Source organism: Allobosea sp. 2KB_26, from assembly GCF_052115715.1.
GTDB lineage: Bacteria > Pseudomonadota > Alphaproteobacteria > Rhizobiales > Beijerinckiaceae > Allobosea.
Genome location: NZ_JBFRHE010000008.1, coordinates 55551 through 111250 on the forward strand (window position 1 = coordinate 55551; position 55700 = coordinate 111250).

A 55700-nucleotide genomic window follows, 5' to 3' on the forward strand; every position below is an offset into this window, starting at 1 on the left:
CTGACCTGCTCTAGCAGTTCTCCGATCGCAGCCGCATCCTTGCGCGCGCCGGGCTCGCCATAGAGTTCGAGCGGCCGCGACAGGATCTCGCGAATGCGCTGGCGCGGGTTGAGCGAGGAATCCGGGTGCTGGAAGATGATCTGGACATCGCGGCGATAGGCGCGGTCCATGTCGCCGAGCCCCGCGATGCGGCGCCCGGCGAAGCGGATCTCGCCCTCGAAGCGGTTGAGGCCGGTCATCGCCTTGGCAAGCGTCGACTTGCCCGAACCGGACTCGCCAACGATGCCGAGGATCTCGCCCCGCATCACGCAGAGGCTGACCTCGCGATTGCCGGTGAACTGCGTGTTCGCGCGCCCGAGCAGCCGGCCGAGAAAGGGTTTGCGGCCGTAATGGACGCTGACCTTCTCAACCTCGACCAGCGGCTTGCCCGCGGCAGGCGCAGCCGTGTCGACGAGGCGGTGGTCGGGCCGAGGCACGGCAGCGAGCAGCTTTTGCGTATAGGCATCGCGCGGGCGGGCAAAGACTTCGGCGACGGCGCCCTGCTCGACGATCTTGCCGCGGTGGATCACCGCGACCTTGGTCGCGATCTGCGAGACGAGCGCGAGATCATGCGAGATGTAGAGCGAGGCGACACCGGTCTCAGCCTGCAATTCCTTGAACAGGTCGAGGATCTGGCGGGCCGTGATCACATCGAGTGCCGTCGTCGGTTCGTCGAAGATGATGCATTCCGGCTGGCAGGCGAAGGCGGTCGCGATCACGACGCGCTGCTTCTCGCCACCCGAGGCCTCGTGCGGGTAGCGCCGCATCATCTGACCGGGCACCTTCAGGCCGACATGAGCGAGACGCTCCTCGCCCTCGGCCCAGGCCTGCTTGCGGGTCAGGCCGCGATGGCGCACCAGCACCTCGGCCAGTTGCGTGCCGAGCGAAAGCGTCGGATTGAGAGAGGTGCTCGGATCCTGGAACACCATGCCGATGCGCTTGCCGCGGATCGCCTCGATCTCGGCTTCGGAGGTCTTGAGCAGATCCTGGCCCGTCAGCCTGATGGCGCCGGCCTCGCGCGCGCTCTTCGGCAGGTGGCGCATGATCGCCCAGGCAAGCGAGGTCTTGCCCGAGCCGGATTCGCCGACGAGGCCGAGCACCTCGCCCCGGGCGATGGAGAGCGTCACGTCGTCAAGTGCGCGGGTAAAGCCCGCCGGCGTCGCGTAGTCGAGGCCGTAGCCGGCAATGTCGAGGATCGGGGTCGTCATCGCCTCAGCTCCTCGGGTTCAGCGCGTCGCGCAAGCCATCGCCGAGCAGGTTGAAACCGATCGCGACCAGCGCGACGGCGAGGCTCGGCCACAGGATCATCCACGGGCTCAGATGCATGAAGCGGCGGGCCTCCGCGACCATCAGCCCCCATTCCGAGGCCGGCGGCTGGGCGCCGAGCCCGAGGAAGGAGAGCGTCGCAAACAGCATCACCGCGAAGGCGACGCGGATCGTCATCTCGACGACGATCGGGGCGACCACATTCGGCAGCATCTCGCGCCCGACGATGTAGGCGGCGCTCTCGCCGCGCGCGATGGCGGCATTGACATAGTCCTGCTTGCGCACGGCGAGCGCGACCGAGCGTGTCACCCGCGCCATGCCGGGCGCGAAGGCGAGCGCGATGGCGAGAAGTGCGTTCACGCTGCTCTTGCCGAGCAGGTTCACGATCAGCAGCGCCAGCAGCAGGCTCGGGATCGACATGATGGCATCGACGGTGCGCATGATCGCCTCGTCGCTGCGCCCGCCGAGGAAGGCCGAGATCGTGCCGACCACGGCGCCGACCAGCGTGCCGAGCGCAGTTGCGATCACCGCCATGACGACGGTGGCGCGCGCGCCATGCAGCAGCCGGCTCAGGATATCGCGGCCATACTGGTCGGTCCCGAGCCAGAACTGCGCGCTCGGCGGCTTGTAGCGCATCAGCGGCGCCATCTTCTCGGGATCGTAGGGCGCAAACCACGGCCCGACGATGACGGCGAGCAGGATCAGGCCGACGATGACCAGGCCGAGCGCGCCTTGCGGCGAACGCAGCATCCGTTTGAGGATCTCAATCATACTGGATCCTCCGGTCGAGCCAGGCATAGGCGATGTCGGCGAGGAAATTGGCGACGGCATAGGTCGTCGCCAGGATCAGCGCGCCGGCCTGGATGGACGGCAGGTCGCGCGCCTGGATCGCGACGATGAGCTGGCGCCCGATGCCCGGCAGCGCGAAGATTTCCTCGACGACGATGACGCCGCCGAGCAGATAGCCGACATCGAGCGCGACGATGGTGATGGTCGGCAGCAGCGCATTGCGCAGCGCGTGCTTGAACAGCACTTGCCGCTTCGACAGGCCCTTGAGCCGCGCCGCGCGGATATAGTCGGAATGCAGCACATCGACCAGTTCCGAGCGCACCATGCGCGAGACATGGGCGATCAGGATCAGCGAGACGGTCAGCACCGGCAGGACGAGATGCCTGAGGCCGCGCAGCGGATCTTCGGTCAGCGGGACATAGCCCGTCGCCGGCAGCCATTGCAGCCAATCCGCCAGCACCAGCACGACGAGCGTGGCGGTGACGAATTCCGGCAGCGAAACACCGACATAGGAGAGAAAGCTCACCCCCAGATCTGCGGCCCGGCCGCGCCGCACCGCCGCGATAATGCCGAGCGGGATCGCGAGCACCAACATCAGCACGATCGAGAACAGGGCCAGCAGCAGCGAGCGGCCGAGCGCCTCGAACATCGCGGGCGCGACCGGCTGGCCGGTGCGCATCGAGAGGCCGAAATCACCGTGCAGGACGCCTGCGAGCCAGTGCAGGTACTGCAGCCAGATCGAGTCGTTCAGCCCCATCTTGACGCGCAGCGCCGCCAGCGCGTCCGGCGTCGCATTCTCACCCAGCATCATGACGGCAGCGTCGGCCGGCAGGATCTGGGTGATCGCGAAGACGATCAGCGACACGACCAGCAGCGTGTAGCCGATCAGCAGGATCCGCTTGAGGATATAGGCGGGCGACACGCGCTTATGCCTCGCTTTTTGCTTGGAGCCGGATCCGATCAGATTGAACCAATCTGATCGGTGAACCCGTCTCTCACTTTGGAATGGAGACCGTTTTTCCAATCAGCTTGCGATGCAAGCTGATTGGAACGGGCTCAGCCGCGCTTCGGCGCGTTGGCGCCGAGCGAGACGAAATCGAGCCGGAAGACGGCGCCGCGCGGATGCAGCTGGTAGCCCTGCACCCAATCGCGCTGTCCGCCGAGCAGGTCGAAGAAGGCGGGGATGATCGAGGGAACCTCGTCATACATCAGCTTCTGCGCCTGCGCGTAGAGCGCGCGGCGCTTGGTCTCGTCGACCGTGGCGCGCGCCTCGAAGATCAGCTTGTCGAAGGCGGTATTGTTCCAGCGCGTCTCGTTCCAGGCGGCGTTCGAGGTGTAGAGCAGCGAGAAGATGGCATCCGCCGTCGCCTGCATGTTGTAGAAGCCGACATAGAAGGAGCCCTTCTTCCAGACCTGGTCGAGATAGGTCGCGTGCGGCATGGTCTCGACCTTGATGTCGAAACCGGCGGGCTTGGCCATCTCGCGCAGCGCCACGGCGAGCTGCGTGCGCTGCCCCGGCCGATCCGAGGCGATCAGCGTCGCTTCCAGTCCCTTGGGATAGCCGGCCTCCGCCAGCAGCGCCTTGGCCTTGGCGATGTCCACCTTCTTCGCCGGCAGCTCGGCGAAGAAGCGATAGGCCGGGCTGAGCGGGGTGTCGTTGCCGATCGAGCCAAAACCCTCGGTGACGAAATCGACCATCGCGGCACGGTCGACGGTGAGCGCCAGCGCCTGGCGCACGCGCACATCGTTGAAGGGTTTCTGGTCGCAGCCGAAATTGACGTTGCAGAACTGGCCCGACGGGACGCGCAGCGCCTTGACGCCCGACGCCTTCTGCAGCCGGCCGAACTCGGTCGGCGGCGTGGTGCTGATCAGATCGGTATCGCCGGCGATCAGCGCCGAGGCTTCGGCACTGACATCCGGGAAGACCACGACCTCGACCTTGTCGAGATAGGGCCGTGCCTTGTCGTAATAGGCCTCGTTGCGGGCGACCACGATCTGCCGCTCCGGCTCGAAAGAGACGAGCTTGAACGGCCCCGTGCCGACGGCCTGGCGGTCGAGCTTCTCCAGCCCGCCCTTGATGACGGCGGCCGGCACGATCTTGGCGTTGGTATAGGCCAACGTCACCGGCAGATCGGCGAAGGGCGCCGACAGGGTGAAGACGACAGTGCTGTCGTCCCTGGCCGCGACCTTGGCGATCGGCCCGACATTCTGGCGCGCGGGGGACGCGGTCTTGGCATCGAGAATGGCCTCGAAGGTCGCGACCACATCGGCCGCCGTGCAAGCAGAGCCGTCATGGAAGGTCAGGCCCTTGCGGAGGGCGAAGGTCCATTCAGTCAGATCGGCGGAATTCGTCCAGGAATCAGCGAGATCCGGCTCGGCGCTCATATCTGGATTCAAGCGCGTCAGGCCGGAATAGAGCAACTCGGCGACGAGATATTCCGGGTTCACCCGGGTGACCAGCGGGTTGAGCTTGGAGACCGCCTGGTCGACGCTGACGCGCAAGGTGCCGCCGCGCCGGGGCGCATTCTGGGCGAAGGCCGGCAGACCGCTCAGGCCGAGCCCGCCGAAGGCGGCGGAGGCGGCGAGGAAATCACGACGGTGGATGCTCGGCATGGAACGCTCCTTCAGCTTCGGAATTCGAAAAAGGTCGGGTCAGGCAGGATCTGAGTTGGGCTGATCGGGGTTGAGCTCGGGCCTGAACTCACCCGAGAGATAGGCGAGCACGGCGCGCGCCAGCGCGATGATGTCGGAGACCGTCGTGTACTCGCCCGGCGCGTGGATATTGCGGTCGGGGCGGCCGAGCCCCCCGAGCAACACTTCCGACCTCCCGGTTGCGCGCTGGACCCAGCCGAAATCGGAGCAGCTCGCCGCACCCCAGCGGCGGAAATCCTCCGGCGCATAGCCGAAGCCCGCGCCGACGGCGGCCTGCCAGCGCGGCCAATGTGGGCCGGCCGGATCGCTGGTCGGAGCGAGATGACCGACGAGCGCGGTCTCGACGGTCAGGCCGGGGGTGGAGGCAACGGCGCGGCGGACCGTCTCCTCGATCTCCGCCAGCGCGTCCTCAAAAGCTTCTTCCGGCATGTAGCGGCGGTTCAGCGTGAGTTCGAGCAGGGCCGGCACCTGCCCGCCAGCCGTGCCGCCACCGATCGTTGCGATGTTGAGCTGCGCGGCCAGGGCCGGTTTTCCAGGCGGCGGCGGCAGGACGGACAGGCGCGTCGCCACCCCCGCCTTGAGAGCTGCCAACGCGTTGAGCAGCGGCAGCGAGCCTTCGATCGCGTTGAGGCCGAGCCCCCGGCGGTTGCCCTCGCCGGCATGGACGGCCTGGCCGCGGACGCGCACCAGAAGGTTGAAGAGGCCGAAGCAGCCTGCCCAGATACGCGCCTCGGCGCTGCCGTTGAAATTGACGATATGGCCGTCGAGCCGGCCCTGCTCGGCGAGATACCGGATGCCGGGATAAAGGCCCCCCTCCTCGTCGGTACAAAACAGCAGCATCGGATCATAGGCGAGTTCGATGTTGCAGGCCTCGGCCGCCTGCAGCGCCAGCAGCACGGCGGCGATGCAGCCTTTCATGTCGGCAGCACCGAGGCCGATCAGGCGTTCGCCCTCGCGCGACATGGAGAGCGGATCGGTCGTCCAGCCCGGTGCGGCCGGCACCGTGTCGACATGGAAATAGAGCCCGCAGACCGGCTTGCCGCTTCTGCGGGTCGCAATCAGATTCGTCCTGGTACCAGCGGCCGGGCCGTTCGGGACACGCCAGAGCTCGTCCGGCACATCGACGCGCTCGGTCTCCAAGCCGAGCGGGTGCGTCAGCGCCTCCATCAGCGTCGCGAACGCGCCATAGCCCTGCCCCGGCGGAAATGAGGTGTCGACCTCGATCATCGCGCCTAGATCCGCGACAGCCGCCTCGACCGCCTCGGCGATCCAGGCGCCGGCGCGCTCCAGGCCCGCCGCCTCGCGAGCCACTTGCCCAGCGCCGCTCATCGAACCGCCCTGCCCTGGCACGGCGGCTGGGCGGCGCGGACGCGATCTGCCATGGAGATGGCTGAGGTAGCGGAGTGCATGGCCATTGGCGCTCAAGCGGCTTTCATATAAACTATATAGAAATAGGACTCAGCCTCATGCCTCCTGTCAATGCCAAAAAAGCGACGGCGCCTGCCGCGGGATTGATCAGCGGCGGCAGTGACGTGGCGCTGACGCTGCCGAACCTCGTTTCGTTCGATTCCGCGCCGCTCTATGAGCGGGTGAAGCGGCACATGTCCGAGGCGATCCTCGTCGGGGAATGGCAACCCGGCATGGTGCTGCCCAGCGAAACGTCATTGGCTCAGGGATTCGGCATCGCCGTCGGCACCGTGCGCCGGGCGATGAGCGACCTGGTCGCCGAGGGTTTGCTGTCACGCCGGCGCAAGACCGGCACGGTCGTCACCGGCCGCGCGCCGCATCATTCGCTGCGTTTCTTCTTCCAGTATTTCCGCCTGCACCGGGCGGATGGCAGCCTGGTGCGGTCGACCAGCCAGTTCCTGGCGGTCGAGACGCAGGCGCCTACGCCCGAGCAGGCCCAACGCCTGCAGATCAGGGAGGGCGGCGTGGTCGCGATCCACCGCATCCGGCATGCGGACGGCCGCCCGGTCATGCATGACAAGCTGCTGCTGGCGGAAGAACGGGTGCCCGATCTGCCCCGCGAGCCGGCGGAGCTGCCGCCGCTGCTCTATCTCCATCTGCTCGAGCGCTACGGCATCCGCATCTCGGCGGTGCGCGAGCAGATCACGGCCGAGCTCGCCACTGACGAGGACATCGCCCTGCTGGCTCTCGCCGGGCGCGATGCGGTGCTCGCCATCGACGAGGTCGCCTATGACCAGGCCGGAGTGCCGACCATTCTCGGCTCCCACCGCGCCAGCACGCGCGCACATGCTTACATCAACGAGGTTCGGTAGGCGCCCGAGCAGAGCTTGGCTCAGCGCCGCGGAACCGGAATTGGTGCCGGACGTTCGGAAGCACATGGGTCGCAGCCGACATTGGCTGCTCGCCCGTCAATCGTCTAAATTGCTCCCGGACTGCGCGGCAGGAGAAGATCAGGAGCGGCATTTCGGCGAATGATTGCCCGGCGGCAAGGCGCTGATGCGGCTGGACGATTGCGGTTTCAGCAAGTGCCTCGGGAGGGGGCCGACCGGTTCGGCGTATCCTCGTCATCACCCCCCGCATGATGCAAACCCGCATGACGCGCGTCCGAGCGACGATCAGAAAGGAGACGACCATGAAGATCGTGACCAGCCTGAGCTTCCAGGGCCAATGCCGCGAGGCATTCGAATTCTACGCCAAGGTCCTGGGCGGAAAGATCACCGCCGCCATATCCTACGGCGACGCGCCTCCGGGCATGCCGATCGCAGACGAGAAGTTCAAGACCTGGTTGATGCATTGCTGGCTCGAGGTCGGCGACCAGGCCTTGATGGGCGCCGACATGGACGTCAAATGGGCTCCCAATATCGACAAGCCCAAGAACGGCTTCGACGTCACCCTGCACAGCGACGACAAGGCCAAGGCAAAGGGCTGGTTCGAGCAATTGTCGGAAGGCGGCAAGGCCGTCATGCCGTTCGGAGAGACCTTCTGGTCGCCCGGCTTCGGCTCGCTCGTCGACAGGTTCGGCGTGCCCTGGATGATCAACACCATTCCATCGGCCGGCTGGAAGCCGCCGCAGGGCTGATCTCGCGCTGAGGCGACAGCCACGGACCAACCGAATATCGGCACCGGCCCGCGCCTGGGGACCTCCCCTCGCGCGGCCGGTGGTCATTTCACCCCTTTGACCCACTCCTCCAACACGCGTCGGATCGCCTGTTCCGCAGGCGCGTCGCGCGTGAAGGCCCACCATGTGTGCGCGCCCTGCCAGAGGCTCGCCATCTGCCACCCCAAGCGCTCGCCCCGCGTCCGGTCCTTCGAGAGGCGGCGGCCGAGCACTTCGGCGAGGCGGCGGCCCCAGGCAGCGCCGCGGGCACGCAGCGCGGGATTGCGGATGTCTTCCCTCAGCAGCAGCAGGCCGTTGGTAGCATCGCGTTCCGCGGTTTCGGACGGCATCAGACGGATCAGAAGGTCGATCGCGCCTTCTGGCGTCGGCGGCGCCTCCGCGTCCGCCGCCCCGGTCTCAGCATCGAGCCGGTCCCAGGCGTGCAGGAGAATAGCGTGAACCAGGGCCTCGCGGTTGCCGTAGCGCTGCACTAGCGTCGCCGGTGAGAGGCCGCAGGCCTTCGCGGCGCGGGCGAAGGTGAGAGCGTCCGGGCCCGTCTCCAGCATCGTCGCGAGGAGTGTCTCGAGCACCTGCTCGTCAGGGATCGTTTTGCGTCTTGCCATGATGATATATAAACGTACGTTCGTTTATTATTCAATGGAGAAGCCGCCATGGCCAGGATTCTGGGATATATCGCCGCCAGCCTCGATGGGCGGATCGCCACCGAGGACGACAATCTCGACTGGCTTTTCAAGTACGCCGACATGAACCTCGGCGAGCACGACTACCGCGCCTTCCTCAAGCGCATGCGCACGGTGGTGATGGGGCGGGGTACCTATGACTTCATAGCCGGAGAATCCTCCCCCTGGGCCTATGGGGACAAGCGCGTCATCGTCGTCACTTCGCGGCCAATCGACGACCCGAAGGGTCCACTGGAGGTCCGCAGCGACGTCGATGCGCTGATCCACGAACTTCGCGGACTGGGCGACGGCGACGTCTGGATGCTGGGCGGCGGGCAGCTGCAGATGGCCTTCCTCGAGCGCGGCGCACTGGACGAGATCGAGATCTATGTCATCCCGGAAATGCTGGGTGGCGGCCGGCCGCTCTTTTCGCTCACCGGCTTTCGGGCGAGCCCGACGCTCATCAGCGCGCAGGCGATCGACAAGGGCTGCGTGCGGCTGCACTACCGGTTCTAGCGTAACCGGGGCGGCTCGCCGGAAGCGCCCAGGAGAAAGCGCGACGCGCCGGAGAAGAATCTTGCGGCCGTCGCGTCTGGTGCGCCCCTTCTACATCGGCTTTCCGCAAAGGTGTTATTGCGATGGATTGGCATGAGCGTGATCGCCCGACACGATGCAAATAGTGATGGAATCCTGAATCGGAATCTGATCCGGCTCTACAGAATAGACCCGGCCCGAAGCCGGAGAGACCTGTCTAATCGCGTTCGCTGGGGGCTCGCGAAGTGCGCCGACACAGGCCGCAGCCTCGAACGAGACCCGCTATCATTCAAACGCATGATGAAGCGGTTCTAGTGGCATCCGATAAATGACCCTAACCTTAGGCGGGGCTGGCCATGGTTTCGGAGTCATTTCAAGCACCGGCGTCAGGTCGGGAAACCCGGAGAGATGCAAAGCGCGCCGGCGTTTCCATGGGGCTAAACGTCTCTCACTACACTTCGAATCGCGATTTTCTTCCTTTTGGTCAAGACGAACACATGGGGAAAGACCCTGCCGGCACGCCCGCGGTCGCCCCCTTGAGCAGCGTCACCGGGACGGACACCCCTCGCATCCTGTTCCTCCTCCCGGGATCGGTCGGTTACGGCCCGAGTCTGGCGGGTTTTGCCGCGGCCATGGGCAAGGTGACCCGGGTGGTTCCGATCAAATACCCCGGTCTGCGGCTGATATTGAACGGACAGAACACGCTCGCCGCCATGGCGGCCGACGCGATCCAGCAGATCGGCCGGACCCAGCCCTCGGGCGATGTTCGCCTTCTCGGCCATTCGCTTGGTGGCGCGGTGGCTTACGAGGTCGCGCGGCGGCTGCTCAGCGCCGGACGCCCGGTCAGGTTCCTGGGGTTGCTGGACACGAGCCTCGAAGGTGAACGGAGCAAGTATCGGGAGATCATCACGCGCACATTCCGTCGGATCCGGACCAATCGCGTGGCAGCCTCCCGGATGGCCTGCCGCGCCCTTGCGAAGGGGACGGCCGCGATGGGCCACGAAGCGCGCCTGGCGGGGATGCTCGAGCGCTATACGAAGGAGCAGTTCAATGCGACCTGCTTCAGAATCCAGCTGGAGCTGCAGGAGGTCCTGCGGGCGCGCGCCTTCTTCGCGTGGCTGGCCGAGCCGAAGCAGCAACTGCCCCTGGCGGGCACACTGTTCCGCTGCAAGCGCGAGGGAATGACCAGGGAGCTCGGCTGGGACAGCGTCCTGGCGGGCGTGGAGGTCATTCCGATCGCAGGCGGCCATCTCGACCTCGTCATGGAACCGCATCTCTCGGCGAACCGCCCCCTGATCGAGCAGGCCGTGGCGCAGAGCTATTCGTCAGCCGAGTTCCGCGTGGGCGAGCGGAGATTGCCGACGTGACCGCGCCTGCGCGCCCTCTGCTCGCCGCCGAAGCGGAAGGTGCCAGAATCGAGACTTTTCCGAATTCAGCACGAGGCCAACGATGATCATCGAGAAAGCGGGCGATACTGACACAGGAGCCATTCGCGCATTCCTGGCGGCAAATTTCTTCCTTGACGACGCAGATGACCTCGAGGCCGGCGCCTCGCTCCTCGAGCACGGCATCATGGACTCGACCGGGGTGCTCGAAGTTGTCGGCTTCATCGAGCACACATTCGGGATCACGGTCGAGGATAGTGAAATCCTGCCCAGTAACCTCGATTCCATCCAGGCGATCGCGCAGTTCGTCACCCGCAAGAGGAACGGGCAGTCGACGTCGGAGCGCTGAGCCGGGCCTTGGGGCGGCGCGCGGCCGGGCCGGGGCGTCGACCTCGCGCGGCCAGCCGACTTGCGGGGGCCCGTAGAAATTCGGGGCCAGTCGACATTCGAGGCATTGAGCCACAGGCGCAGCCGATGGGCTGGCCTGTTCAGCTCTCAGCCCATCCGCGAGGTTTGGCGACCACCAGCGGCCAGCGCCGATGTCGACAGAGCCAGAGAAGGCTTCGGCAACCGACGCGTCTGCAGCGGTGAGGCTGAGCGCCGCTGCCAGAGAAAGGCACGAGCGAGAGCGCGCCGCCGGCGGCATGACGATCTCCGGTCGCTTCAATAGCCCTGCTGGATGGCGACGACGACGGCCGCCACATCGGCCCGGGCGGCGGAATAGTCCTGCAGCGACAGGAAGGGGATGTTGTTGACCATCAGGCTATAGACAAGCCGGCGCCCGCTCCTGGCATCGATGTATCCGGTCTGGGTGGTGGCGAGCGCGACAAGTTGCCCGGCGGCACTTCCGGCGACCATATCGCCGTCCTTGATCCGAACATGCGCGGCCGCCGGAGATCCCGCGCCATTCAGCGCCTGCGAGCCGTCGACACCGAGGACGGCCATGCCATCATGAATGGCGCTCCCCCAGGATCTGGTCGTTATGTCCCTGAGGAAGGTTGCGAGATCCGACGGCGTCGTCCGGCTGTTATTGCTGCTTCCGGCACCGTCGAAGACATAGGTTCCGGTTGACGAAACGCCATGCCTGGCGAGCAGCTTCAGCACCTCGGCCAGCCCCTCGCCGCAATCGCGGCTTCCAGCCTTCACCGCGGCAAGACAGACCATGAGGTCGGCACCGCGGTTGTAGCTCACCTTCAGGATCACCTTGACGAACTCGGACAGCGGCGGCGAGACGTATTGCGCCACCCGGTTGGTCTCGCGATAGCCGCCCGCGTCCGGCAGGGGCCTGGCGGGGCCAAGCGCAGGCGCGGCGACCTTGATCCCCGCCCGCACGAGCGCCTCGATGAAGACGGTGCGCGCGAAGGCAGAGGGATCGGCGATCTGGGACATCGTCAGGATCGGAGGCCCGTCGGAAGCGATCTTTCCGCTGACCCGGACCACCCCTGCGCCTTTTGTCTTCACCTCAAGCGGCCCGGCCGTGCCGGCAACCGTGGTGACGTCGTTCTCGACGGCGATGGCAGCGCTCTTCGGACGCCAGTCGACCTTGGGTTTCTCGCCGGGCTTCGTCGGCGTCACCATGATGTCGATGACGTTCTCGTTGACCCAGATCGGAGCGATCGGCCCGGACGGGAACCCTCGATAGGTCTCGAACAGCCGATCGTCGATCATCACATCGCCGGTGATTTCGCGGATACCCGCAGCCTTGACCTGCGCGGCCAGGGCATCGAGCGCCGCGAGCGGATCGCTGTCCTTGACATAGGCGCCGCCCGGAAAGCCGGTAGAGGTGGTGTTGTGGTCGACCTCGGGCAGGCTGTTGAAGCCAAGCGTGCCGTTCGGCTGCTCGCGGAGCCCGAAGCTGAAATCACCGGAAGCGACGAGGACGAGATCTCCGTCGAGCACGTCGCCCTTGACGGTGCCGAGCCTGTAGACCGGCGTCCGGAAACGGTAATCGGCGCCATAGAGGTCAAGGGCGGTCGCAACGCTGTAAGTCTTCATGACCGAGGCCGGCAGCAGCGATTTGTTCCCAGCCTGATCGATCAACGCTTTGCCAGTCGCGAGATCGACGAGGTGGATGCCCCAACTCATATGGACAAAGATCGGCTTGGCTTGGAGGCGCCTTATGGCCTGGGCAACGGAAGCCGGAACCTCGCCGGATACCCCCGCGGCGGGATCAGCGTTCGCCCCGCCCCCCGCCGACAGCACCGCCAGGAGCGCGATCGCGACACGTCTGATCACGGTCATTGCCTGTCCCTCCCTCACCAGCCACGCTGCTGCTTCATCATCCGCTTCGGCGCCACTTTCTGGTGGCGCCAGTCGTCCATCCCCGCCGCATCCGCAGGCGATCGACATGCACCGGAACGACTGCAATCCCAGCGCTTGGGGCAGCTCAGGGCTCGCCGTGCCTGCAGCACCGCGTTCGTCGTCTGGATCAGTCGCGCCCATGCCTTCGCATAGGCCGCCGCAATCGCTTCGGCTCTTGAGAACAATGGGCATCTAGGGGGAAATCGCGGTCGATCGCCATGACCTTGCATCCCAATCTGATGACTGCCCGTCTACGACCGCCGGCTGCGCCGACGAGCCCGTCCGCGATGCAACGCCGGATAGTCGTCTCGAACAACTCGCTCAGTCGGCCGATGAGCAGCGTCCGGATCATCAGCTCCCGATCGATCGAGTGCCGACCCATCTCGCGGGAGAACGGACGCAGATGCGAGCGGAGATTGCCCTGGCAACCTCGAAATCATGCGTCGGATCAGATCAGTGGCGCGTGCCTTTTCGCCGACAACCATTCGGCGGTGCCGCGCAGGCCATCAAGCCAAGTGCGTCTGGGCCGCCAAGGCGTTTCCCGGGTGATCAGCGAGATATCGAGGATGTTGACGGGCACGTCCGCGACCCGGCCGGCCCGATAGATCCTGGACCGGCTGGCAGTGCCGGTGATGGCCTCGATATCGCTCGCCACCTGATTGATGCTGAGCCCTGCCCCCGATCCGACATTCATGACGCGGTGCGGGCCGTCATATGTGGCGGCCCAGAGAAAAGCCGAGACGACGTCGTCGATATGAACGAAATCGCGCACGACCTCGCCCGTGCCCCAGATTTCGAGCGGCTTGCCGGCCAGCGCGTGACTGAGCATCGCGGCGACGACGCCTTGGCGCTTCAGGGCCGATTGCAGCGGGCCGTAGGCGTTGGCGATGCGCAAGGCGAGATATTCGAGCCCGTAGAGGTGATGATACAGGGCGAGGTATTTTTCGATCGCAAGCTTGCCGACGCCATAGGCCGATATCGGATGCGTGGGTGCGGTTTCCGAGATCGGATGCCTGTCGGCCGGGCCATAGACGGTGCCGCCGGACGAGGCGAAGACGACCCTCCTGACGGCGGCATCGTTGCAGATATCCAGGAAGCGCAACGTGCCCAGCACATTCGTCTCGAGATCGGAAACCGGCCTCTGACCGGGACTTCCCGGCACGGAACTGCTCAGGAGATGGAAGACGATCTCCTGCCCCCGCGCGGCTTCGGCGACCGCCGCGTGATCCTCGAAAGCGCCGCCGCTCCAATGAACCCGCTCGTCCAGCGCCTGCCGATCGGCCGGCGCACGCCCGAAGGCCCGGACGACCGCGCCTTGACGGGCCAGAGCATTGGCCAGGTTGATCCCGAGAAATCCGCCGCCACCCATGATCAGACAACGAGTGCCATCGAGCCTCGGAGCGTCAACAGTGGCAATTGTCATGTCTATTCGTCACATCAGTTGAGAAAAAACGTAGATTATCAAGCAAATCGAAATCGATTCGGTTTTATTTCGAATTTGCGAATGAATTTATCCGATATAAATAAGCAACAATTCCATGTCATGGCGTCATAAAACCTCATTTATCGGAATTATCTGACAGGATAATCTAATTTCCGTGACAAATCTCGGGATGAATATGGCATGAGTATGGGCAACGTGCAGCGCGAACCATGGCTCTGCCCCCCTGCCGGAGAACGGTTGCACGATCCGTCCAGCGATGGGGCCGATGTCAAAGTCGCCGTCATCGTCCCAGCCTATGGCCAGCCCTCGCTGACGGCCGAGGCGCTGCATACGGCATTGGCGCAGGTCACTGATTTCAATTTCGCCGTTGTCATTGTGAATGACGGATGCCCTCACCCGGAGACAGACGAGGTCTGCCAGACATTTGCTGCGACCTGTCCGGGGCGGATCTTCTATTTGCACAAGCGCAATGGGGGTCTGAGCGCCGCACGCAACAGTGGAATTGACTTCGCTCTGGCGGCCTTCCCCGATCTGGAGGCCGTCTACCTGCTTGACTGCGACAACCGCATCGGCCCCCATCTCCTGCAACGGCTTCTGACCGCCTTGCGCAAGGCCGATGCGAGCATCGGCTGGGCCTATCCGGATGTCGACAAGTTCGGCTTCGCCGAATTCGCCGATACCTCGGGGCCCTATTCGCCGCTGGAGCATCTGTTCCGGAATTTCTGCGAGGCAGGCAGCATGGTCTCACGGCGCATGCTCGACGCCCCGCTCCGTTTCGACACGGAGATGCGCCAGGGTGTCGAGGATTGGGAATTCTGGCTGCATGGGCTCGAGCGCGGCTTTCGCGGGGTCCACGTGGCCGATGCAGGCTTTGCTTACCGCCGCCGGGGAGAAAGCATGCTGGTGGCGGCAGAAAGGGATTTCACCCCGATCCTGCGCTATATCCGCAACCGCCATCCGCGCCTGTTCGGTATTCGCAACGTCCTGGCATTTGAGACCGAGGCTCGGTCGCGTTATGCGATCTATCATCCCGACACAGGGCTGGTTCGGTGCTTCACCGGGGAAAACAACGTCACGACCCTGACGGTCAGCGACTATATCACCCGTCTGCTGCGCGCCCGGTTGCGCCCTGCCTACGGGCACTGCCCCGGACAGCTTGTCGTCATGAGCAACTCGTTATGCGAAACGCTTGCCGCGCAATCGCTGCTGGCGGGCGTCCTATGGACGCTCGAGCGCGGGCTTGCCCGATCGGCCCTCGTCACGTGCTCAATTCGGGATCGATTGCACGATGATCGTCTTCTGGCCTGGAGCGACGGGACGATCGTCCAGGAGCAGACGGACAGGTTCCGGCTGACATCCGATCAGACGCATATCCTGGCAGTCGAGGCATCGTTTCTCGTCGCGCACGCATCGCTGCGCGCGCTCGATCTGCTTGCCCTGCCTCGGCAGTCGGGCAAGCGTCACCATGCTATCGAACTCGAGCTCGCCGTGAGGGGAGCGCCGGCTGATCTCGAGCCAATCGATGAGGCCTTTACGGGGCTGTGCCGGGATATCGCCGTTGCCGGAGGCGGGGCCAACCCTGCCGATTGGAAGTCGGCAATGCCGAACACATACCGGCTCCAAACGGCGCTGCCGCGTGATGTGTATCCCGAACTCTTCAATCTCTCGTCGGCCTTCGCCTGCGGGTCGTCCGATGCCCGGCCCCTTGCCGCCCTGGTGCTCGCCTCGGGGGCGCCCGAGAGTGTCGCGACCGCTGAAAGGCTGGCACTGACACTCATCGAAGCAGGGTGGCAGGTTCATCTCGTGACGCTCGCGAGGGAACTCACCCTCGCTCCCGGCCGCGCAAAATGCTTTTCGCAGATCATCGCATTGCCTCTGCCGGAGCTGCTGTCCCGGACATGGACACGGAGCTATCAGGGGACGCCGATGCCCTGCTTCGACCATCTGGATACGGATGACGCCATTTCCACATTGGCTGGCTATCACCGCGTCGTGTCAGTGGATGGCGGGGTCACACACACATTGATGGGCGCGTTGCGTCGATTGAAAGTGGAGACATGGGCGTTGCTCGGATACGGCGAAAGGCATCAAGCGACCAGCCAGACTGTGAATGCATGCGCAGCGTTCGAGCAGGCTTACACGCATATTGTCGTCGGCAACGCGGAACTCCTGCGCCTGTGCCGGGCCTTCGGCATGCCAAGCACGAAGATGCGTTATTGGCCCGACCGAAGCACTGATCTGGAATGTGAGGACTTCGGCGTGAAGCCACTGATTGCACACGCAACGGCACCGAAATCCAGGCAGGCGGCCTGATGGTCCTTCGAACGACAGGAAATCTGTTACGGCAGCTCTACTCCGCTGATCCCAAGGTCATCGTGCTGGGTTGCCCGGAGACGTCAGCGGCACGCGCCAGGCCGGCATCGGCCCTTCATTGGTATGGCTGCAAGCTGGTTGAAGGCGACCACTATGTCCTGACTGACTATGGACAGGCTGAAAGCGCATTGCCGCCAGCGCTTTGCACGCTGGAGATTCCGCCCACGAATATATGGGCCCTGTGGGCTCCCCATCCGATCGAAGAACACTCTCTGCATGCCTTGCAGGCGTGGTGGAAAAAAGCCGGGGGATCAGAGACGCCAGTCCCCTACATCGTGGGGAACCGAGCAGAGCTCGATGCAGCCCTGCTCGAGCGATCCCTGCGCGAAACAAGCAGACTCCAGCATAGCAACCAGCTGTTGATGCGTGACCTGGCGGCCTTGCGGGAGAGCTGGACCCATCACGTCCGCATTCCACCGGAACTGGAGGAATTGGTCGCCACTCTGCGAATGGGTCGGCCACGGCTTGTCTTCAACAGCCCCCTTCCCCATGCAGATGTCGATGTTCCCGCCTATCCCATGGAGCCCGACGCCAGCGACACCGAGCCATGCCTCTCGCAGCGGTTACCCAGTTCCGCAAGGGGATGGCTCGGTATCGATCTGCATATCGCCGATCCCGGACGGGGCGCCGGCTGCCTGTGCGCGCGGATCGAGGCCTCCGATACGGGGACGGTTCTGGCGCAGTGGCGCGTTCCCTTCGATGTCCTCTGCAAAGGCTGGCTTCCTCTGCGCCTGCCCAGCGCATCGCCTTGCACGTCGCGTTCCCTGACACTCAAGCTCTGGGCAAATGGCGGCGAGGTGGCGCCTCGTCTTTCGACCTGTTCGGCCGGTGTCATGCACGAATACCGGCTTGCCCCGCAAAGCCCGGCGCGGCCGGACGAGCGAGGCGCCGCGACCATGCTTGCAATGAAGCTTTGGGGCGGATTACCGGGCATCCGGTCTCGTTCATCCGAGGAGAATGGCGAATTCCGGCCTGATGCAGAGGCAACGGTCCCGATTCCCGACACGGTCGTCGGCAAGGTGCATCTTACCAGGGAACAATCGGCTGCTTACCCGGTGTTCGGCTATATCGAGCAGGGAAAGGTCCTCCTGCGCCCTCTGAAGACAATGTCATCTGCGGCTGTCATCAGCCTGCCTGCCACGCCGGGCCTGATTGAGATTTCCTGCGAGGTCATGATCGACGACAAGCGCTGCCAGACGCGCCGCCTCGGAGCCCGGTTGGTCGTCACTCCGCACGAGATCGGCCCAGACGACGCAGAAAGCGGCCAGAATGTCCTTGCCGCAACCGAATGGATAGAACTGAACGAGCCGCTTGCACCGTCGCGACTGGTTGCACGGCTACCCCTGGCACAGAACAGGCCGGTTGACCTTCATCTGCTCACGCGCTTGCCGGAACCGGGTCCAATCCCACCGCACGGCCGGGTGGTGTTTGGTCGGTTCGAAGCAGAGATTCATGCTGCATCAGCCTGGGGCATGGCAGCCGTACTGCCTGTCGCAGATGGTCGAACGGCCCTGCCATGACGCCGGAAAGCCCCATCGGGTTCCTGGCCCGACGCTCCTGCGCATCGCGTCGAGACATCGCGATGGCGCGACGCAGCCGCGCTTAGCAGGCCGCCTGCCCCGAATCGACACAGGCGGGCGAAACGCATGCGGGACCGTGGCCAGCACGAAGAACCTCCGCGCATGGTCGAGGTCGACCAGGTTGCTGGTGCCATAGGCGAAGAAGGCAGGCCCGCTCAAAGCGAAGGACCCGCGGCCGGCTGAAAGCCGCCGCAGGACCGAGCCTCGCGCCGAGGCGATAGCCACAGACGCAACCCATCCGGCTGGCGCTTCCGCTGGAATGCTCGCCGCGCCGCCGGTCTCCCTATCCCCTCGCCTCTCCCGCGACCACCGTTCCACAGGCGGCTGCAAGGCTCGGCGTTGACGTCCGCGTCTGGTCATCGTATTGGTCTGACCAGAATAAAAAACAAGTGATCTTGGGATGGACGCTCAGGCTGCAGAAGACCCGAAAGGGTTCGAGAAGGTTTTTGCGTTTTTGCGCGAACAGCTTCTCGACGGCACACTCAAGCCCGGCGACAGGTTGATCGCCGAGCGCGAACTCGCCGTGCAGCTCGGCGTCAGCCGGCCGATCGTGCGCGAGGCACTGCGAGCCCTGCATATGCTGGGCATCGTCGAGATCCGCGATCGCATCGGCACCATCGTCAAGCGTCCCGACATCTCGATGCTGAAGGATTTCTTCGCGTTAGCGTTGGCCCAGCAGGCCGACCTGATCGACGATGTCATGGAGGCGCGCATCGCGATCGAATGCCAGGCGATCCGGCTCGCCTGCGAGCGCGCGATGATCGCCGATTTCGAACGCCTGCAGCGCGCGCTCGTCCGCATCGGCGCGACGATCGACGAGGCCGAGGCCGGCAGCCTCGCCGATTACGATTTCCACCGAGCGATCGTGCTGGCCTCGCGCTCGCAGACGCTCGCCGTCCTGCACGATTCGATGTCGACCTTGCTCGCCCGCTCGCATCGCAGCCGGCGCGAGCTGGTGCAGATGTTCGGCTCGATGAAAACCTATCTGATCGACGACCATAAGAGGGTCTTCGACGCCATCGTCGCGCGCGATCCCGATCGCGCCGAAGTCACCCTGCGGCGGCATTTTGCCATCGGCGACGAATACCGACGCCGCGCGGCTCTGGGCGACGGCGACAGAGGCGAACCGGCCACCGGCTAAAACCTTTCACAAGAAGAGAAGCGCTATGGGACGAAACGACAAGGGACACGTCGGTTTCATCGGCCTCGGCACGATGGGGCGGGAGATGGCCCGCAATCTCCTCGCGGCCGGGCACAGCGTCACCGCCTTCGACATCGTCGGCAGCGCCGTCGAAGAACTGGTCTCGGCAGGCGCGATCGCGGCGACAAGCCCGGCGCAGGCCGCCGCCAGCGCGGATATCGCCATCACGATGCTGCCCGACACCCCGCAGGTCGAGGAGGTCGTCTACGGCCCGCAGGGCCTGCTCGCGTCACCGCCTGCCGGCCGCCTCGTCGTCGACATGAGCACGATCTCGCCTGTCGCCGTGCGGCGCATCCATGCCGAACTCAAGGCGGCAGGCACCGATTTCATCGACGCGCCGGTATCGGGCGGGCCGATCGGCGCCAAGAACGCCGCCCTCTCGATCATGGCCGGCGGCGAGGCCGGGGCCTTTGCCCGGGCCGAGCCCTATTTCAGGGCGATGGGGACGACGATCACCCATGTCGGTGCGCCGGGCGCCGGCCAGGCGGTCAAGCTCTGCAACCAGCTGATCTGCGGCATCAATATCCAGGCGATCTGCGAGGCGATCGCGCTTGGCCGGGCCTCGGGCGTCGATCTCGAACAGCTCCGGAATGTCCTGCTCGGCGGCTCAGCCGCGTCCTGGATGCTCGAAAAGCTCGGTCCGGCCATGATCTCCGGAGATGTCGGGGCGGGCTTCCGCATCGACCTGATGCTCAAGGACCTCAGGCTCGTCCAGGAGCAGGCCCAGGCCCTTTCGGTTCCCCTGCCCGGAACCGCTTTGGTCACCAGCCAGTACATCGAAGCGCGCGCCCATGGCGAAGGCGCCAATGGCAACCAGGCGCTCTTCCGCGTCTACGACCGCATGACGAACAGAGCCTGAGGCGGGCGGCGGCGATGGGCCTGAACCTCGACTTTTCCGTCGTTCTGGAGCGCTGGCCCCTGTTCTGGGACGGCGCGGTCATGACGCTGAAGCTCGCCGCTCTCGCGATTGTCTTCGGCGCGATCATCGGCACGTTCTGCGCCGTCGGCCGCAACAGCGGAAGCCGCCTGATCGCCAGGGCCTGCACGCTCTATGTCGAGGCGATCCGCAATACGCCGCTGCTGGTCCAGATCTTCCTTGTCTATTTCGGCCTCGCCAGCATCGGCTTCAAGTTCTCGGCCTTCTCCGTCGCGGCGACCGCGCTCGCGATCAATGTCGGCGCCTATACCGCCGAAATCATGCGCGCAGGCTTCGAATCCATCCCCACCGGCCAGATCGAGGCGGCCGAGGGACTCGCCCTCTCGCGCTTCCAAATCTACTGGCACGTCATCCTGCTGCCGGCCACCGAGAAGGTCTATCCCGCGCTGACCAGCCAGTTCGTGCTGCTGATGCTGGCCTCGTCCGTGACCTCGCAGATCTCGGCGGAGGAGCTGACCGCCGTCGCCAACTACATCCAGTCGGACACCTATCGCGCCTTCGAGACCTATATCCTGGTTGCGATCGCTTATGTCGTGCTCTCGCTCGTGCTGAGGGCCGGCTTCTGGGCACTGGGATTTGCGCTGTTTCCGCGCCGCCGGCGCCTCGGCACGGCGTTGTGACGGCGATGGGTGGGTCTCTCAACGCCAATCACCTGCTGTTCCTCGGGCATGGCGCGCTCTGGACGATCGGCTTGTCCACGATCGCCCTGATCGGCGGTGGCCTGCTCGGCTTCCTGATCGCGCTCGCGCGGGTTTCGCCGAGCCGGGCGATACGCCTGCTCAGCGGCGGCTATGTCCAGCTGATCCAGGGAACACCGCTGCTGGTGATCATGTTCCTGGGCTATTTCGGCCTTTCGGCGCTCGGCTTCTCGATCTCGGCGCTGACGGCGGCCAGCGCCTCGCTGACGATCTATGTCGGCGCCTATTTCGGCGAGATCTGGCGGGGCTGCATCCAGTCCGTACCGAAACCGCAATGGGAAGCGGCCGAAGGCCTGGGCCTGAGCCGGACGCAGCGGATGATCAAGGTCATCCTGCCGCAGGCAATGCGGATCGCGACGCCGCCGACGGTCGGCTTCATGGTGCAGATCATCAAGAACACCTCGCTGGCCTCGGTCGTCGGCTTTGTCGAACTCGCCCGCGCCGGCCAGATCATCAACAACTCGCTGTTCGAGCCCTTCCTGATCTACGCGATCATCGCGGTGATCTATTTCGCCCTCTGTTTCCCGATCTCGGCGCTCAGCCGTCGCCTCGAGCGGCGCATGGGCAATGGTCGCACGAAACTGATGCCGGCTTGAGCAGGCAGGAGCCGCAATGACAAAGGACAGCCCGGTCGTTTCCCTGAAGAAGGTTCACAAGAGCTTCGGCGCCCTGAAGGTGCTGGACGGCGTCGATTTTTCGGTGGAGCGCGGCGATGTGCTCGTCCTGATCGGCCGTTCCGGTTCCGGCAAGAGCACCGCGCTGCGCTGCATCGACCGCTTCGAGACGATCGACAGCGGCGAGATCCATGTCTGCGGCCACCGTGTCGATGCCCCCGACATCGACCTGCGCGCGCTGCGCCAGGATGTCGGCATCGTCTTCCAGAGCTACAATCTCTTTCCCCATCTGACGATCGAGCAGAACATCACGCTGGCGCCGGTCTCGGTGAAGCGGATGGCGAAGGCCGAGGCGCGCGAACGCGCCGCTGCGGTTCTGGCGCAGGTCGGCCTGGCGGAAAAGCTCCACGCCTATCCCGAACAGCTCTCCGGCGGCCAGCAGCAGCGCGCGGCAATCGCGCGCTCGCTCGCCATGCAGCCGAAGGTGATGCTGTTCGACGAAGTGACCTCGGCGCTCGACCCCGAACTGACCGGGGAAGTGCTGAAGGTCATCGAAGCGCTCGCTGCGGACGGCATGACCATGGTGATGGTCACGCACGAGATGGGATTTGCCAGGGGCATCGCTGACAAGGTGGTGTTCATGCATGCCGGCAAGGTTCACGAGACGGGAACAGCCTCGATCCTTGCCGCCCCGGCAACGCCGGAACTCGCCCAGTTCGTCGGAACGGGCTTTTAGAAAATCCAAGGCAAGGGAGATCCAGGGATGAAACTCAACACCATCGCCACCATGCTGCTCGCGGCAGGGCTGACGACACTGTCCGCGCACGGCGCCCGCGCCGATGTGCTCGACGACATCATGAAGGCGAAGAAGATCCGCATCGCGACGGATCTGGCGATCCCGCCGTCCGGCATGATCGACGGCGCGATGAAACCGACGGGCTCGGATGTCGAAACCGCCGAGCTTCTCGCCAAGGACTGGGGCCTGCAGCTCGAATTCGTCCAGACGACCGGCGCGACCCGCATTCCGAATGTGCAGACCAACAAGGCCGACATCATCATCTCGACGCTGTCCGTCACGCCCGAACGCGCCAAGGTGATCGATTTCTCCAAGGCCTATGCCGCGCTGCAATCCGTGGTCGGCTGCCTGAAGTCGGATCAGGTCAAGGGCTGGGACGATCTCAAGGGCAAGACGATCGGCGTCTCGCGCGGCACCACGCAGGACACGACGCTCACCAATATGAAGGAACGCGACCTCAAGCTCGCGCGCTACGACGACGATGCGACCATGGTCACGGCAGCAATCTCCGGACAGGCCGACTGCATCGCGACCTCGGCGACGATCGTCAGCCAGATCGGCGTCAAGGCGCCGGCCCGCGCCTTCGAGCCGAAGGTCTCGATCACCAATTTCGATCTCGCCATCGGCGTGAAGAAGGGTGAGCCGAAGCTGCTCGAAAAGCTCGATGCCTGGGTTCAGGAGAACCTCAGGAATGGCAAGCTCAACGCCATCTACAAGAAGTTCCACGGCACCGACCTGCCCGAGAACATGCGGGGCTGAGCTCAGACAAGGCCGGCGGCGCGCCTTCGATGCCGCCGGCTCCCTCTTCCAAACAAGGAAACGACCTATGCGCCTCGTCATTGGCTCAGACCACGCCGGCTGGTCTCTCAAGAAGCACGTCATCGACCATATCAGGACACTCGGGCACGACGTGCTCGATGTCGGCTCCTTCGATGAGCAGCCGGTCGACTTCCCCGATATCGCGCGCGAGGTGGCGCGAAAGGTCACGTCCGGAGAAGCCGAGCGCGGCATCATGGTCTGCGGCACCGGCGTCGGCGCCTCGATCGCGGCCAACAAGATGAAGGGCATCCGCGCCGCCGTCTGCCACGATGTTCACTCGGCCCATCAGAGCGTCGAGCATGACGACGTCAACGTCATGTGCATCGGCGCGAAGATCATCGGCCCGTGGCTGGCGAGCGACCTGATCGACGCCTACCTCGCGGCCGAGTTCTCCACCGACGAGGATTTCCGCCGCCGCGTCGACAAGCTGCACGCGATGGACGCCGAAGGCTGAGCGAGCGAGATCGCCGATGATCCTGGTCTTTGGCTCCATCAATCTGGATCTGGTGGCAAGGGTCGCCACCATTGCAGGACCGGGCATGACGGTGCTCGCCCGGTCCTATGAGCAGCATTTCGGCGGCAAGGGAGCCAATCAGGCGGTAGCTGCGGCGCGCCTCTCGGCGCCTGGAGCCGTGGCCATGGCGGCTTGCGTCGGCGCCGATGCCTTCGGGCGGGACTCGATCGAAAATCTCGACCGCAACGGCGTATCGACGGAGCTGGTCCGTATCTGCGACACAGCCACCGGCTGCGCCTTCATCTCGGTCGATACGAAAGCGGAGAATGCGATCACCGTCGCGAGCGGCGCCAATGGCGCGCTCTCCGCCGGGGATGTGCCGGACACCATGCTCGGGAGCGGGACCGTTCTCGTGCTGCAGATGGAAGTGCCCTTCCCGGCCTCGCTCGACGTGGCGCGCCGCACCCGCAAGGCCGGCGGCCGCGTCATCTGGAACTGCGCGCCGGTTCCTCCCGGCCTGACCCGCGACGAGGCCATGGCTCTGCTGGATGCCAGCGACGTTCTCATCGTGAACGAGCATGAGGCCAGGGACATGGCCACTGTCCTGGGCATCCCCGCCGACGACATCGCGCAACTCGCGCAGCGCTCGGCCGCAACCTGCATCGTCACCGCAGGAGCACGGGGAGCCTTCGCCTCCACGGCTGACGGACAGTTTTTTGAAGCGCCCGCGCCCGTCATTGAACCCGTCGATACCACGGGTGCGGGCGACACCTTCGTCGGCGCGATCGCAGTTGCCCTGCACGAAGGCCGTCACCTCGGCGATGCCCTTCGTTTCGGCTGCAAGGCCGCCGCGCTCTCCTGTTTTTCGGCCGGAGCACAAGGTGGCATGCCTGTCCGCGACGCGCTCCACGGGATGGGCGCACTCTGAGCGCGCCCTGATGGCAATCGCTTGCAGTATTGGCTACCCCGCGGCTTCGCGGGAAGCTGCATTATCGTCGGCCGGTAGAGTTCGACTTTCTCGATATCGTCGTCCTTTGCGGCAAACCCGTTGATAGGCATGGCACGCTCCGGTCCCATGTCGGAGATCTGCGGCTTCTCGAAGCGGTCCAACCGGCCTCGACCGCCTTCTGAAGTCAGGACAGCATGTGGAGGCCGATCGCCAGCGTGGCGACGGTCAGTGGTGCGCCGATCTTGAAATAGGTCCAGAAATCAATCGCGATGCCCTCCTTGGCAGCGCGCTCGGCGACGATGAGGTTGGCGACGGAACCGAGGAGCGTGAAGTTGCCCGCGAGCGTCGAGGCCATCGCCACAATGAGCCAGGCGCGCTGCGGATCCTGCAACTGCTCGACGAAGGGCTTCAGCACCAGCACGGCCGGGACATTGCTGACGAGGTTGGACAGGACAGCGGTGACCCCGGTAAGCGCCGCGACATTGCCGAGGTCGAAATGCGCGGCCTCGGCCAGGATTTCCTTGGTCAGCACCGCATGCTCCAGCCCGCGCACGACGACGAAGAGGCCTGCGAACATCAGCAGGAGCTGCCCGTCGATATCGCCATAGACTTTGCGCGGCTCGATGCGCCGCGTCAGCAGCAGCAAGGCCGCCGCGCAGATCGCGACCTTGGCGACCGGTTGGCCGAGGAAGAACAGCACGATCATCGCCAGGGAGATGAGCGCCGATTTGAGCGCCAACCAACTGTGGAAATGGGCGGGGATCGAGACCGTCGGCAGCCTCTGGCGGGCGAAGTACTCGCGCGGGTTGAGGAGGAGCACGAGCAGGATCGTGACGATGAGTCCGAGCGCCGCCACGGGCACCAACGCGGCTGTGAAGGCGCCGTAGGAGATCCCCGAGAGATTGCCGATGATCATGTTCTGGGGGTTGCCGGTGATCGTCGCGGTCGAGCCTACGTTTGAGGCGAGCGCGACGGCGATGAGATAAGGGACCGGGTTGCGGTCAAGCGCGCGGGTCAGCGTGATGACGATGGGCGTCATCACCAGACAGATCGCGTCGTTGACGAGAAACGCCGAGAGCACGCCGGTCGTCACAACGACCGCCGCGAGCAGCAGCGCCGGGTGGTGCGCCTTGCCGACGGCCCAGCCAGCCACCATGCGGAAGAAGCCCGATAGCCGCAGATTGGCGACGACGATCATCATGCCGAGCAGGAGCGTGATGGTGTCGAGGTCGATCGCGCGATAGGCGTCCTCCAGCGGGAGCACGCCGCAGCCGACCATGAGCGCGGCCCCGATCAACGCCGCCCCGGCCCGGTCGACGCGCAGGCCCGGCATCCGGCCGATGGCGATCGCGACATAGGTCGCGACGAAGATCGCGATCGCGAGGATCTGCGTGGCGTTGAGCCCCCAGCCCGTCATGAAGGTTACGCCGCTCTTTCGCCCGCCTTCGCCGGCGCCGGAATGGCGCGGTGGTCGGTCGGCGGCTCATAGCCGCGGGTCTCCGGCATGGCAACGGATAGAGGACGTGGCCGCAGGCGGCGAGCGTGACGAAAGCCGTGGAACAACCGGCATTGACGATGATCACGCGCACCAGCGAAGCGGAGATCGAGACGCCGGCGCCCTGAGCCATCCGCAACCCGAAGCAGACCTGCCCCAAGCGGGAAATGGCTCCGGCTATCGGACGTATCGCCTGTCAACCTCGATAAGCCCATCCGATCGATTCCGCGCCATTCCCTTGGCAGAAGGGAGCCGGGAGCTCCCAAACAAGCGCAATCAGATCTGGTGGTCTTTGCGACCTGATGCCGGACCGGTTCATGGCCGTGCATAAGCCCGGCCTAAGCCTCGCTCGGCTGAACCCTCTGCTTCCTGCGGAGCGCCGTGAAGAGCGAGGCGCCCTTCACGGCGAGCAGCAGGGCGAAGGTCAGGATCATGATGATGAAGGCTGCGGCCGCGATTGCCGGGCTGATGTTCTCGCGCAGCGAGGAGAACATCTGGCGGGCGAGCGTGGTCTGGTTGGGTCCCGCAACGAAGAGCGTGATCACCACCTCGTCGAGCGAGGTCGCGAAGGCAAAGACCGCGCCGGTCAGAATGCCGGGCATGGCCAGCGGCAGCGTCACGCCGCGGAAGACCTTGACCGGCGAGGCGCCGAGACTGGCCGCGGCCCGCTCCAGCGCCGGATCGATGCTGGCGAGCGCGCTCGCGACATTGACGAGCACGAAGGGCACGCAGAGCACCGCATGCGCGATGATGACACCGAGATAGCTCGAGGCCAGCCCCATGCGGGCGTAGAGGATCTGCATGCCGACGCCGAGCACGACCGCCGGCACCACCATCGGCAGCAGGAAGACCGAACGCAGCAATCCCGAAAACGGCAGGAGTTCGCGCCTGAGCCCAAGCGCCGCCAGCGTTCCGACCACCGTCGCGACGACGGTCGCGCCCGAGCCGATGATCAGCGAATTGACGATCGCACGGGTCCAGGCCTGGCTTTCGGCCAGCGCGCTGAACCAGCGCAGCGAGGGGCCGCTGATCGGATAGACCAGGAAGACGCTGTCGGTGAAGGCGAGCGGCAGGATCGCGACGAGCGGCAGCAGCAGGAAGGCGACGGCGAGCGCGGCGAAAGCGAGCCGCACAGCGTTGAAGGCCGCGCCGCCGGGACGGGACACGCTGCTCATGTCTGCACCAGCGGCGTGCGCGAGAGCCGGCCGTAGAGGATGTAGAGCACGGTCGTCGGCACCAGCAGGAACAGGCCGAGCGCGCCCGCCATGCCCCAGTTCGCCGTGCCGGTGGCGTAGAAGGCAATGACCGAGCTGATCATCTGGTCGCCGGCCCCACCGGTCAGGGCCGGGGTGATGTAGTAGCCGAGCGCCACCATGAAGACGAGCAGCGAGCCCGAGAGCAGGCCCGGCATGGCGAGCGGCAGCAGGACGTAGCGGAAGGCCTGCAGCGGGGCTGCGCCCAGCGCCGCGGCGGCCGGCATCAGGTTGCGCGGGATCGCGATCAGGCTGGCATAGATCGGCAGCACCATCAGCGGCAGCAGGACATGCGTCATGGCGATCAGTACGCCGGTGCGGTTGTAGATCAGCGACAGCGGCGTCTCGATCAGCCCGAGCGCGCGCAGCGTCTGGTTGATCAGCCCGGTATCCTGCAGCAGGATCAGCCAGGCTGCCGTGCGCACCAGGAGCGATGTCCAGAGCGGCAGCAGCACGGCGATGAGCAGCGCATTGCGCTTCCAGCCCGTGACGCTCGCCGCCAGCATCGCGAAGGGCAGCCCGATCGCCCCGCAGAGCAGCGTGACCTGGCCGGCAATGACGAAGGTGCGCAGCATGATCGCACGGTTGACGGCGAAATCGGGCTCGACGGGCTCGATCCGCGCCTCGTCATTGCGCTTGAGGTCGACCGCCGCCAGCAGATTGGCATCGGTATAGGCCGGCATGCTGCGCTTCAGCGCCAGCCAATAGCCCTGCTCGCTCCAGCGCGGGTCGAGGGCGACGAGATCGAACGCATCAGCCTCGCCGGCCTCGCGCACGGCCCGCGCCGTCCGCGGCAGCAGCGTGCGGAAACCGGCCTGCTGGCTGTTCAGCGTGCGCACCGCATCGCCGAAGCGCTCCTGTGGCGTGTCGGTCCGCAGATCCCGGACGAGCGCCGCCTGCAGGGATGTCGGCGGCGGGCCCGCGCCATCCCAGCTTGCGATCGCGGTCGCCGTCTGCGGAAAAGCGAGCCGTACCGTGCCGCCCTGCACCGCTGTCGCGATCATCATCCAGAGCGGCCAGAGGAAGAACAGACCGAGGAAGACGACCAGTGGCAGGACGAGCAGCAGAGCCTTGAGGCGCGCGCTCATGGCGCCACCAGCGCGCAATCGCCGGGCGCGAAGCTGGCAAAAGCCGTGCTGCCGATCGGTGGGGCCGCATCGCGACGTCCGGCCCGGGCAACGAGGCGGCTCTCCCCGAAGGCGAGATGCAGGCGGATGTGATCGCCATGATAGACATGGTCCTCGACCGTCACCGGCAAGGCGTTTGGAGCTGCAGCATCCGGCACGAGATGCAGCATTTCGGGACGAACCGAGACCATGACCTCGCTGTCGGTTTCAAACGGCCCTGCCCTGTCGCAGGTCACGCTCCCACCGGATGCAAGCACGACCGTCGCGGCCTCGCCCTGGCGCTGCGCGACGCGGCCCGCCAGCAGATTGGTCTCGCCGATGAATTCGGCAACGAAGCGGGTCCGCGGCCTGTCATAGAGGCCCGACGGCGTATCGAACTGCTCGATCTTGCCGCGGTTCAGCACCGCGACACGGTCCGACATGGTCAGAGCCTCGCCCTGGTCATGCGTCACGAAGATCACGGTCAGCCCGAGCTCGCGATGCAGCGCGCGGATCTCGAGCTGCATATGCTCGCGCAATTGCTTGTCGAGCGCGCTCAGCGGCTCATCCATCAGCACGACCTTGGGCTCGTAGACCAGGGCACGCGAGAGTGCGATGCGCTGCTGCTGGCCGCCGGAGAGCTGCGAAGGCCTGCGGTCGGCGAGATGGCGCAGGCGCACCAGATCGAGCGCGCGTTTCACCTTTGCGTCGCGCTCCGCCCTGGCGACGCCGCGCATCTTCAGGGGAAAGCCGACATTCTCGGCGATCGTCATATGCGGGAAGAGCGCGTAGTTTTGGAAGACGACGCCCATCTCGCGCTTGTACGGCGGCAGATGCTCGACACGCCGCCCGTCGACATGGATGCGCCCGCCCGACGGCGCCTCGAAACCGGCGAGCATCATCAGCAGCGTCGTCTTGCCCGAGCCGGAGGGGCCGAGAAGGCTGACGAACTCGCCCCGCGCGACATGGAAGTCGAGCGCGTCAACCACCGTGACCGTGCCGAATACCTTGCTGATGGCCTCGAAATGAATGAACGGATCCAGATCTCGCAAATGATCAATCTTCCCGTGAGGATGAGGCGAAGCCGTTGCGGCCGCGGCGCGGAACCGGTCGGAGACGGCGCCTGGCCCGGCGGCTGACGGGGACGGCCCCGGGAACGATCTGGCGTGCCCGGGACGCGTTGCTTGACGAGCGGCGAAGCGAAGGCGGCGGCTTGTGGCCTTTCTTGCAGCCCTTCTTGCCGCCTTCCTTGCCGACCCTGCCTACGGCCCTACTTGCCGACTTACTTGCCGACCCAGGCGTTGAAGCGCTTGGTCAGGTCCTCGATATTGTCGTTCCAGTAATCGACATCGATCGCGATCGCATTCTCGAGATTTTGCGGCGCGGTCGGCAGATCCACCGCGAGATCGGCCGGGACAGCGGCTGCGGCAGCCTTGCTGGGCAGGCCATAGGCAATGTCCTGCGGCAGTTTGGACTGGTTCTCCGGCAGGCTGGCGAAGGCGATGAAGTCCATCGCCTGGTCCTTGTTCGGGCTGCCCTTCAGGATCACCCAGCTATCGACGGCATAGATCGAGCCCGGCCAGACGGTCTTGAACTTGGTGCCCTCGGTCTTGTTGATGCCGCTGATGCGGCCGTTATAGGCCGAGGTCATCACGACCTGACCGGATTTCAGCAGCTGCAGCGGCTGCGCGCCCGATTCCCACCAGACGATGTCGGACTTGATCTCGTCGAGCTTCTTGAAGGCGCGGTCGACGCCGCCCTTCTCGCGCAGCGTTTTGTAGACGTCCTTCGGCGCGACGCCATCGGCCATCAGCGCGAATTCGAGCGCATATTTCGGGCCGCGGCGCAGGGCGCGCTTGCCCGGAAAGGTCTTGGTGTCCCAGAAATCCTTCCAGGAGGTCGGCGCCGTCTTCAGCTTCTCGGAATCGTAGGAAAGCAGCGTCGACCAGACGATTGCTCCGACGCCGCAATCGCTCACCGCACTCGGCAGGAACTTGTCCTTGCCGCCGAGCTTGCTCCAGTCGAGCTTCTCGTAGAGGCCGTCGGCGCAACCGATGGCGAGCTCATCGGCCTCGACCTGCACGGCGTCCCAGTTTGGCGTGCCGGCCTTCACCTTGGCCTGGACGACGCCGACGCCGCCATCCCAGGATTCGTCGAGGACCGGCTTGCCGGTCTTTTCCGCAAAGGGCTTGAAGTAGATCTTGCGCTGCGCGTCCTGGTAATTGCCGCCCCAGGATACGACGGTGAGATCGCGGGCGGTGGCAGCCCCGAGGCCTGCGATGACGAGGCCCGCCGCGAGCGCGGTGCTGCCGAGTATGGACTTCAGAAACGTCATGGATCTTCTCCCTGCTTCTGCTGCAGCGATCCCCCCGCCCCTCGCGGTGGGGATCGTCGTTGCCCCTATTGGAGCCCCCTTTTTCGCGGTGCGATAGTGGGGCTTCCGGAAAAACTTCGCGTCGATCAGGCTCCGATTTCGCGGAGCAGCTGCGCCGGGGCGAGCCGCAGCGCCGCCGCCCGCCTGTGGCCTTCCAGGCCTTCGCTCGCGCTCTGGCGCATGGCCGGCGGGGCGACGGCCGCCACGCCGCGCTCGTCGAGCCATTGATGCGTGCAGGTCTTGAGATAGGAGCCGACCCAGAGGCCGCCGGTATAGCGCCCGGCCGCCATGGTCGGCAGCGTATGGTTCGTGCCGCAGCACTTGTCGGAATAGACCACGCTGGCTGCGACCCCGATGAAGATCGAGCCGAAATTGCGCAGCTTCGCCGCGGTGGCATGCGGGTCGCGGGTATGAACCTCCAGATGCTCCGCGGCGATCTGGTCGGAATAAGCGAGCATCGCGGTCTCGTCGGCGCAGACGACGATCTCGCCATAGTCGCGCCAGGCGGCGGCGGCGACCGGCGCGGTCGATAGGTTGCCGAGCTGTCGCTCGATCTCGACGAGCACCTTATCCGCCAGGGCGCGGTCCGTGGTGATCAGGCCGACGCGGGTGCGCACGTCATGCTCGGCTTGCGCCAAGAGGTCGACCGCGATCGTCACGGCGTCCCCAGTCTCGTCCGCGACGACGAAGATCTCGCTGGGACCGGCGAGCTGGTCGATGCCGACCAGCCCAAAAACCTGGCGCTTCGCCTCGTTCACATAGGCGTTGCCCGGGCCGACAATCTTGTCGACCGCCGGAATGGTATCCGTGCCGAAGGCCATTGCGGCAATCGCCTGCGCCCCGCCGACACGAAAGATCCGGTCGGCGCCGGAAAGATGACATCCGGCGATCATCGCCGGATGGGCACCAGGCGGTAGGCAGGCGACGACCTCGTCGCAGCCCGCGACCTTGGCCGGCACGATGGTCATGATCGGCGCCGAGAGCAGCGGATAGCGCCCGCCCGGCACATAGGCGCCGACGCGGGCGATCGGGATGATGCGGTGGCCGAGATGCAGGCCGGGCAGCGGCTCGATCTCAAGGGGCAGCAGGGTCTGGCGCTGCGCCTCGGCGAAGGCCCGCACGCGATCGATCGCGAACTCGGTATCAGTACGGGTCTGCCTCTCCAGCCCGTCGAGCGCGGCGGCACGCTCCGAGGCCGTGACTTCGAAGGCGTCGATCTCGAGCTTGTCGAACTCGCGGGAATAGTGCCGGAGGGCCGCGTCGCCATCCCGCCGCACTGCCTCCAGAACCGCCTTCACCGTGGTCTCGACCGGGGTGTTGTCGCTCCAGGCGCTGCGCTCCGGCGCCTTGATCCGCGTGATCCGGGCTTCCAGGGCGAGATCGGATTTGGACATGCAGGCTGCTTCCGGTGAGCGGGATCGAGCTGGCCAAGCTTCTGCGCCACGCAGCGACAAGGCAAGGCGGCCAGCAGGGGCGTTGAAGATATTCACCAGCTGGGCTCAGATGCTGGCTTCGCGTGAAGGAGGCCTTCCCATGAAGATCGGCGACCGTTTAAGGGAGCTACGGCTCCGCCGCCAGCTCAGCGTCCGCGCCGTCGCCTTGCGTTCAGGGATTTCCCACTCGTCGATTTCGCTGATCGAGCGGGACCTGATCAGCCCTTCGCTCGATACGCTGCATGCGGTGCTCGACGCGCTCGGCACGACGATGTCGGGCTTCTTTCTGGATTTTCATGCGGCCTCGCCGCCAAATCCCTTCTGCCGGGCGGCTGAAATGACGGAAATCGGCCGGGCCGACGCAATCTCCTACCGCGTCATCGGAACGGGCTTTCCCAACCGCTCGATGCTGATGCTGCACGAGACCTACGCCCCCGGCGCCGATACGGGCGAGGCCTTCTCCCACTCGGCCCAGGAAGGCGGCCTCGTCATCCGCGGCGCGGTCGAGGTCACCGTCGCGGGTCGGTCATCGGTCCTGCAGCCCGGCGATGGTTATTATTTCGACAGCCGGGAGCCGCACCGCTTCCGCAACGCCTCGGCGGAACCGAGCGAAATCGTCAGCGCCATCACGCCGCCGACCTATTGATCGGTGGCCCCATGCGGGCAACGGACCGGCCCAATCTGTTGCCAGGTCTTGCCCTACCCGGCGCTTCCGCCCCAGCCATACTCGGAATACGAGATCGACTTGCTGACGTTCAAAAGGGCTTGTCGCACATAGGGAATCGTCTCAGGCGGCAGCGATCCGAAGGGCCACCAGCCGAGATCGGCGTGCTTGTCGGCTTCCATCAGCCTGGGCGTGCCGTCCCATCGCGCTGCAGTGAAGACGTGACCGACCCAGTCCCGGCCCTCCGTCAGACTGTGAAGCGTATGAACGTAGACGAGATCACCAGGCGCGATGCGCACGCCGACCTCTTCCAGGGCTTCTCGGATCGCCGCTTGAGCAATCGTCTCGCCGGCCTCAAGCCCCCCAGCGGGCAGACTGAAAGCGCCGTCCATCCATCCCGTCGCCCTCCTCCGCAGCAAGAGGACTTCGTCGCCCCTGCATAGGGCGACGAATACGGAGGCTGAGAGAGTGTGACGATCGCGAACGGACATGGCCAAGGCTACCGGACGGGGTGGACGGTCGCGGCACTCTGAGGATGCCGAGCGACAACAGATGTCAGCGTCCTGCCACTGAAGCCCTCGCAGCTTCATGCCCCCGTCCGGAAGGAAGCCCATCGCTTTCGCGGACCGTCGGTTCCGGGCGGCGGCCTGTCATTGCCCCGCTTCGGAGGCCGCCTTCAGCTCGCGCAGCAATGTGGCGACGAGTTCGGCCGCCGGCATGGCACGGCTGAGCGGTGCGCCCTGCCCCGCCCATTGCGCGCCGAAGCCGTGCTCGCCCTTGGCCTTTGCGGCGGCATGGAGGGCCTTCCCGGCGTCATAGGCGATCGGGTAATCCGGCGGCAGCCGGTCTACGACGCTTTGCTGGAGGTCGGTGAAGCGATTGGCGAGGCAGCGCGCCGGACGGCCCGAGATCAGCGCTGTCAGGCGGGTGTGATAGGCGCCGGGGCCTGCGAGCGCCGCGCGATAGGCATCATCGGCAGACGATTCCGGACAGGCGATGAAGGCCGTGCCGAGCTGAGCGGCGACAGCACCAAGGTTGAGTGCGGCAGCAATGCCGGCCCCATCCATGATGCCACCGGCGGCGATGACCGGCAGCGTGCTGTTCGCCACCAGGAGGCGTGTCAGGGCGACGGTTCCCAGGGCATCATCGGGAGCGGCTGGATCAAAAACGCCGCGATGGCCGCCGGCCTCGATGCCCTGCGCCACGATCGCATCGATCCCGGCGGCCTCGATCTGCCGTGCCTCTTCGAGGTTGGTCGCCGTGGCGAAGAGCGTCGTGCCCGCCCCCTTCAAGCGCTGAATGGCTTGCGGCGACGGCAGGCCGAAATGGAAACTGACGACTGGCGGCCTCGCCTCGACGAGCATCGAAAGCATGTCGGCATCATCGGCAAAGCTCTTGTAGATCGTCCGCAGCGCCGTCGGAGGCGTAGCGCCAAACTCCGAAAAGAGCGGTGCCAGCCAGTGCAGCCACGCCGTCTCCCGCTCCGGATCCGGCTTTGCCGGGCCGTGCACGAAGACGTTGACGTTGAACGCGCGCTCGGTCCGCGCTCTGAGATGCGCGATCATCGCGCGGGCGCCTGCGGCATCCGTCGCGCCGACACCGATCGAGCCGAGCCCGCCCGCATTGGACACGGCGGCAGCAAGGGCGGGGGTCGAAACACCTGCCATCGGCGCCTGCACGATCGGCACCTCTACTCCCAGCTTGCTCAACATCCCGGCCTCCCGCGCTCCGCAAAATCATTGACTTAAATTCTCAAAAAGAGAACGATAATGTCAATTGATTTCTTAATGGAGAATTCTAATGGATTTCGCCGCGCTCGCTGTCTTCCGGACCGTCGCCAGGGAGCAGAGCGTGACACGGGCCGCGGAGCTGCTCGGGCGTGTGCCTTCGAATGTCACGACCCGCATCCAGCAGATCGAGGAGGCGGTTGGCGTGCCGCTGTTCCTGCGCGAGCGGAAGGGCATGACGCTGACTGCGGCAGGACGGACCTATCTCGACTATGCCGACCGGATCCTGAACCTCGCGGACGAAGCCATTCAGGTCGTCAATCCGGCTGGGCCTGCCGGCGTGCTGCGCATCGGCTCTATGGAATGCACGGTCGCGAGCCGCCTGCCTGTGCCGCTGGCCCGTTTCAACCAACGCTGGCCCGAGGTCACGATCGATCTGTCGACGGCGCCGACCCGGCAGCTGGTCGACTCCCTCCTGGCCCATCGCATCGATGGCGCACTGATTGCCGTTCCATCCGGCGAATGGTGGCTCGGGCCGCAGGATCTCGACACGGTGCCGGTCTTCCGCGAGGACCTCGTGCTCGTGCTTCCGCCAGGGCATCCCGAGGTGCGGCACGCTGGAGATCTCAAGCCCAAGGCCTTGGCCGCCTTCGCGCCAGGCTGCACCTACCGCATGCTGGCCGAGGAATGGCTGACCGGCTTCGGCACGGTGAAGGGGCGCTTCTCCATCCAAGAGGTTCGCTCCTATCACGCCATGTTCGCCTGCACGGCCGCAGGGTCCTGCTTCAGCATCATGCCCCGCAGCGTGCTCGATCTCCTGCGGCACACCGGCGCCGTCGAGGAGAAGGCGTTGATGCGGGTCGATACCTATCTTGCCTGCCGGCCGGGATTCTCGACGCCCGCTTTCAGCGCATTCCGCGAGATGCTCGCCGGTTTCTCCGACATCAAGGCTGAGGCCGATGCCGAGAGCCCATGAACGAGGGGCGACGATCGCAGCCGCGCTCGTGCTCGTCATCGGCATGGGCTTTGGCCGGTTCGCCTTCACCGGCCTCTATCCGCTGATGATCTCCGAGCACGCCATCTCCGTGCAGGGCGGCTCCTATGCAGCCTCGGCCAATTATGCCGGATATCTGGCCGGCGCATTGCTGAGCGCGGTCCTGACCGGCATCCCGAGCCGGTGGCTCTGCAGTCTCGCCGTCATTTCGACGGTCGCCCTGCTCGGCGCCCTTGCCCTGCCCATGCCGGAACGGGCGATCGTGAGCATACGCGGGGTTGCCGGCATCTCGAGCGCATTCGCCATGGTGGCCGCCTCGCATTGGCTGATCCATGATCGCAATCACCACCAGGGAACGCCTGCCCTCTTCGCCGGCGTCGGCATCGGCATTCTGATGTCCGCGGAGATGATTGCCCTTGCGCATCGCATCGCCCTGTCCAGCCGGGCGATCTGGCTCGCACTTGCCGTTGCGGCTGGGGCTCTCGCAGTCGTTGCCCTGATCATGCAGCAGCGCGCCGATCGGACGCCGGCAGCGGCGCCCCGGCACCTGTCTGCGCCTGCGCAGGCCGATGGCGCGCCGTTGCTGGGCCCCGTGCGACTGATCGTGATCTATGGGCTCGCCGGGTTCGGCTACATCATCACCGCAACCTATCTCCCCCTTCTCGTCGGCGAGGTGCTCACATCGACCGATCCCGTGCATATCTGGTCGCTCTTCGGACTTGGCGCCGTGCCATCCTGCTTCTTCTGGCATGCCCTGCATGAGCGCTTCGGCACGCGTCGCAGCCTAGCCGCCAATCTGGTGGTTCAGGCCATCGGCGTCGCGCTGCCCGTGTTTCACACGCCGGCGGCCTACATCCTCAGCGCATTGCTCGTGGGCGGAACCTTCGTGGGAACGGTGACGATCGCCATGCCGGCCGCCCGCAAGGCAGCGACGGCGGTCCGTTTCAATATGCTCGCGCTGATGACCGCCTCCTACGGCATCGGGCAGATTGCCGGCCCTCTCATGGCCAATGCGCTCTATCTCCGGTCGCAGTCCTTCGATCCCTCCCTGGCCATTGCTGCGGGATCCTTGCTTGCCGGCGCCGTTCTGTGCGCGGATATCCGCGGCAACCGAGCGCCATCGCAGCCCATCTGACACGCCACTGTGGCGAGCCACTCCCGGGCCGCACATGGCCTCGCCGCTCGGACGGCTCGCTCAGGTCGGTTCAGGTCTCGCGCAATCAGCGATCGCGAGGCATGGCCCCGAACCAGACGCGGGCACCGGCTTGGCCTCATTCCGCTCGCGAGCTTTAGCTGCCCTTCGAATTCGCTGGTCCCGGCACTCCGGCGTTTGCGCAGAGGCGAAAGCCCAGATCGTCTATCCGGAAGGTAGGATGGCTTCGACGGCGATTGGTTGCCAGGCATCCTCTTTCACGGTCTGCCCAACCGCCGCCACGGAAGATGCGGTACGCGCCGTAGACCTGCGGGTCATACTGGTCGGAGCACCACTCCCATACGTTGCCGAGCATATCGTAGAGACCCCAGGCATTGGATTGCTTACCGCCCACGGGCTGAGGCCGCCCGCCCGAGTTATCCGCGAACCACGCGATGTCGCTGAGGTGGCCATATCGAGGCCCGGGGGTTCCCGCGCGGCAGGCGTATTCCCACTCTGCCTCGCTGGGAAGGCGATACCCGTCGGCCTCGGCGACGAGATCAGCACCTTGAACGTCGTCATGGACGACATAGGCCGCGTTAAGCCCCTGTTTTCTGGACAGTTGATTGCAGAACGAAACGGCGTCGAGCCAGGAGACGCTTTCGACAGGGCATCCGGCGTCCCCATGCGACGAAGGCCAGTTCCCTGTGATTGCGGCGTAGAGTGCCTGCGTTACCGGGGCGGCTCCAAGGCTGTAGGCTTGAAGCTCGACATCCCAGCGCCGCTGGGTTCGGTCGTCCCTCAGCGCCACGATGCCGGCCGGAATCGGGATCATCCGAAGGCTTAGCGATTCTTGAAGCTCGTCCACGATCTCTCGCCAGCAATTACGGGCTGCGGCAATCTGCTTAACGATCCGAGCGTCTGCAAACCACCCTCTTGAGATCGTCGAACCCTACCGTGTGTCTGCATCGGCTTTCCCGAGAACCGCAGTCCAGTTTTAGGGTCGATGCCTCAGCACCGCGCGATCATCCGTTCCCCCGTCCCCAGAGCATCCCCCATGTTCGATGCTTCTTGGCTCGCGCACGCGGTGCGCGGGGCCGTGTTCCCCACTTGATCCATGCCGATAGGCTAGGCGAAGCGAATATGGGACCGTGGCCAGCGGGGAGATTCTCCACGCCCCCTAGATGTGCAGGTCCAGCCGCGCTCCTGCGGATGCGCCCACCGCCGAACAGAAGCCGCGGCCGGCGCGTTGTTCGCCATGCGGCAGGGACAACGAAGGAGGCCAGCCCCATGCAGGACTATGCGCTCTATTATTGGTCGGTCCCGTTTCGCGGTCAGTTCGTGCGGGCAGTGCTGGCCTGGGCCGGGAAAACCTGGCGCGAAGCCGGCGACGACCAGATCCCAAAGCTCATGGCAGAGCAGGTCGACCAGATGCCGGTGCCGTTCATGGGACCACCTCTGCTGATCGACAACGCGAATGGCTTCGCGATCGCGCAGATGCCCGCCATCATTCTCTATCTCGGCGAGACGCTCGGCCTGATGCCGGCCACGCCGCCCTTGCGGGCGCTGACCATGAAGATCGTCAACGACGCCAACGACGTCATCGACGAAATCACGCTTCAGGGCGGCCAGTCGATGTGGACTGAAGCGCGGTGGCGCGAGTTCGTGCCGCGCCTCAGGAAATGGATGTCGTTCTGGGAAGAGACCGGGCGTCGGCACGGACTGACCGCAGATTCTGGGTTTCTCCTGGGCGGCGCAGCTCCGGGGATCGCCGATGTCGTGACGGCAACCTTGTGGACGACGATGGCGGATCGCTTCCCCGTCATCGCAGCGATTTTCGACGAGGCCGCGCCCCTCACCAGCGGCCTCGCGCGCCGCGTCTCCGCTCTGCCGCCCCTGGCCGCATTGGCCGGGAAAGCCCGCAGGGACTATGGCGACGAAGCTTATTGCGGCGGCCAGATCGGAATGGCCCTGCGCAAGGTCGCTGGCGAAGACGTGCATCGCTGACAAGGACGGAAGCGTCACGCCCTCTCCAACGGGACGGACAAGGCAACGGTGCTGCAGGCAGCCCGCGTTGAGGCTACGCCGCACCGCCGCCTGTTTCCGCTCTCACCCCATTGCAGACCTCGATTGTCGCCTCCATCATGCGTTGAACAACGGGAGCAGCGCTGAATATGGTAGATCGAGCGCTCTACGACGATCCGCTGGTCAGCGTCGCCTATGGCAAGCTGCGATCCCGGCCCGGGCGGCCCAATGAAGTTATCGAGCAGCCCGCGCTCCGATCGCTGATGCCTTCACTTCAGGGAAAGGATGTCGTTGACCTAGGCTGTGGCTCGGGTGGCTTGGCACGATTGGCCCTCGAACAAGACGCGCGTTCGGTGAAGGCCTTCGACGCCTCGGAGCAGATGATCCGAGAGGCGATCAAGCTCGGCGGCGATTCTCGTTCGCGTTACGAGATAGGCCGGATCGAGGATGTCGAGCTTCCCGATCGCAGCGCTGATGTCGTCATCAGCGGGCTTGCTCTGCATTACATCCGTGACGTCGTGACATTGTCGCGGCGCGTCAGAGGGTGGTTGAGACAAGGGGGAAGCTTCATTTTCTCTGTTGAGCACCCGATTATGACGTGCGCCTCCCGGCAATGGTCTGAGGCGGCTGACGGCACCCGGCAGCATTGGCCGGTGGATCGCTATCTTGATGAGGGGCCACGGCTTGTACGCTGGCTCGGCGCCGACACACCAAGGGAACATCGTACCGTCGCCAGCTACGTAAATGCCCTGATCGACGCAGGCCTGGTCATCCGCCGCGTTCTCGAACCTGGGCCCGATCCTGTTTCCTTGCAGCAATGGCCGAAATTGGCTGACCATGTCCGGCGTCCATCGTTTCTGATCATTCGAGCTGATCGTCAGTTGGCCTGACGGGCGATAGCTGCTCCCCCCAACTGAGACATTCGCAGTTCCGGTGCCCGGCTCCTACGCCCCCTAGACGTTCGCCGAGCCGCGCGCCAAGGCATCCTGAACGGGCCCTCGCCTTCTGGTCGAGGCTGATCGTGGATGTCCCTGTCCACGCGACGCTTTGGCTCGCCGACTGCTGATTCGTTGGACTCGTCAAGCCCTCATCTGGCCGCTAGCCTAAGGGGCGTGGATCCTGAACGGGAGGTGGCTATGCCGAACGCCGACACCGTGACCATTTGCTCATATGAGGACCGCAAGGCTGCCGTCCTGAGGGCGGCCGCGTTGCTCCAAAGCGCGATGGGCTCCGACGAAGACCATGAATTTGAGATGCTGACCGAGGCCATCGCCGAGTTCGACATTCTTCAGGAGGCTCTGGCGCCGGTCGAGATCCCGCCAGCCTTCATGCCGTTCATCCGCGAAGTGGCGCGGCAGCGGGCCGCCAACCAGCGTTCCTAGCCACCCGTACACTTCCGGCAGCGCCCGCCTTCGCGCGGCGCTGCGGCGGTCGCTGCGAGCCCAGGCTGATCCGGACCTCGGCGAAGACGCGGCCGATGCTCCGTACGCCAGCGCGGCTCTGTTTCAAAAGCCGATCCCGAATGCCATGCTCGTGTCCTTCGCGCCGGTGGCTGCCATTCGGCAGGACGGGACGGCTGGGGGTTGGCGACACGACATGAATGATACCGGCCTATGAATGATACCGGCGTGGCGGCAATCGGCCTGGTTTCGCATGCAGCAACAGATCCACGATCGCTGCGTCGTTTCGAAGATGAGCGCTTCCTCACCGGTCGGGGACGCTATCAGGACGATGAACATGTGCCCGGAGCCTTGCACGCCGTGGTGCTGCGCTCACCCCATGCCCATGCCGCGATCCTTGGCGTCGACGCGGAAGCCGCGAAGAGCCTACCGGGCGTCTGCGCCATCTACACCGCAGCGGAGATCGAAGAGCTTGGCCCGCTGCCCTGCTCGCTGCCGCTGAAGACCGAGCCGCCGCTGATCGTGCCGCCGCGCTTGCCGCTGGCGCGCGGGCGCGTCCGCCATGTCGGCGACCCCGTGGCCTTCGTCGTAGCCGAAACGGCGGATGCCGCGCGCCAGGCCTGCGAGCTGATTTCAGTCGACTACGAGATCCTGCCCGCGGTCACCGAGCTCGCAGCGGCGGCCACGCCGGATGCTCCCGCGATCTGGCCGCAGGCTCCGGGCAATCTCGCGCTGCGTTACCGTCTCGGCGATGAGGATGCCGTGGCAAGCGCATTCCGCCGCGCCGCGCAGGTCGTGACCTGCCGGCTGGTCAACAACCGGATCGCTGCCGCCGCTCTCGAGCCGCGGGCGGCGCTCGGGCGCTTCGATGCACAGAGCGGCCGTTACCGGCTTTTACTCAGCGGCGCCTCCGTCCACGACATCCGCCGCGAACTGAGCCTCGTTCTCAGGGTCGAACCCGAGCGGATCGATGTCGCCTGCCCCGATGTCGGTGGTGGTTTTGGCATGAAGAATGTCACCTACCCCGAATATGCGCTTGTGCTGATCGCGGCGCGGCGCCTGGGCCGGCCGGTGCGCTGGCTCGCCGAGCGGATCGAGGATTTTGCGGGCGGCGCCCATGCCCGCGACAACCTGACGACGGGGCGGCTTGCCCTCGACGCCAAAGGCCGTTTCCTGGCGCTCGCGGTCGAAACCGTCGCCAATCTCGGCGCCTATGTCTCCTCGCTCGGGCCGGGCAGCGCCACGACCGCGCCGACGCCCGCCATGGGCGGGCTCTATGACATTCCGGCCATGAGCATGGATGTCCGCTGCGTCTTCACCAATACCGCGCCGGTCGACGCCTATCGCGGCGCCGGAAAGCCGGAGGCGAACTACCTGATCGAACGGCTGGCCGATGAGGCGGCGCATCTGCTGCGGATCGATCCGGCCGTGCTGCGCAAACGCAATTTCATCCGCCGCTTCCCTTATCGCAAGCCGTTTGGGGCTGTCCTCGACTGTGGCGCCTTCACTGGAAGTCTCGAGCGCGTGCTGGTGGCTGCCGACCGCGCCGGCTTTCGCCGCCGTCGCGCAGCGTCGCGTCGGCGCGGCAAACTGCGCGGCTTCGGCATAGGCTGCTTCCTGGAAACCGCGCGCGGCGGCCCCAATGAGGATGCCTGGCTGTGCTTCCGCACAGACGGCCGGGTCGAGATGGCGGTCGGCACCCAGTCAAACGGCCAGGGTCACGAGACGAGCTTTGCGCAGGTCCTGGCGCAGCAGCTCGGCCTGCCGGCCGAGCATTTCCATCTCGTGCAGGGCGACACGGCGCGCGTCCCCACCGGCGGCGGCCATGGCGGCGCCCGCTCGCTGCATATGGGTGGAGGAGCTCTCGTCCTGGCGGCGCGTGCCCTGCTCCAGTCAGCCAAACCCGCAGCCGCAGAACTGCTCCAGGCCCCGGCTGGCACCGTGCGCTTCGAGGACGGCTCGTTCCGGGCACCCGGCGCCAGCGAAGTCACTCTAGCAACGGTCGCGCGCCATATCAGGGAGACGACCGGCCTGCCGCTCTCAGGCCATGGCGCCCATCGCGACGCACCGCTTACCTTCCCGAATGGTGCGCAAACGGCCGAGGTCGAGATCGATCCCGAGACCGGCGCGGTGACGCTGTTGCGCTATGTCGCCGTCGACGACTACGGTACCCTGGTCAACCCGCTCCTGACGGAGGCCCAGGTTCATGGTGGCCTGGCGCAGGGCATCGGCCAGGCGCTGATGGAGGACATCCGCTACGACCGCGATGGCGGCCAGCTCCTCACTGCGACCTTCATGGACTATGCGCTGCCGCGCGCAGCCGACCTGCCCTGTTTCGAGCTCTCATTCGTGGAGCTGCCGACAAAGGCCAACCCGCTCGGCGTCAAGGGCGCCGGACAGGCCGGCTGCATCGGCGCCCCGCAGACGGTGATCCACGCGATCCTCGATGCGCTGCGCCCGCTCGGCGTCACGCATATCGACATGCCGGCGACCCCGGCCCGGATCTGGCATGCGATCCGGACGGCCAGGGAGGCGCAGACGAAGAACTGAGCGCGCCGGCATCCCGCCAGGCAACGCCACATACAGACGGGGCCAGAACGCCTGTAGCGCGTGAAACGTGAAATCAGGAAGGCCCGAGAGTTCGGGCCTTCCTGATGCCGTTACAGCGGACCGCCTTGCGCCAGCGGTCTCCAGACCTGCTCCCGTCCGGCCTCGGTGGAGAGGTCGATCATGACCCGCGTACCGGTTTTGATACGCCGCCGCAGGATGTCGGCGCGGTCCGGATTGGTCCGAAGCGCGCCTCCGTCGTGAAGCGTTTGGAGCCGCGCACGCGAGACCCGCAGCTCGGACGCCAGCAGACGGTCAAGGCGCGTGCTGGTGGGAAGCGTGACGTTCAGGTCGATTTCCAATGTCGTCCAATTCAGGGGGGCGTGCAGGACCTCCTTCTGGATATCAAACTCGGGGAACTCATCGACGCGCTGCGCCTTGCGCCTCAATGCTTCGAGATTGAAGGTCTCTCTCCGGATCCAGTGTGGATCGTTCGCGTGTAGCGCTTCCAGCACGGCAGGATCGATGTCGCGGATATTCTGCCGCTCGAAGATCGGCCGGTTCCATGTCTTTTCGCAGCTCAGGCACTTGTAGATCAGCCACGCATCAAGCTTGCGACCGTTGGCATTGAGCCGGGTCTTGCCGCTGGATTGGAAGGCTCTGAGGCCCCCGCATCCGCTGCAGGCAATCCAAGGCTGGGGAGCTGTCTGGGGAATGATGGTCCAGCGGACCCGAAGCGCATTGCACATATCGTCTTGGTCTTCCGTTCGGAAGTCCACCAAGAGGGTGCATGAGAAAACCCTTGCGGGTCCGGTGTGGCGATGGTTCGGGCGGCTGAAGAGCTGAGGCAGCAGAGCTGCTCATGGCACAAAGTAACAATGCCAAACCGGTCTCTTGCCGCCACCCGATGGACATGATCATACGCGGGCAGCGTGTTGCTGTCCGGCAGTACGGGTGAAACTGGAGCGAGACCGGTCTTTACTTAGGCAAAGTTGACCCCAATGCGCCAATGCTCTTCATCCGCAGCGATACCAAATGATCGCTCGGAAATGGAGTCCTCTGGGTCACCCTGAAGTGGAAAGCAGCAAGGTTGCGACTTCCATGCAACTTTGTGTTGCAGAGAGCTGAGACCGTCCGCCCGCCCTCCCTCGTCGATACCCGGCCTCTCGGCTCGTCGCAAAGGCCGGCGGATCTCGGTTGATGAGGTCGGCGCGGGTGGTCAGGATCCCCCGGGAGTAGCCGGGATCAGTTCAGCCTGCTGCTGTTGAACAGCGTTGCCGAGCGCGGGAGGCAGAGCCACGCCGACAGCCCTTGCCTGCCGCTCATTCCGGCGCAGGCGCTCCTTTTCCTGCATCATGTAATCCCGCGTCAGCGGCACGGCATCCTGCTTCCGAACGATCTGCAGCTGAAAGACCACGACATCCTGGTGTTCGAACGCGGCCTGGCTCATCGCCAGATAGAACTCCCACATGCGGCAGAAACGATCATCATAGAGCGCAGCCGCCTCCGCCCTCCGGCTCATGAAGCGCTCGCGCCAGGCCTGCAGCGTCTTCGCGTAATGCAGCCTCAGAACCTCGACATCCGCGACGATCAGCCCCGCCTTCTCCACGGCCGGGATGATCTCGGAAAGGGCCGGCAGGTATCCGCCTGGAAAAATGTAACGATTGAGCCAGGGGTTGGGGTGGTTCGGGCCGTCCGAGCAGCCGATGGTGTGGAGCAGCATGACGCCATCTTCACTCAGCAGGCGGCGGCAGCTTTCGAAGAACACCGAGAAGAATTGTGGGCCGATATGCTCGAACATGCCGACTGAGACGATGCGATCGAATTCGCCTTCGACGTCGCGATAGTCCCGCAGCGCGAAGCGAGCCCGGGCTTCGACTCCCGCCTCGCGTGCTCTGCGGTCAGCCACAGCGAGCTGTTCGCGCGAGAGCGTCACGCCAAGGGCCTCGCGCGCACGCGCGGTTTCCGTCAGGTAGAGACACAGGCCACCCCAACCGCAGCCGATGTCGAGGACGCGGTGCTGCGGCTCGATCAGCAGCTTGGCGGCGATATGGCGTTTCTTGGCGAGCTGCGCCGCGTCCAGACTTTGATCCGGCGTCTCGAAATAGGCGCAGGAATATTGCCAGTCCTCGTCGAGGAACAGGCCATAGAGGCGATCGTCGAGATCATAGTGGTGAGCGACATTCTCGCGCGAACGGTTCCGGGTGTTGCGCGTCGTCAGATGGCGCAGCAGGAAACGGCATCGATCGAGCGCGCCCTCCCACCAGCTCGGCGCCTGTCCGCGGGCACCGGCGAGGATCACGGAAAGGAACCCATGGATCGTGCCCTCCTCGACGAGGAGGCGCTCCTCCATGAAGAGCTCACCGAGTTTCATTTCAGGATCGGCCAGGAAGGCCAAAATCGCGCGGGAATCCGTGAACCGGATTGCGACGGCGTCGCCGCTCCCATCGCCGCAAACGAAGCTTCGACCGTCCGGCAGAGTTACATGCAGGGTGCCGTGCGAGACGAGCTTGGACAGAATGGCGCGGAGCAGATGATACATCAATGACGTCCTGAAGCCCGCAAAGGCGGGCTCCGGATCGCCGCAGGAACCATACCAGAAACCTGTCCGGAGGAGCGCGCCTCTCAAACGCGGCATGAAACGAAGCCAAGATCGAACAAATGTCAGCTTGCTCAGCGGCTTAGGCGTGACCTTGCGACGGGTTTCCGGTTGCCGCAAAGCCCGGAACATTCTGCCGGGAGCGGGACAGGCGGCTCCAAATTTCGGAGGAAGCTCCAGCGTCAGTAGCCTCGCCATGCGCGACGACGCCGTTTGGCTCGTCGAAACCCTCCCGGGCCTGCATTGCCCCGAAAACCGCAGTCCACTTTTCGGGCCGATGACTTGGCCTTCCATGCCCGCATCGGCTGACCCGAAAACCGCAGTCCACTCTTCGGGCCGATGCTTTAGCCCTTCTGCCGAAGCGTGCGCGGCGATTCCCCGAAGCTCGCCTTGAAGTCGCGTGAGAGATGGGCGCTGTCGGCAAAACCTGCGCCCATGGCGATGTCGGTGAGCGAGCGCTTGCTGTTCAGGATCAGCCAGCGCGCATAGTCCAGCCGCAGCTTGCGCTGGAACGCGGCGGGGCTCTGGCCCAGCGACGTGCCGAACAGGCGCTCGAGCTGCCGCGGGCTGACGCCGACATAGCGCGCAACCGCGGCGATCGGCGGGGGATTGTCGAGGCGCTGTTCGATGAATTGCGCGGCCTGCTGGACCCGGACGTCGAGATGCGAGCCGATCTGCGCGTAGAAATGCGGCTGCGGCATCTCTGCCGGCCGCATGTCCTGCAGCATCATGTGCCGCATCGCCTGCTGGGCCTTGTCGCGGCCGCAATGCCGCGCGACGAGATAGAGGCCGAGATCGATCGCGGCCGTCGAGCCGGCGCAGGTGATCAGGTCGCCCTCGTCGATGAAGAGCCGCTCCACCCCTGCCGACACCCTGGGGAAGCGCTGCTTGAAGGCATCCAGCACGTTCCAGTGCACGCAGACCCGGCGCGGACCGACCAGCCCTGCCCTGGCGATCGCAAAGGTGCCGGTGCAGATGCCCAGCAGGCGCGCGCCCGACGCCGCCGCCCGTCTGAGATAGTCGAGCAGGCTCTCGGGCAAGGCGTCGTTGAGATAGTCGTTGCCGCCGCAGACGGCGACATAGTCGAAGCCGGCCGGATCGAGCAGGGCCGCATTGGGCGCGACCGAGACACCGCAGCTCGACCGTCGCGGCTCTCCGTCGAGGCTCATCACGGTCCAGCTCGCATGCAGCTGGCGGCTGCGGCCGCCATGGTCGGCCGCCAGACGCAGCACATCGATCAGGCCGGAGAACGCAGCGAGCGTGAACTGGTCGAGCAGGACGAAGCCGATCCGCAGCCGCGAAACGGGGCTGGGTGCGGATTGCGGCCGCTCGTTTGCAGGCGTCGGGAACTGCGCTGTGTTCATGTCGCGATTATTCAAATTTCCGGCCGGCGAATTCTAGTGCCTTTCGTGCGCCGCGCCCACCATGATCGTAGAAGCGCGAAGACGCTCAGGCAGAGGAGAACGACGATGAACAGACCCGTCCGGCTGGCGACCGCCATGCTCGCGACCACCCTGCTGACCGCGCCCGCGCTGGCCCAGCAACCCGCTTCGATCACGGTCGCCTGGTATGGCGGCAACTGGGGCGACGCCTTCCGCGCCTGCGTCGCCGAACCCTTCACCAAGGCGACCGGCATCGCCGTGAAGGCGGAGATCGGCACCTCGACCGTCACCCTCGCGAAGCTGCAGCAGCAGAAGGCGGCTCCCACCATCGACGTCGCCTGGCTGGATGGCGGCATCAGCGAGCTGGCGTTCGCCGCGGAGGTAACCGACACTCTCGACGCGGCGGCGATCCCCAATCTCGCCAACACGCTGCCCGAGGCGGTCTACAAGAGCGGCGCGACCACCTATGCGGTCGGCACCGGCTATTACTCGCTCGGGCTCGCCTACAACACCCAGAAGGTCAAGACCGCCCCGACCTCGTGGAACGACCTCTGGAAACCGGAATTCGAGGACGCAGTCACCATCCCCTCCCCGGCGAATTCGGCGGGCGTGCCCTTCGTCATGTTCCTCTCGAAGATCTGGGGTGGCACGGCCAGCGACCTCGCCCCGACCTTCAAGAAGATCAAGGAGCTGAAGGCCGCCCTGTTCTTCGATTCCTCGGGTGCTGCGACCAATGCCTACCAGAGCGGCGAAGCGATCATCGGCGCGCATTTCAACGTCGGCGCCTGGGACCTTGCCGACAAGGGCCTGCCGATCGGCTTCGTCGTGCCCAAGGAAGGCGCCTGGGCGACCGATGCCCGGCTCCATCTGGTGAAGGGCACGCCGAAGAAGGACGCGGCTGCGAAATTCATCAACCAGGCGCTGACGCCGGAGGCGTCCGGTTGCCTCGCCGAGAAGCTCTATCTCGGCCCATCCGTGAAGAACGTCGTCGTCAAGCCCGAGACCGCGCGCAAGCTTCCCTGGGGCGAGACCGGCTCGGTCAAGACCCTGCAGCTCTTCGACTGGACGGAGATCAACACGCTGCGCTCGGGCGTCGTCGACGCCTGGAACCGCGAGATCGCGCGCAAGTGAACGACCTGCGCGTGAACGATTGGGCACGAGCACCGCGAGCTGCAGCATGAGCACCCCCATCCTTGCCATCGACGGCCTGTCCAAGCATTTCGGCGGGCACGCGGCCCTGACGGAGATCGACCTCTCCGTCGAGCAGGGCGAGTTCATCGCCCTGCTCGGTCCGTCGGGTTGCGGCAAGACCACGCTGCTGCGCTGCATCGCCGGCTTCCTGACGCCGGAGGCCGGCACGGTCAGGCTCGCCGGCGAGGATGTGACGCGGCTGCCGCCCTATCGCCGCCCGCTCAACACGGTGTTCCAGAACTACGCGCTCTTCCCGCATATGAGCGTCCTGGAGAATGTCGCCTATGGTCCGCGCCGCCAGGGCACGGGCAAGGACGAGGCGACCCGGCGCAGCACCGAGGCGCTCGAACTCGTCGGCCTCGCCGGCTTCGGCGAGCGCCTGCCGGCCCAGCTCTCCGGCGGCCAGCAGCAGCGCGTGGCGCTGGCGCGCGCCATCGTCAACCGGCCTCAGCTGCTGCTGCTCGACGAGCCGCTGAGCGCGCTCGACCTGAAGCTGCGCAAGAAGGTCCAGGGCGAGCTCAAGCAGATCCAGCACCGGCTCGGCATCGCCTTCCTGTTCGTGACGCATGACCAGGACGAGGCGATGAGCATGGCCGACCGGATCGTGCTGATGAACCGCGGCCGCATCGAGCAGATCGGCCGCGGCCAGGACATCTATGCGCGGCCGGCGAGCCGGTTTGCCGCCGACTTCATCGGCGACGCCAACCTGCTCCAGGTCGAGCGGCGCGGCGACGGCAGCCTGTCCCTGCTGGACGGCGCGATGCTCCGTCCCGCCTGCGACGCTCCGCAGGGCGTGCTGACCGGCGTGCTGCGGCCCGAGGACATCCTCATTGCGCCGGAGCCCGCCGCCGATCGCCTCTCCCTGCCGGCCGTGCTCTCCGAGATCACCCATGTCGGCAGTCATGCCCTCGTCACGCTCGTCGCCGGCAGCACCGTCCTGACGGCCAGGCTCGCGCCATCGGCGCTCTCGGGCCTCGCGCCGGGCCAGCCGGTCTTCGCCACGATCCGCCTCGGCGATCTCAGCCTCGTGCCGGGGGATGCGTGATGAGCGGGAGGCTGCGCACGGTCCTGCTGCTTTGCGCCCTGCCGGCGGCGTTCTTCGTCGCCTTCTTCCTGGCGCCGATGGCGGTCGTCCTGATCGCGAGCCTGACCACACCGGATGGTCACCTGACCTTCGCGCATTACCTGCGCATTCTCGCCGACAGCTATCACTGGGACGTGCTGTGGGTGACGTTCCGGCTCGGCGCGCTGACCACGCTCGTCTCAGTCCTCATCGGCTATCCGCTCGCCTGGTATCTCGTGCGCGTGGTGCGCTGGCGGCCCTGGCGCCGGTTCTGCGTGATCCTGCTCATCGTGCCGCTGTTCACCAGCAATATCGTGCGCTCCTTCGGCTGGATGGTGCTGCTCGGCCGCAACGGCCTCGTCAATGACAGCCTGATCGGGCTTGGCCTGATCGAGCGGCCGATGCGCTTCCTCGGCACCGAGCTCGGCATCCTGATCGGCCTCGTCTACATCCTCCTGCCCTTCATCGTGCTGGCGGTCGGCAACGCGCTCGCCAAGGTCGATCCGGCACTCGAACACGCCGCCGCCGATCTCGGCGCGACGCCGGCCGGCACCTTCTGGACGATCACCTTCCCCCTCAGCCTGCCCGGGCTGATGTCCGGCGCGGTCATGGTCTTCATGCTGGCGGTCAGCGCCTATGTCACGCCGGCACTGCTCAGCGGCGGGCGGATCACCGTCTTCTCCATGCTGATCTTCCAGCAATACAGCTCGGTCTTCGACTTCAACTATGGCGGTGCGCTCAGCATCACCATGCTGGTGCTGACGCTGGTGCTCGTCACGCTCGCCGGGCGCCTCAGCGAGCCGAGGAGAGCCTGAAATGGTCACCCACCTCGTCAGGATCGTCTCCCTTGCGGCGCTCGCCTATCTCGCCCTGCCGCTCGTCGTGCTCGTCGGCGCCTCGCTGACCACGACCAGCTTCCTCGCCTTCCCGCCGCAGGGGCTGACCCTCGCCTGGTACGGCAAGATGCTGGGCGACCCGTCCTATGTCTCGGCCTTCATGACCAGCACGCTGCTCGCGGTCGCCGCGACCATCGTCGCGGTCGTGCTGGCGGTGCCCGCCGCGATCGCGATCGCCCGCTATCGCTTTCCCGGCCGCCGCCTGCTGTCGGAAATCCTGATGTCGCCGCTGATCCTGCCGCATGTCGTGCTCGGCGCGGCGCTGCTGCAATATGGCAGCGCGATCGGCCTCGTGCGCAGCTTCACGGCCCTGCTCGTCGGGCATGTCGTGATCATCATGCCCTTCGTCCTGCGCGCCGTGCTGCCGCAGCTCAGCGACGAGCAGCGCAGCCTGGAGGAGGCGTCGGCAGATCTCGGGGCCAGGCCGCTGACGACCTTCTTCCTGGTGACGCTGCCGCAGATCCGCAGCGGGCTCGTCAGCGGCGCGATCTTCGCCTTCATCGCCTCCTTCATCAATGTCGAGCTCAGCATCTTCAACACCACGGCCGAGCTGACCACGATCCCGGTCAAGCTGTTCAACTACGTCCAGTACACGATCGACCCGACGATCGCGGCGGTCTCCGGCCTGACGATCATCGTCGCCGCGATCGTGATCGTGCTGCTCGACCTCACCATCGGCCTCGACGTGCTCTCCGAGCGCCGCTGATCCCGTCCACCCCGTTTAGTCCCAAGGAGCCCGCACATGCGCCAGCAGAATGTCTTCGACGTCGTCTACACCCATACCGAGGGCGAGCCCCTCTGCATCATCCATAGCGGGATTCCCTATCCCGCCGGCTCGAACATCCTGGAGAAGCGCCGCTTCCTCGAGGAGAACTACGACTGGCTGCGCTGCGCGCTGATGCGCGAGCCCCGCGGGCACAAGGACATGTTCGGCGTCTTCCTGACGCCGCCGTCGAGCCCGGACTACGATGCCGGCCTGATCTATATCGACGGCACGCAATACTCCCATATGTGCGGCCACGGCACGATCGCGGTCGGCATGGCGATGGTCGCGCTCGGGCTCGTCCGGCGCGGCGCCAATGGCCGCACCACGATCCGCTTCGAGACCACCGCCGGCCTGGTGACGGCCGAGGTCGCCAATGACGGGCCGGACGTGCTGTGGACCCGCTTCGAGAACGTGCCGGCCTATGTCGCGGCACAGGACGTGCCCTTCGACCTGCCGGGCATCGGCCAACTCAAGGCCGACATCGTCTGGGGCGGCAACTATTTCGGCATCATCGACCTGCGCGGCACCTCGCTGCGGATCTCGCCGGAGAACGGCTCGGAGCTCTCCCGCCTCGGCATCATCGCCCGCGAGCAGTTGCGCCAGAAGGTGGCCATCCAGCACCCGGCCTCCAGCCACATCAACAACTTCAACTTCGTGACTTTCTGGCACGAGCCGACGATCGAGGGCGCCTTCTACAAGAACGTCCACGTCTTCTCCGCCGGCCAGCTTGACCGCTCGCCGGGCGGCACCGGCACCAGCGCAATGATGGCGATGTACGAGGCGCGCGGCCTGCTCAAGCTGCAGCAGCCGATCCGCTCGGAAGGGCTGCTCGGGTCGGGAACCTTCGAAGGCTGCCTGATCGGCGAGGCGAACCTGAACGGCACGCGCGCGGTGCGCCCGACCGTGAAGGGCACCGCCGGGCTGCTCGGCACCGCCCGCTGGACGATCAACCGCGACGATCCGGTCGACGCCGGCTTCCTCGTCGCCTGACCAGCCTGGCGCCGGGACAGCCAGACCAGGCTGTCCCGGCGCACGTGGCTTCATGCTCGCCGGATCGGCACGTCGCGCCGCCGACGCACGCGCTGAGCCAGCGATAGGCCCCGATGAGCGGGTGGCCGACCTTGATTCACCCCGCCGGCATGCGCTCGAATGTCTGCAGCGCGGCATCGATCCTGTCCCAGGCATGGCCGTGGATGCCATAGGTCACCAGCTGAGGGCTGAACTGGCTGGGGTCGTCGAGGCTTGCCGCGTGGACCGCGATCAGCTCCGGCATGGCCTGGAAGGTCAGGTAGACCGGGGTTCCGCAGGTCGGACAGAAAGCGTGGATCTTTTCGTTCCCGCTGTCGCCCGCGACCCGCCAGGTCTTCGCTTCGCCTGCAATCGTCACATCGGCGCGCCGGGAGAAGGTCAGATAGGAACTATGCCCGGTGCCGCTTCGCTTCTGGCAATCCCGGCACTGGCAGTGGATCTCGACGATGGGCTCGCTCGTCGTCTCGAAGCGAATCGCGCCGCAGGCACATCCGCCGGTCAAAGACCTGGTCATTGTCATTCTCCTGCTGGCAGGCTCCGCCGTCTGCCTTGCCAAGGGATCAGGCGGCTTTCGGCCTGGCGAAGATGTCCAGCCCGTGGCCGGTTTCGAGGAAGGATTTCAGGCTGGAGAGGACGGCCGGCCACCCTTGCTTGACGCCCTTCGCCATGCCGCTTCCGGCTTCGAGCTCATCATGGCTGACGGTCAGCCGGACCATCTCGTTGTACTCCTCGATCTCGAAGGTAACCCGGCTGTGGCTCGCCGGATCGGCGGCCTGCGAGGCATTGGCCCAGGTGATGACGAGGCGTGACGGCGGCGAGATCTCGACGACTTTGCCGACCAGTTCGACAGTCCGCGCGTCATTGGCGCGGATGTGCTGCCAGTCCGATCCGGGTTGCCAGTCGGAGACGTTCTCATGGCCCCAGTAACGCCGCGCGATCTCCGGCTTCGTGATCGCTTCGAAGACCTTCTCCGGGGTCGAGAGAATATAGGTCACATAGACAAAGCTGGTTGTTTCCCTGGTCATTGTTCGTCTCCTTCGAGTTCTTTCTTCAGATCATGGAGCAGGCTGAGCCTGTGACGTTCGAACTTGCGCACCCACCGCTCGTAGACCTCGTGGAGCGGGACCGGATTGATGAAGTGCAGCTTCTCCCGGCCACGCCTGACCGTGCTCACCAGATTGGCCTTCTCCAGGATTCCGAGATGCTGCGTGGCGGATTGCCGGGCCATGTCCAGGTTCTCGCAGAGCTGGCCGAGCGTCTGCCCGTTCTTCTCGCAAAGAAGGTCCAGCAGCTTTCTACGCGTCGGGTCACCCAGCGCTTTGAACACGTCGTCAGCGTCCATCGTCCTCACTCAGTTGCGAGGACAAGATATGCAGGTAAATGCCTGCATGTCAAACGGAAGTCGAGCCGCCACACGAAGGTTCAGTACGTCGCCGACGCGTGTCCGGAAGCCCCCCGGGGCGATCATCCCCGATCCTGGGTTTGAAGGGGCAGAACGCCCCATGCGAGCCCCCGCTGGACGCCACCGGCAGCATCGACCATTCTGCCGCGATGCGCTTCACCAAATGGGATTATCTCGCATTCCCGTTTCTCGCCGCTCTCCTGATCGGCGTGACCTATGGTGCATTGCGTCTTGTCGGCTTCTTCGGGCTTGGAATTCTCGGGCTGATCATTGCGTTCATTACCGTGCGGATGGATCTCGAACGCGATGGCGGGAATGGCGGCCATCCCAGCGTGCTGGCCGAACAGATCAAGGCGCGCGATCGCATCTCCCGGGCGGAGAAGGCAGAGTTTCAGGCAGAACAGCAATGGCGTCTGCGCCCGCTCTTCACGGCACAAATCATCGCCACGGGGTTCATCATTCTCGGCTTCGGCTTTCACTTTCTTCTGTGAGGCCGCCCCTCACCTGGGACCTTTCCGAACCGAGGGCGCCTTTGCCAAGCCGGCACCGCGTGCAGCTATGCTCGGCCCCCGCCCGGAGAGAATCACGACCTCCCCTGCTTCGACCGTGGCTGGCGCGTGTCGATCGCGGAGCGGCCCTGCGGCGACATCCAGGCTGTCCCGCGCGCGTCGGCATGGAACCGGTGCCGTTGGCAACAGCCCCCGTCCTTGGGGGGCTTTAGGCCGCTATTTCGGCACGCCATTGATGACGAAGAGAGCACGGATAAATTGATCCGGCGGGAAGCTTCCGAAGCTGCGGGCATAGATCTGCTTCACACGATCGGTGCGATAGAGTTCTGCCAGCGTGGCATCGACAAGCAGGCGCAGCTTTTCATCGCCGCGCGGCAGAGCCAATGCATAGGTCTCGAACGTGAAATACTGATCGGAGAGCTTCATGCCGGAGCGGTTCTCGCTGTTCAGCAAGTGATAGCTGAGGATCCCGCGATCAGCGAAATAAGCGTCGATCTTTCCTGCCGACAGGCTGCGGACACCGTCGGGATGAGCCTGCATCGGAACGATCTCGGCCTCGATCCCGAGTTGCGTCAACGTCGCCTTCAGGACGTCCTCGGTCGTCGTGCCGCGCAGCACGCCGATCTTCTTGCCGCGCAGATCCTCAAGGCGGGAGAGATCATTGGTCCGGTGCAGAACGCCGGCGCCATCGATGAAGGTCGGGAGCGAAAAATCGACGATGGCGCGACGCGACATGGTCATCGAGGTCGGATCGCAGAGAATATCGATCTTGCCATCCCGCAGCGCGTCCAGGCGAGCCGTGGACGAGACCTCGACATAGTCGATCTTGAGTGAAGGGAGACCCTGCGCCTTCTTCACGCCCGCGGCGACCTCGCGGCAGAGATCGACGATATATCCCGACGGTTCGCCGCTGGTCGTACGATAGGAATACGGGGGCGCATCGGCCCGGAAGCCAAGCCGCAATGTGCCGGTCTCGCGAGCCCGTGCCAAGGTGTCCGCCGCCAGGCCTGCCGTTGATGTCGCCATGCAGAGGAACGCGATCAGGAAAATTCGCATAGTCGTCATCCGCCCTTTGGCCACGGCGCGCACAATAGACCAGCGCGATGAATCGAAGAACATCGTTTCCAAGGGTTGAGGCTTGCGACGAATGCGTAGCGCGTTTCGCAGGGTTGCGGGCGGTCTCGTGGCGGTGAACGCTGTTGGCAGTCATGGCTCGATCCCGGCAACCCGACACATAGTCTGCGAACGGTCGGGGCAAATTGCTGGATCATCGGCCAGAAGGCTCACCGCCGCCGGGCCGGAATCGACCGCGCAAGGTAGCCCAGAGCAAACGTCACCATGGCGACCGCGAGCCCGGAGCAGATCAGACCAGCCGGGATGATCCGCGCCCGTCCCTGCAGGGTGATGTGCTTGCCAACACGCAGGTCGAACTCGGATCTGATTTCCTCAGGATGTGTCGGAGCGTCGTCAGCAACGAGGTGCCCGGCCCTGTCGTTGGTCATCAGGCGCTCCCCGACTGAATGGCAAGGCCCGGATCGTGCCATGAAGGCTCTGACGTCGCCAGCCCGGAGACTGCAGAGCCGGGCCGTCGCCCAGCTGCGCGCGAGGGGGGCGCCAGGCTCCTCACCCGGGACGATCAAAACGTGGCCATGGCGAAGGCTCTATCGAGCGCTTGACCTCGCCCCAAGGGCTGACCCTAGACATAGACGCATGAGCGATTCCTATCTTCTTGCCGGGCGTTTCGGCGCCGCCACGCGACTGTCGCCGAAGGCGTTGCGGCTCTATGCCGAACTGGGCCTGCTCGTGCCGGCCTATGTCGATCCGCAGACCGGGTACCGTTACTACGCACCCGAGCAGGCGCCGCGGGCGCGGCTGATCGCGAGACTGCGACGGCTCGGCCTGCCGGTGGCGCGCGTCGGGCAGCTGGTCGCGCTTGGGCCCGAGGCGCGCGTCATCGAGCTGCAGACATGGCTCGCCGCGCAGAACGAGCTGCTGGCGGAACAGGCCGAGGGCGTGCGAGCGCTTGCCCGGCACGTCGATGGTGGAGAACCCGCCTTGGCCACGGCGGTCCGGCTGCGCGAGATCAAGGCCAGCAAGGTGGTGTCCCGCCAGCGCCATGTTGGCGTCGAGGCCCTCGA

Annotated in this window: 54 protein-coding genes (2 of these 54 cut by a window edge); 29 read left to right on the forward strand and 25 right to left on the reverse strand. The window is 65.5% G+C overall.

The window, feature by feature from the left end; genetic code table 11:
- The 5 genes from AB4099_RS20955 to AB4099_RS20975 form a co-directional block, all read right to left on the reverse strand.
- A protein-coding gene (locus AB4099_RS20955; protein WP_441479474.1) for a dipeptide ABC transporter ATP-binding protein crosses the window boundary here: on the reverse strand, positions 1-1247 show its 5' portion. Its footprint begins 376 nt before the window's first position; the window shows 1247 of its 1623 coding nt (coding positions 1-1247); its start codon is at positions 1245-1247; its stop codon lies beyond the left edge, outside the window.
- Positions 1248-1251: 4 nt separating this feature from the next.
- Complete coding sequence (locus AB4099_RS20960) at positions 1252-2076, reverse strand: ABC transporter permease (protein ID WP_113511707.1); 825 nt, start codon at positions 2074-2076, stop codon at positions 1252-1254.
- Complete coding sequence (locus tag AB4099_RS20965) at positions 2069-3016, reverse strand: ABC transporter permease (RefSeq protein WP_441479475.1); 948 nt, start codon at positions 3014-3016, stop codon at positions 2069-2071. Before AB4099_RS20965 ends, AB4099_RS20960 begins: the two co-directional genes overlap by 8 nt.
- Positions 3017-3150: 134 nt before the next feature.
- Entirely contained in the window at positions 3151-4707 is a 1557-nt protein-coding gene (locus AB4099_RS20970; protein ID WP_441479476.1) for an ABC transporter substrate-binding protein, read from the reverse strand.
- Between the two features lie 39 nt (positions 4708-4746).
- The gene (locus tag AB4099_RS20975) at positions 4747-6075 is read right to left on the reverse strand and encodes a M20 family metallopeptidase (protein WP_441479477.1); all 1329 of its coding nucleotides are present in this window, start codon (positions 6073-6075) and stop codon (positions 4747-4749) included.
- A gap of 74 nt (positions 6076-6149) precedes the next feature.
- Here AB4099_RS20975 and AB4099_RS20980 point away from each other — a divergent pair, with 74 nt between their 5' ends.
- Positions 6150-7025, forward strand: coding sequence for a GntR family transcriptional regulator (locus AB4099_RS20980; RefSeq protein WP_441479478.1), 876 nt, complete (start codon positions 6150-6152; stop codon positions 7023-7025).
- Positions 7026-7345: 320 nt separating this feature from the next.
- Positions 7346-7792: a VOC family protein gene (locus tag AB4099_RS20985; protein ID WP_113511967.1), complete on the forward strand. Its 447-nt coding sequence runs from the start codon at positions 7346-7348 to the stop codon at positions 7790-7792.
- An 83-nt stretch (positions 7793-7875) separates the two neighbouring features.
- Here the strand turns inward: AB4099_RS20985 and AB4099_RS20990 are convergent, their stop codons facing one another.
- The gene (locus tag AB4099_RS20990) at positions 7876-8433 is read right to left on the reverse strand and encodes a TetR/AcrR family transcriptional regulator (RefSeq protein WP_441479479.1); all 558 of its coding nucleotides are present in this window, start codon (positions 8431-8433) and stop codon (positions 7876-7878) included.
- A 48-nt stretch (positions 8434-8481) separates the two neighbouring features.
- Here AB4099_RS20990 and AB4099_RS20995 point away from each other — a divergent pair, with 48 nt between their 5' ends.
- The 3 genes from AB4099_RS20995 to AB4099_RS21005 all read left to right on the forward strand — a co-directional run bounded on the left by AB4099_RS20995 (position 8482) and on the right by AB4099_RS21005 (position 10758).
- A complete protein-coding gene (locus AB4099_RS20995) occupies positions 8482-9006 on the forward strand; it encodes a dihydrofolate reductase family protein (RefSeq protein ID WP_441479480.1) in 525 nt (174 codons plus the stop codon).
- 515 nt (positions 9007-9521) lie between these two features.
- On the forward strand, positions 9522-10391 hold the full coding sequence (locus AB4099_RS21000; protein WP_441479481.1) for a thioesterase domain-containing protein: 870 nt from the start codon (positions 9522-9524) through the stop codon (positions 10389-10391).
- Positions 10392-10473: 82 nt separating this feature from the next.
- Positions 10474-10758 carry an acyl carrier protein gene (locus AB4099_RS21005; protein ID WP_441479482.1) on the forward strand — a complete coding sequence of 95 codons (285 nt, stop codon included), beginning with the start codon at positions 10474-10476 and terminating at the stop codon, positions 10756-10758.
- Positions 10759-11072: 314 nt separating this feature from the next.
- On the opposite strand, the gene dacB is transcribed toward AB4099_RS21005, so the two are convergent.
- Both dacB and AB4099_RS21015 read right to left on the reverse strand, forming a co-directional pair.
- Positions 11073-12650: a D-alanyl-D-alanine carboxypeptidase/D-alanyl-D-alanine endopeptidase gene (gene dacB, locus AB4099_RS21010; protein WP_441479483.1), complete on the reverse strand. Its 1578-nt coding sequence runs from the start codon at positions 12648-12650 to the stop codon at positions 11073-11075.
- 508 nt (positions 12651-13158) lie between these two features.
- On the reverse strand, positions 13159-14133 hold the full coding sequence (locus tag AB4099_RS21015) for an NAD-dependent epimerase/dehydratase family protein (RefSeq protein ID WP_441479484.1): 975 nt from the start codon (positions 14131-14133) through the stop codon (positions 13159-13161).
- A gap of 207 nt (positions 14134-14340) precedes the next feature.
- Here AB4099_RS21015 and AB4099_RS21020 point away from each other — a divergent pair, with 207 nt between their 5' ends.
- From AB4099_RS21020 to AB4099_RS21065, 10 genes are all read left to right on the forward strand, one after another.
- Positions 14341-16467, forward strand: coding sequence for a glycosyltransferase family 2 protein (locus AB4099_RS21020; RefSeq protein ID WP_441479619.1), 2127 nt, complete (start codon positions 14341-14343; stop codon positions 16465-16467).
- Positions 16467-18047, forward strand: coding sequence for a DUF6212 domain-containing protein (locus tag AB4099_RS21025; RefSeq protein WP_441479485.1), 1581 nt, complete (start codon positions 16467-16469; stop codon positions 18045-18047). Before AB4099_RS21020 ends, AB4099_RS21025 begins: the two co-directional genes overlap by 1 nt.
- 460 nt (positions 18048-18507) lie before the next feature.
- Positions 18508-19248 (forward strand): FadR/GntR family transcriptional regulator, encoded by a 741-nt coding sequence (locus AB4099_RS21030; protein WP_113511683.1) that lies wholly within the window; start codon positions 18508-18510, stop codon positions 19246-19248.
- Positions 19175-20167, forward strand: coding sequence for an NAD(P)-dependent oxidoreductase (locus tag AB4099_RS21035; protein ID WP_465248479.1), 993 nt, complete (start codon positions 19175-19177; stop codon positions 20165-20167). The genes AB4099_RS21030 and AB4099_RS21035 overlap by 74 nt, the downstream gene beginning before the upstream one ends.
- Positions 20168-20181: 14 nt before the next feature.
- Positions 20182-20865, forward strand: a complete 684-nt coding sequence (locus AB4099_RS21040; protein WP_441479487.1) for an amino acid ABC transporter permease — start codon at positions 20182-20184, stop codon at positions 20863-20865.
- 5 nt (positions 20866-20870) lie between these two features.
- A complete protein-coding gene (locus tag AB4099_RS21045) occupies positions 20871-21539 on the forward strand; it encodes an amino acid ABC transporter permease (protein ID WP_441479488.1) in 669 nt (222 codons plus the stop codon).
- A 16-nt stretch (positions 21540-21555) separates the two neighbouring features.
- Positions 21556-22293 (forward strand): amino acid ABC transporter ATP-binding protein, encoded by a 738-nt coding sequence (locus AB4099_RS21050; protein WP_441479489.1) that lies wholly within the window; start codon positions 21556-21558, stop codon positions 22291-22293.
- 51 nt (positions 22294-22344) lie between these two features.
- Positions 22345-23112, forward strand: coding sequence for a transporter substrate-binding domain-containing protein (locus AB4099_RS21055; protein ID WP_441479620.1), 768 nt, complete (start codon positions 22345-22347; stop codon positions 23110-23112).
- Positions 23113-23179: 67 nt separating this feature from the next.
- Positions 23180-23626, forward strand: coding sequence for a ribose 5-phosphate isomerase B (gene rpiB, locus AB4099_RS21060; RefSeq protein WP_441479490.1), 447 nt, complete (start codon positions 23180-23182; stop codon positions 23624-23626).
- Positions 23627-23642: 16 nt separating this feature from the next.
- Positions 23643-24554: a ribokinase gene (locus AB4099_RS21065; protein WP_441479491.1), complete on the forward strand. Its 912-nt coding sequence runs from the start codon at positions 23643-23645 to the stop codon at positions 24552-24554.
- A 205-nt stretch (positions 24555-24759) separates the two neighbouring features.
- Here AB4099_RS21065 and AB4099_RS21070 read toward each other — a convergent pair whose 3' ends face one another.
- The 6 genes from AB4099_RS21070 to hisD all read right to left on the reverse strand — a co-directional run bounded on the left by AB4099_RS21070 (position 24760) and on the right by hisD (position 32197).
- Positions 24760-25992, reverse strand: coding sequence for an anion transporter (locus AB4099_RS21070; protein WP_441479492.1), 1233 nt, complete (start codon positions 25990-25992; stop codon positions 24760-24762).
- A 416-nt stretch (positions 25993-26408) separates the two neighbouring features.
- Entirely contained in the window at positions 26409-27245 is an 837-nt protein-coding gene (locus tag AB4099_RS21075; RefSeq protein WP_441479493.1) for an ABC transporter permease, read from the reverse strand.
- Positions 27242-28411, reverse strand: a complete 1170-nt coding sequence (locus AB4099_RS21080; protein ID WP_441479494.1) for an ABC transporter permease — start codon at positions 28409-28411, stop codon at positions 27242-27244. Before AB4099_RS21080 ends, AB4099_RS21075 begins: the two co-directional genes overlap by 4 nt.
- Positions 28408-29472, reverse strand: a complete 1065-nt coding sequence (locus AB4099_RS21085; RefSeq protein ID WP_441479621.1) for an ABC transporter ATP-binding protein — start codon at positions 29470-29472, stop codon at positions 28408-28410. The genes AB4099_RS21080 and AB4099_RS21085 overlap by 4 nt, the downstream gene beginning before the upstream one ends.
- Positions 29473-29711: 239 nt before the next feature.
- Complete coding sequence (locus AB4099_RS21090; RefSeq protein ID WP_441479495.1) at positions 29712-30764, reverse strand: ABC transporter substrate-binding protein; 1053 nt, start codon at positions 30762-30764, stop codon at positions 29712-29714.
- A 125-nt stretch (positions 30765-30889) separates the two neighbouring features.
- Positions 30890-32197 (reverse strand): histidinol dehydrogenase, encoded by a 1308-nt coding sequence (gene hisD, locus AB4099_RS21095; protein WP_441479496.1) that lies wholly within the window; start codon positions 32195-32197, stop codon positions 30890-30892.
- 139 nt (positions 32198-32336) lie between these two features.
- Between hisD and AB4099_RS21100 the strand changes: the two genes are divergently transcribed.
- Positions 32337-32882 (forward strand): cupin domain-containing protein, encoded by a 546-nt coding sequence (locus tag AB4099_RS21100; RefSeq protein WP_441479497.1) that lies wholly within the window; start codon positions 32337-32339, stop codon positions 32880-32882.
- Between the two features lie 53 nt (positions 32883-32935).
- On the opposite strand, the gene AB4099_RS21105 is transcribed toward AB4099_RS21100, so the two are convergent.
- Positions 32936-33514 (reverse strand): NUDIX hydrolase, encoded by a 579-nt coding sequence (locus AB4099_RS21105; RefSeq protein WP_441479498.1) that lies wholly within the window; start codon positions 33512-33514, stop codon positions 32936-32938.
- Positions 33515-33550: 36 nt separating this feature from the next.
- Entirely contained in the window at positions 33551-34612 is a 1062-nt protein-coding gene (locus tag AB4099_RS21110; protein ID WP_441479499.1) for an NAD(P)H-dependent flavin oxidoreductase, read from the reverse strand.
- 88 nt (positions 34613-34700) lie between these two features.
- Here AB4099_RS21110 and AB4099_RS21115 point away from each other — a divergent pair, with 88 nt between their 5' ends.
- Both AB4099_RS21115 and AB4099_RS21120 read left to right on the forward strand, forming a co-directional pair.
- Positions 34701-35603, forward strand: a complete 903-nt coding sequence (locus tag AB4099_RS21115; RefSeq protein WP_441479500.1) for a LysR family transcriptional regulator — start codon at positions 34701-34703, stop codon at positions 35601-35603.
- On the forward strand, positions 35587-36756 hold the full coding sequence (locus AB4099_RS21120) for a YbfB/YjiJ family MFS transporter (protein ID WP_441479501.1): 1170 nt from the start codon (positions 35587-35589) through the stop codon (positions 36754-36756). The genes AB4099_RS21115 and AB4099_RS21120 overlap by 17 nt, the downstream gene beginning before the upstream one ends.
- A gap of 154 nt (positions 36757-36910) precedes the next feature.
- On the opposite strand, the gene AB4099_RS21125 is transcribed toward AB4099_RS21120, so the two are convergent.
- A complete protein-coding gene (locus tag AB4099_RS21125) occupies positions 36911-37621 on the reverse strand; it encodes a formylglycine-generating enzyme family protein (RefSeq protein WP_441479502.1) in 711 nt (236 codons plus the stop codon).
- A 422-nt stretch (positions 37622-38043) separates the two neighbouring features.
- Here AB4099_RS21125 and AB4099_RS21130 point away from each other — a divergent pair, with 422 nt between their 5' ends.
- The 4 genes from AB4099_RS21130 to AB4099_RS21145 all read left to right on the forward strand — a co-directional run bounded on the left by AB4099_RS21130 (position 38044) and on the right by AB4099_RS21145 (position 42728).
- Positions 38044-38760, forward strand: a complete 717-nt coding sequence (locus tag AB4099_RS21130) for a glutathione S-transferase (protein ID WP_441479503.1) — start codon at positions 38044-38046, stop codon at positions 38758-38760.
- 167 nt (positions 38761-38927) lie between these two features.
- Positions 38928-39668, forward strand: coding sequence for a class I SAM-dependent methyltransferase (locus AB4099_RS21135; RefSeq protein WP_441479504.1), 741 nt, complete (start codon positions 38928-38930; stop codon positions 39666-39668).
- Positions 39669-39914: 246 nt separating this feature from the next.
- Positions 39915-40160 carry a hypothetical protein gene (locus tag AB4099_RS21140; RefSeq protein ID WP_113511638.1) on the forward strand — a complete coding sequence of 82 codons (246 nt, stop codon included), beginning with the start codon at positions 39915-39917 and terminating at the stop codon, positions 40158-40160.
- A gap of 231 nt (positions 40161-40391) precedes the next feature.
- A complete protein-coding gene (locus AB4099_RS21145; protein ID WP_441479505.1) occupies positions 40392-42728 on the forward strand; it encodes a xanthine dehydrogenase family protein molybdopterin-binding subunit in 2337 nt (778 codons plus the stop codon).
- A 110-nt stretch (positions 42729-42838) separates the two neighbouring features.
- On the opposite strand, the gene AB4099_RS21150 is transcribed toward AB4099_RS21145, so the two are convergent.
- The 3 genes from AB4099_RS21150 to AB4099_RS21160 all read right to left on the reverse strand — a co-directional run bounded on the left by AB4099_RS21150 (position 42839) and on the right by AB4099_RS21160 (position 46688).
- Positions 42839-43474 (reverse strand): DUF1062 domain-containing protein, encoded by a 636-nt coding sequence (locus tag AB4099_RS21150; protein WP_441479506.1) that lies wholly within the window; start codon positions 43472-43474, stop codon positions 42839-42841.
- A 470-nt stretch (positions 43475-43944) separates the two neighbouring features.
- A complete protein-coding gene (locus AB4099_RS21155) occupies positions 43945-45267 on the reverse strand; it encodes a class I SAM-dependent methyltransferase (RefSeq protein ID WP_441479507.1) in 1323 nt (440 codons plus the stop codon).
- Positions 45268-45668: 401 nt separating this feature from the next.
- On the reverse strand, positions 45669-46688 hold the full coding sequence (locus tag AB4099_RS21160) for a GlxA family transcriptional regulator (protein WP_441479508.1): 1020 nt from the start codon (positions 46686-46688) through the stop codon (positions 45669-45671).
- 105 nt (positions 46689-46793) lie between these two features.
- On the opposite strand from AB4099_RS21160, the gene AB4099_RS21165 reads away from it, so the two are divergent.
- The 5 genes from AB4099_RS21165 to AB4099_RS21185 are packed head-to-tail and all read left to right on the forward strand — an operon-like array spanning position 46794 to position 51612.
- Positions 46794-47837, forward strand: a complete 1044-nt coding sequence (locus AB4099_RS21165; RefSeq protein ID WP_441479509.1) for an ABC transporter substrate-binding protein — start codon at positions 46794-46796, stop codon at positions 47835-47837.
- Between the two features lie 46 nt (positions 47838-47883).
- Positions 47884-48942, forward strand: coding sequence for an ABC transporter ATP-binding protein (locus AB4099_RS21170; RefSeq protein ID WP_441479510.1), 1059 nt, complete (start codon positions 47884-47886; stop codon positions 48940-48942).
- Positions 48942-49775, forward strand: a complete 834-nt coding sequence (locus tag AB4099_RS21175; protein ID WP_113511625.1) for an ABC transporter permease — start codon at positions 48942-48944, stop codon at positions 49773-49775. The genes AB4099_RS21170 and AB4099_RS21175 overlap by 1 nt, the downstream gene beginning before the upstream one ends.
- 1 nt (position 49776) lies before the next feature.
- On the forward strand, positions 49777-50562 hold the full coding sequence (locus AB4099_RS21180; RefSeq protein ID WP_441479511.1) for an ABC transporter permease: 786 nt from the start codon (positions 49777-49779) through the stop codon (positions 50560-50562).
- Positions 50563-50598: 36 nt separating this feature from the next.
- The gene (locus tag AB4099_RS21185; RefSeq protein WP_113511619.1) at positions 50599-51612 is read left to right on the forward strand and encodes a proline racemase family protein; all 1014 of its coding nucleotides are present in this window, start codon (positions 50599-50601) and stop codon (positions 51610-51612) included.
- A gap of 136 nt (positions 51613-51748) precedes the next feature.
- Here AB4099_RS21185 and AB4099_RS21190 read toward each other — a convergent pair whose 3' ends face one another.
- From AB4099_RS21190 to AB4099_RS21200, 3 genes are read right to left on the reverse strand one after another with little or no spacing between them, the layout of a single operon-like run.
- Positions 51749-52165, reverse strand: a complete 417-nt coding sequence (locus AB4099_RS21190; protein WP_113511614.1) for a GFA family protein — start codon at positions 52163-52165, stop codon at positions 51749-51751.
- Positions 52166-52211: 46 nt separating this feature from the next.
- Positions 52212-52676 (reverse strand): SRPBCC family protein, encoded by a 465-nt coding sequence (locus AB4099_RS21195; protein WP_441479512.1) that lies wholly within the window; start codon positions 52674-52676, stop codon positions 52212-52214.
- Complete coding sequence (locus AB4099_RS21200) at positions 52673-52993, reverse strand: ArsR/SmtB family transcription factor (RefSeq protein ID WP_441479513.1); 321 nt, start codon at positions 52991-52993, stop codon at positions 52673-52675. The genes AB4099_RS21195 and AB4099_RS21200 overlap by 4 nt, the downstream gene beginning before the upstream one ends.
- A gap of 140 nt (positions 52994-53133) precedes the next feature.
- Here AB4099_RS21200 and AB4099_RS21205 point away from each other — a divergent pair, with 140 nt between their 5' ends.
- Positions 53134-53544, forward strand: a complete 411-nt coding sequence (locus tag AB4099_RS21205) for a hypothetical protein (RefSeq protein WP_441479514.1) — start codon at positions 53134-53136, stop codon at positions 53542-53544.
- Between the two features lie 234 nt (positions 53545-53778).
- Here AB4099_RS21205 and AB4099_RS21210 read toward each other — a convergent pair whose 3' ends face one another.
- Together AB4099_RS21210 and AB4099_RS21215 are read right to left on the reverse strand one after the other, a co-directional pair.
- Positions 53779-54618 carry an amino acid ABC transporter substrate-binding protein gene (locus tag AB4099_RS21210; protein WP_162767955.1) on the reverse strand — a complete coding sequence of 280 codons (840 nt, stop codon included), beginning with the start codon at positions 54616-54618 and terminating at the stop codon, positions 53779-53781.
- Positions 54619-54845: 227 nt separating this feature from the next.
- A complete protein-coding gene (locus AB4099_RS21215; protein WP_441479515.1) occupies positions 54846-55064 on the reverse strand; it encodes a hypothetical protein in 219 nt (72 codons plus the stop codon).
- A gap of 208 nt (positions 55065-55272) precedes the next feature.
- On the opposite strand from AB4099_RS21215, the gene AB4099_RS21220 reads away from it, so the two are divergent.
- Positions 55273-55700, forward strand: partial view of a MerR family transcriptional regulator gene (locus AB4099_RS21220; protein WP_441479516.1) — the 5' portion only. 379 nt of this gene lie beyond the right edge of the window; only the first 428 of its 807 coding nucleotides appear in the window; it begins with the start codon at positions 55273-55275; its stop codon lies beyond the right edge, outside the window.

What these genes read in the sequence shown, in the direction of transcription:
- AB4099_RS20960 (WP_113511707.1), bottom strand. Translation starts at nt 2,076, where the DNA reads ATGATTGAGATCCTCAAACGGATGCTGCGTTCGCCGCAAGGCGCGCTC.
- AB4099_RS20970 (WP_441479476.1), bottom strand. Translation starts at nt 4,707, where the DNA reads ATGCCGAGCATCCACCGTCGTGATTTCCTCGCCGCCTCCGCCGCCTTC.
- AB4099_RS20975 (WP_441479477.1), bottom strand. Translation starts at nt 6,075, where the DNA reads ATGAGCGGCGCTGGGCAAGTGGCTCGCGAGGCGGCGGGCCTGGAGCGC.
- AB4099_RS20985 (WP_113511967.1), top strand. Translation starts at nt 7,346, where the DNA reads ATGAAGATCGTGACCAGCCTGAGCTTCCAGGGCCAATGCCGCGAGGCA.
- AB4099_RS20990 (WP_441479479.1), bottom strand. Translation starts at nt 8,433, where the DNA reads ATGGCAAGACGCAAAACGATCCCTGACGAGCAGGTGCTCGAGACACTC.
- AB4099_RS20995 (WP_441479480.1), top strand. Translation starts at nt 8,482, where the DNA reads ATGGCCAGGATTCTGGGATATATCGCCGCCAGCCTCGATGGGCGGATC.
- AB4099_RS21000 (WP_441479481.1), top strand. Translation starts at nt 9,522, where the DNA reads ATGGGGAAAGACCCTGCCGGCACGCCCGCGGTCGCCCCCTTGAGCAGC.
- AB4099_RS21005 (WP_441479482.1), top strand. Translation starts at nt 10,474, where the DNA reads ATGATCATCGAGAAAGCGGGCGATACTGACACAGGAGCCATTCGCGCA.
- dacB (WP_441479483.1), bottom strand. Translation starts at nt 12,650, where the DNA reads ATGACCGTGATCAGACGTGTCGCGATCGCGCTCCTGGCGGTGCTGTCG.
- AB4099_RS21015 (WP_441479484.1), bottom strand. Translation starts at nt 14,133, where the DNA reads ATGACAATTGCCACTGTTGACGCTCCGAGGCTCGATGGCACTCGTTGT.
- AB4099_RS21020 (WP_441479619.1), top strand. Translation starts at nt 14,341, where the DNA reads ATGGGCAACGTGCAGCGCGAACCATGGCTCTGCCCCCCTGCCGGAGAA.
- AB4099_RS21025 (WP_441479485.1), top strand. Translation starts at nt 16,467, where the DNA reads ATGGTCCTTCGAACGACAGGAAATCTGTTACGGCAGCTCTACTCCGCT.
- AB4099_RS21030 (WP_113511683.1), top strand. Translation starts at nt 18,508, where the DNA reads ATGGACGCTCAGGCTGCAGAAGACCCGAAAGGGTTCGAGAAGGTTTTT.
- AB4099_RS21040 (WP_441479487.1), top strand. Translation starts at nt 20,182, where the DNA reads ATGGGCCTGAACCTCGACTTTTCCGTCGTTCTGGAGCGCTGGCCCCTG.
- AB4099_RS21045 (WP_441479488.1), top strand. Translation starts at nt 20,871, where the DNA reads ATGGGTGGGTCTCTCAACGCCAATCACCTGCTGTTCCTCGGGCATGGC.
- AB4099_RS21050 (WP_441479489.1), top strand. Translation starts at nt 21,556, where the DNA reads ATGACAAAGGACAGCCCGGTCGTTTCCCTGAAGAAGGTTCACAAGAGC.
- AB4099_RS21055 (WP_441479620.1), top strand. Translation starts at nt 22,345, where the DNA reads ATGCTGCTCGCGGCAGGGCTGACGACACTGTCCGCGCACGGCGCCCGC.
- rpiB (WP_441479490.1), top strand. Translation starts at nt 23,180, where the DNA reads ATGCGCCTCGTCATTGGCTCAGACCACGCCGGCTGGTCTCTCAAGAAG.
- AB4099_RS21065 (WP_441479491.1), top strand. Translation starts at nt 23,643, where the DNA reads ATGATCCTGGTCTTTGGCTCCATCAATCTGGATCTGGTGGCAAGGGTC.
- AB4099_RS21070 (WP_441479492.1), bottom strand. Translation starts at nt 25,992, where the DNA reads ATGACGGGCTGGGGGCTCAACGCCACGCAGATCCTCGCGATCGCGATC.
- AB4099_RS21075 (WP_441479493.1), bottom strand. Translation starts at nt 27,245, where the DNA reads ATGAGCAGCGTGTCCCGTCCCGGCGGCGCGGCCTTCAACGCTGTGCGG.
- AB4099_RS21080 (WP_441479494.1), bottom strand. Translation starts at nt 28,411, where the DNA reads ATGAGCGCGCGCCTCAAGGCTCTGCTGCTCGTCCTGCCACTGGTCGTC.
- AB4099_RS21090 (WP_441479495.1), bottom strand. Translation starts at nt 30,764, where the DNA reads ATGACGTTTCTGAAGTCCATACTCGGCAGCACCGCGCTCGCGGCGGGC.
- hisD (WP_441479496.1), bottom strand. Translation starts at nt 32,197, where the DNA reads ATGTCCAAATCCGATCTCGCCCTGGAAGCCCGGATCACGCGGATCAAG.
- AB4099_RS21100 (WP_441479497.1), top strand. Translation starts at nt 32,337, where the DNA reads ATGAAGATCGGCGACCGTTTAAGGGAGCTACGGCTCCGCCGCCAGCTC.
- AB4099_RS21105 (WP_441479498.1), bottom strand. Translation starts at nt 33,514, where the DNA reads ATGGGCTTCCTTCCGGACGGGGGCATGAAGCTGCGAGGGCTTCAGTGG.
- AB4099_RS21110 (WP_441479499.1), bottom strand. Translation starts at nt 34,612, where the DNA reads ATGTTGAGCAAGCTGGGAGTAGAGGTGCCGATCGTGCAGGCGCCGATG.
- AB4099_RS21115 (WP_441479500.1), top strand. Translation starts at nt 34,701, where the DNA reads ATGGATTTCGCCGCGCTCGCTGTCTTCCGGACCGTCGCCAGGGAGCAG.
- AB4099_RS21120 (WP_441479501.1), top strand. Translation starts at nt 35,587, where the DNA reads ATGCCGAGAGCCCATGAACGAGGGGCGACGATCGCAGCCGCGCTCGTG.
- AB4099_RS21130 (WP_441479503.1), top strand. Translation starts at nt 38,044, where the DNA reads ATGCAGGACTATGCGCTCTATTATTGGTCGGTCCCGTTTCGCGGTCAG.
- AB4099_RS21135 (WP_441479504.1), top strand. Translation starts at nt 38,928, where the DNA reads ATGGTAGATCGAGCGCTCTACGACGATCCGCTGGTCAGCGTCGCCTAT.
- AB4099_RS21140 (WP_113511638.1), top strand. Translation starts at nt 39,915, where the DNA reads ATGCCGAACGCCGACACCGTGACCATTTGCTCATATGAGGACCGCAAG.
- AB4099_RS21145 (WP_441479505.1), top strand. Translation starts at nt 40,392, where the DNA reads ATGAATGATACCGGCGTGGCGGCAATCGGCCTGGTTTCGCATGCAGCA.
- AB4099_RS21150 (WP_441479506.1), bottom strand. Translation starts at nt 43,474, where the DNA reads ATGTGCAATGCGCTTCGGGTCCGCTGGACCATCATTCCCCAGACAGCT.
- AB4099_RS21155 (WP_441479507.1), bottom strand. Translation starts at nt 45,267, where the DNA reads ATGTATCATCTGCTCCGCGCCATTCTGTCCAAGCTCGTCTCGCACGGC.
- AB4099_RS21160 (WP_441479508.1), bottom strand. Translation starts at nt 46,688, where the DNA reads ATGAACACAGCGCAGTTCCCGACGCCTGCAAACGAGCGGCCGCAATCC.
- AB4099_RS21165 (WP_441479509.1), top strand. Translation starts at nt 46,794, where the DNA reads ATGAACAGACCCGTCCGGCTGGCGACCGCCATGCTCGCGACCACCCTG.
- AB4099_RS21170 (WP_441479510.1), top strand. Translation starts at nt 47,884, where the DNA reads ATGAGCACCCCCATCCTTGCCATCGACGGCCTGTCCAAGCATTTCGGC.
- AB4099_RS21175 (WP_113511625.1), top strand. Translation starts at nt 48,942, where the DNA reads ATGAGCGGGAGGCTGCGCACGGTCCTGCTGCTTTGCGCCCTGCCGGCG.
- AB4099_RS21180 (WP_441479511.1), top strand. Translation starts at nt 49,777, where the DNA reads ATGGTCACCCACCTCGTCAGGATCGTCTCCCTTGCGGCGCTCGCCTAT.
- AB4099_RS21185 (WP_113511619.1), top strand. Translation starts at nt 50,599, where the DNA reads ATGCGCCAGCAGAATGTCTTCGACGTCGTCTACACCCATACCGAGGGC.
- AB4099_RS21190 (WP_113511614.1), bottom strand. Translation starts at nt 52,165, where the DNA reads ATGACCAGGTCTTTGACCGGCGGATGTGCCTGCGGCGCGATTCGCTTC.
- AB4099_RS21195 (WP_441479512.1), bottom strand. Translation starts at nt 52,676, where the DNA reads ATGACCAGGGAAACAACCAGCTTTGTCTATGTGACCTATATTCTCTCG.
- AB4099_RS21200 (WP_441479513.1), bottom strand. Translation starts at nt 52,993, where the DNA reads ATGGACGCTGACGACGTGTTCAAAGCGCTGGGTGACCCGACGCGTAGA.
- AB4099_RS21210 (WP_162767955.1), bottom strand. Translation starts at nt 54,618, where the DNA reads ATGCGAATTTTCCTGATCGCGTTCCTCTGCATGGCGACATCAACGGCA.
- AB4099_RS21215 (WP_441479515.1), bottom strand. Translation starts at nt 55,064, where the DNA reads ATGACCAACGACAGGGCCGGGCACCTCGTTGCTGACGACGCTCCGACA.